Source organism: Micromonospora sp. L5, assembly GCF_000177655.2.
In the GTDB taxonomy this organism is placed as follows: domain Bacteria; phylum Actinomycetota; class Actinomycetes; order Mycobacteriales; family Micromonosporaceae; genus Micromonospora; species Micromonospora aurantiaca.
The window spans coordinates 4,779,684-4,837,354 of record NC_014815.1 but is presented as its reverse complement, the minus strand read 5'-3'; the positions used below and the strand labels follow the sequence as shown (position 1 = coordinate 4,837,354).

Annotated in this window: 36 protein-coding genes (2 of these 36 cut by a window edge); 18 read left to right on the top strand and 18 right to left on the bottom strand. The window is 73.9% G+C overall.

All coding sequences use genetic code 11. The features are described from left to right. Positions 1 to 16,064 carry the 5' portion of an SDR family NAD(P)-dependent oxidoreductase gene (locus tag ML5_RS22515; protein WP_013476297.1) on the bottom strand. 4,234 nt of this gene lie to the left of the window's left edge, so 16,064 of the gene's 20,298 nt are visible here — the first part of the coding sequence; the start codon lies at positions 16,062 to 16,064; its stop codon lies off the left edge, out of view. A gap of 25 nt (positions 16,065 to 16,089) precedes the next feature. Continuing rightward, positions 16,090 to 22,110, bottom strand: a complete 6,021-nt coding sequence (locus ML5_RS22510; protein WP_013476296.1) for an SDR family NAD(P)-dependent oxidoreductase — start codon at positions 22,108 to 22,110, stop codon at positions 16,090 to 16,092. A 198-nt stretch (positions 22,111 to 22,308) separates the two neighbouring features. On the opposite strand from ML5_RS22510, the gene ML5_RS22505 reads away from it, so the two are divergent. From ML5_RS22505 to ML5_RS22485, 5 genes are all read left to right on the top strand, one after another. Continuing rightward, a complete protein-coding gene (locus ML5_RS22505; protein ID WP_013287045.1) occupies positions 22,309 to 23,187 on the top strand; it encodes a DUF6039 family protein in 879 nt (292 codons plus the stop codon). Positions 23,188 to 23,193: 6 nt separating this feature from the next. After that, positions 23,194 to 23,952 (top strand): enoyl-CoA hydratase-related protein, encoded by a 759-nt coding sequence (locus ML5_RS22500; protein ID WP_013287046.1) that lies wholly within the window; start codon positions 23,194 to 23,196, stop codon positions 23,950 to 23,952. Beyond that, complete coding sequence (locus ML5_RS22495; protein WP_013476295.1) at positions 23,949 to 26,102, top strand: acyltransferase domain-containing protein; 2,154 nt, start codon at positions 23,949 to 23,951, stop codon at positions 26,100 to 26,102. The genes ML5_RS22500 and ML5_RS22495 overlap by 4 nt, the downstream gene beginning before the upstream one ends. Positions 26,103 to 26,657: 555 nt before the next feature. Further along, positions 26,658 to 27,419, top strand: coding sequence for a Crp/Fnr family transcriptional regulator (locus tag ML5_RS22490; protein ID WP_013287048.1), 762 nt, complete (start codon positions 26,658 to 26,660; stop codon positions 27,417 to 27,419). Next, positions 27,416 to 28,696, top strand: a complete 1,281-nt coding sequence (locus ML5_RS22485) for a cation:proton antiporter (protein WP_013476294.1) — start codon at positions 27,416 to 27,418, stop codon at positions 28,694 to 28,696. The genes ML5_RS22490 and ML5_RS22485 overlap by 4 nt, the downstream gene beginning before the upstream one ends. 20 nt (positions 28,697 to 28,716) lie before the next feature. On the opposite strand, the gene ML5_RS22480 is transcribed toward ML5_RS22485, so the two are convergent. Next, entirely contained in the window at positions 28,717 to 29,256 is a 540-nt protein-coding gene (locus ML5_RS22480) for a DUF1697 domain-containing protein (protein ID WP_013287050.1), read from the bottom strand. Positions 29,257 to 29,382: 126 nt separating this feature from the next. Here ML5_RS22480 and ML5_RS22475 point away from each other — a divergent pair, with 126 nt between their 5' ends. The 3 genes from ML5_RS22475 (at position 29,383) to ML5_RS22465 (ending at position 32,690) form a co-directional block, all read left to right on the top strand. Then, positions 29,383 to 30,624, top strand: a complete 1,242-nt coding sequence (locus ML5_RS22475; protein WP_013476293.1) for a hydroxymethylglutaryl-CoA synthase family protein — start codon at positions 29,383 to 29,385, stop codon at positions 30,622 to 30,624. A gap of 23 nt (positions 30,625 to 30,647) precedes the next feature. Next, the gene (locus ML5_RS22470) at positions 30,648 to 32,132 is read left to right on the top strand and encodes a class I adenylate-forming enzyme family protein (protein WP_013476292.1); all 1,485 of its coding nucleotides are present in this window, start codon (positions 30,648 to 30,650) and stop codon (positions 32,130 to 32,132) included. A 144-nt stretch (positions 32,133 to 32,276) separates the two neighbouring features. Further along, positions 32,277 to 32,690: a DUF4260 domain-containing protein gene (locus ML5_RS22465; RefSeq protein ID WP_013287053.1), complete on the top strand. Its 414-nt coding sequence runs from the start codon at positions 32,277 to 32,279 to the stop codon at positions 32,688 to 32,690. Between the two features lie 21 nt (positions 32,691 to 32,711). On the opposite strand, the gene ML5_RS22460 is transcribed toward ML5_RS22465, so the two are convergent. From ML5_RS22460 to ML5_RS22450, 3 genes are all read right to left on the bottom strand, one after another. Beyond that, positions 32,712 to 33,353: a M23 family metallopeptidase gene (locus ML5_RS22460; RefSeq protein ID WP_013476291.1), complete on the bottom strand. Its 642-nt coding sequence runs from the start codon at positions 33,351 to 33,353 to the stop codon at positions 32,712 to 32,714. Positions 33,354 to 33,360: 7 nt separating this feature from the next. Further along, on the bottom strand, positions 33,361 to 34,308 hold the full coding sequence (locus tag ML5_RS22455) for a hypothetical protein (RefSeq protein WP_013476290.1): 948 nt from the start codon (positions 34,306 to 34,308) through the stop codon (positions 33,361 to 33,363). Between the two features lie 130 nt (positions 34,309 to 34,438). Then, complete coding sequence (locus ML5_RS22450; RefSeq protein ID WP_013476289.1) at positions 34,439 to 35,296, bottom strand: SDR family NAD(P)-dependent oxidoreductase; 858 nt, start codon at positions 35,294 to 35,296, stop codon at positions 34,439 to 34,441. A gap of 166 nt (positions 35,297 to 35,462) precedes the next feature. On the opposite strand from ML5_RS22450, the gene ML5_RS22445 reads away from it, so the two are divergent. Further along, entirely contained in the window at positions 35,463 to 36,368 is a 906-nt protein-coding gene (locus tag ML5_RS22445; protein WP_013476288.1) for a helix-turn-helix transcriptional regulator, read from the top strand. A gap of 19 nt (positions 36,369 to 36,387) precedes the next feature. Here the strand turns inward: ML5_RS22445 and ML5_RS22440 are convergent, their stop codons facing one another. Both ML5_RS22440 and ML5_RS22435 read right to left on the bottom strand, forming a co-directional pair. After that, a complete protein-coding gene (locus ML5_RS22440; protein WP_013287058.1) occupies positions 36,388 to 37,236 on the bottom strand; it encodes an oxidoreductase in 849 nt (282 codons plus the stop codon). Beyond that, positions 37,233 to 37,646, bottom strand: coding sequence for a nuclear transport factor 2 family protein (locus tag ML5_RS22435; protein WP_013476287.1), 414 nt, complete (start codon positions 37,644 to 37,646; stop codon positions 37,233 to 37,235). Before ML5_RS22435 ends, ML5_RS22440 begins: the two co-directional genes overlap by 4 nt. A gap of 106 nt (positions 37,647 to 37,752) precedes the next feature. Here ML5_RS22435 and ML5_RS22430 point away from each other — a divergent pair, with 106 nt between their 5' ends. Next, complete coding sequence (locus ML5_RS22430; RefSeq protein ID WP_013476286.1) at positions 37,753 to 38,301, top strand: TetR/AcrR family transcriptional regulator; 549 nt, start codon at positions 37,753 to 37,755, stop codon at positions 38,299 to 38,301. A gap of 61 nt (positions 38,302 to 38,362) precedes the next feature. On the opposite strand, the gene ML5_RS22425 is transcribed toward ML5_RS22430, so the two are convergent. The 3 genes from ML5_RS22425 to ML5_RS22415 all read right to left on the bottom strand — a co-directional run bounded on the left by ML5_RS22425 (position 38,363) and on the right by ML5_RS22415 (position 41,755). Further along, positions 38,363 to 39,499 (bottom strand): hypothetical protein, encoded by a 1,137-nt coding sequence (locus tag ML5_RS22425; protein ID WP_013476285.1) that lies wholly within the window; start codon positions 39,497 to 39,499, stop codon positions 38,363 to 38,365. 147 nt (positions 39,500 to 39,646) lie between these two features. Further along, positions 39,647 to 40,687, bottom strand: a complete 1,041-nt coding sequence (locus ML5_RS22420; protein ID WP_013476284.1) for a DUF4034 domain-containing protein — start codon at positions 40,685 to 40,687, stop codon at positions 39,647 to 39,649. Between the two features lie 42 nt (positions 40,688 to 40,729). After that, positions 40,730 to 41,755: an acetylxylan esterase gene (locus ML5_RS22415; RefSeq protein ID WP_013476283.1), complete on the bottom strand. Its 1,026-nt coding sequence runs from the start codon at positions 41,753 to 41,755 to the stop codon at positions 40,730 to 40,732. Positions 41,756 to 41,822: 67 nt separating this feature from the next. Here ML5_RS22415 and ML5_RS22410 point away from each other — a divergent pair, with 67 nt between their 5' ends. From ML5_RS22410 to ML5_RS22385, 6 genes are read left to right on the top strand one after another with little or no spacing between them, the layout of a single operon-like run. Beyond that, positions 41,823 to 42,752 (top strand): sugar ABC transporter permease, encoded by a 930-nt coding sequence (locus tag ML5_RS22410; RefSeq protein WP_013287064.1) that lies wholly within the window; start codon positions 41,823 to 41,825, stop codon positions 42,750 to 42,752. Beyond that, the gene (locus ML5_RS22405; RefSeq protein ID WP_236619270.1) at positions 42,749 to 43,675 is read left to right on the top strand and encodes a carbohydrate ABC transporter permease; all 927 of its coding nucleotides are present in this window, start codon (positions 42,749 to 42,751) and stop codon (positions 43,673 to 43,675) included. Before ML5_RS22410 ends, ML5_RS22405 begins: the two co-directional genes overlap by 4 nt. A 42-nt stretch (positions 43,676 to 43,717) precedes the next feature. Further along, a complete protein-coding gene (locus ML5_RS22400; RefSeq protein WP_013476281.1) occupies positions 43,718 to 45,361 on the top strand; it encodes an extracellular solute-binding protein in 1,644 nt (547 codons plus the stop codon). A 6-nt stretch (positions 45,362 to 45,367) separates the two neighbouring features. Then, positions 45,368 to 46,891 (top strand): xylan 1,4-beta-xylosidase, encoded by a 1,524-nt coding sequence (locus ML5_RS22395; protein WP_013476280.1) that lies wholly within the window; start codon positions 45,368 to 45,370, stop codon positions 46,889 to 46,891. Beyond that, positions 46,888 to 47,577, top strand: coding sequence for a DUF624 domain-containing protein (locus ML5_RS22390; RefSeq protein ID WP_013476279.1), 690 nt, complete (start codon positions 46,888 to 46,890; stop codon positions 47,575 to 47,577). Before ML5_RS22395 ends, ML5_RS22390 begins: the two co-directional genes overlap by 4 nt. Then, positions 47,574 to 49,685: an alpha-glucuronidase gene (locus ML5_RS22385; RefSeq protein WP_013476278.1), complete on the top strand. Its 2,112-nt coding sequence runs from the start codon at positions 47,574 to 47,576 to the stop codon at positions 49,683 to 49,685. Before ML5_RS22390 ends, ML5_RS22385 begins: the two co-directional genes overlap by 4 nt. 10 nt (positions 49,686 to 49,695) lie before the next feature. Here ML5_RS22385 and manD read toward each other — a convergent pair whose 3' ends face one another. From manD to ML5_RS22365, 5 genes are all read right to left on the bottom strand, one after another. Next, complete coding sequence (gene manD, locus ML5_RS22380; protein ID WP_013476277.1) at positions 49,696 to 50,904, bottom strand: D-mannonate dehydratase ManD; 1,209 nt, start codon at positions 50,902 to 50,904, stop codon at positions 49,696 to 49,698. Positions 50,905 to 50,987: 83 nt separating this feature from the next. After that, a complete protein-coding gene (locus ML5_RS32425) occupies positions 50,988 to 51,158 on the bottom strand; it encodes a hypothetical protein (RefSeq protein ID WP_013287071.1) in 171 nt (56 codons plus the stop codon). A 131-nt stretch (positions 51,159 to 51,289) separates the two neighbouring features. After that, positions 51,290 to 51,511 (bottom strand): hypothetical protein, encoded by a 222-nt coding sequence (locus ML5_RS22375; protein ID WP_225319635.1) that lies wholly within the window; start codon positions 51,509 to 51,511, stop codon positions 51,290 to 51,292. Between the two features lie 72 nt (positions 51,512 to 51,583). Next, positions 51,584 to 52,267 (bottom strand): ABC transporter ATP-binding protein, encoded by a 684-nt coding sequence (locus tag ML5_RS22370; RefSeq protein ID WP_013476276.1) that lies wholly within the window; start codon positions 52,265 to 52,267, stop codon positions 51,584 to 51,586. After that, the gene (locus ML5_RS22365; RefSeq protein WP_222948030.1) at positions 52,264 to 53,304 is read right to left on the bottom strand and encodes an ABC transporter permease; all 1,041 of its coding nucleotides are present in this window, start codon (positions 53,302 to 53,304) and stop codon (positions 52,264 to 52,266) included. The genes ML5_RS22370 and ML5_RS22365 overlap by 4 nt, the downstream gene beginning before the upstream one ends. A gap of 222 nt (positions 53,305 to 53,526) precedes the next feature. Here ML5_RS22365 and ML5_RS22360 point away from each other — a divergent pair, with 222 nt between their 5' ends. Both ML5_RS22360 and ML5_RS22355 read left to right on the top strand, forming a co-directional pair. Continuing rightward, positions 53,527 to 54,747, top strand: a complete 1,221-nt coding sequence (locus ML5_RS22360; protein ID WP_013476275.1) for a sensor histidine kinase — start codon at positions 53,527 to 53,529, stop codon at positions 54,745 to 54,747. Beyond that, on the top strand, positions 54,744 to 55,382 hold the full coding sequence (locus ML5_RS22355) for a response regulator transcription factor (protein WP_013476274.1): 639 nt from the start codon (positions 54,744 to 54,746) through the stop codon (positions 55,380 to 55,382). The genes ML5_RS22360 and ML5_RS22355 overlap by 4 nt, the downstream gene beginning before the upstream one ends. Here ML5_RS22355 and ML5_RS22350 read toward each other — a convergent pair. Together ML5_RS22350 and ML5_RS22345 are read right to left on the bottom strand one after the other, a co-directional pair. Beyond that, positions 55,329 to 56,285: an ECF transporter S component gene (locus ML5_RS22350; RefSeq protein ID WP_013476273.1), complete on the bottom strand. Its 957-nt coding sequence runs from the start codon at positions 56,283 to 56,285 to the stop codon at positions 55,329 to 55,331. The genes ML5_RS22355 and ML5_RS22350 overlap by 54 nt on opposite strands. Continuing rightward, positions 56,282 to 57,671 carry the 3' portion of an ABC transporter ATP-binding protein gene (locus ML5_RS22345; protein ID WP_013476272.1) on the bottom strand. It continues 242 nt past the right edge of the window, so 1,390 of the gene's 1,632 nt are visible here — the last part of the coding sequence; its start codon lies beyond the right edge, outside the window; its stop codon occupies positions 56,282 to 56,284. Before ML5_RS22345 ends, ML5_RS22350 begins: the two co-directional genes overlap by 4 nt.

Sequence of the window (57,671 nt, the reverse complement as noted above, 5' to 3'; positions counted from 1 at the left end):
GAGATCCGGGCCGGCCGGTGGTCCCAGGTCGCCGCCCAGTCGACGTCGCCGCCGGCCAGCCAGGTCTCGGTCTCCGCGTCGAGGCGGGGCGGCGCCTCGCCGCGCAGCACCGCCACCGCCTCGGCGGCGTCGGCGACCACCGCGGCGAACCGGTGGGCCAGGGCCTCCCGTCCCACCTGGAGCGTGTACGTGGCACGGGCCATGTCGGTGCTCTCCGCGAGGTGGTCCGCGACCCGGCGCCGGTACTCCGCCAGCGCCGCGGGGCCGGACGCGGACAGCACCAGGCGCCAGGGGCCCGACGCCGGGGACGCCGGCAGCGGCGGCGGCGACTGCACGACCACGTGGGCGTTGGTGCCGCCGAAACCGAACGAGCTGACCCCGGCGACCCGGTCGCCGGTCCACGGCACGTCGTGGTCCAGCACTGTGAACGGGGTGCCGTCCAGCCGCAGGTACGGGTTGCGCCGATGCTGGTGCAGCGTGCGCGGCAGCCGTTCGTGCCGCAGGCTCAGCAGCACCTTGAGCAGCCCGGCGATGCCGGCCGCGGCCTCCAGGTGGCCGATGTTCGTCTTCACCGTCCCGACCGCGATCGTGGCGTCCACGCCCTCGAACGCCTTCTTCAGCCCTTCGATCTCGATCGGGTCGCCGAGCCGGGTGCCGGTGCCGTGGGCCTCGATGTAGCTGACGCTCGCCGGGTCGACGCCGCCGGCCCGGTACGCCCGGCTGACGACCTGCGCCTGCGCCTGCGGGTTCGGGGCGGTCAGCGACGGACCGCGGCCGGCGTGGTTCACCGCGCTGCCCCGGATGACGGCGATCACCTGGTCCCCGTCGGCGACCGCCGCGCGCAACGGCTTGAGGAGCACGACGCCGCAGCCCTCGCCGCGGCCGTATCCGTCGGCGGAGGCGTCGAACGTCTTGCACCGGCCGTCGGCGCTGAGCATGCCCGAGGACTGGAACGCCACGAACAGGCCGGGGCTCAGCAGCACGTTCACCCCACCGGCGAGCGCCGTGGCGCACTCCCCGGCCAGCAACGCCCGTACCGCGCGGTGCACCGCGACGAGCGAGCTGGAGCAGGCGGTGTCGACGGCCTCGCTGGGGCCGCGCAGGTCCAGCAGGTAGGAGACCCGGTTGGCCAGGATGCAGTCGGCGAGACCGCTGGCGGTGTGGGCCTCGACCGGCACGTCGTGCGCGCGGAGCAGGTCGTCGTAGTCGCAGGCGGACACGCCGACGAAGATCCCGGTGTCGGTGCCGGCGAGGTCCGCCGGCCGGTATCCCGCGTCGGCGACGGCCTGCCAGGCGGTCTGGAGGAACAACCGCTGCTGCGGGTCCATCAGCGCGGCCTCGCGCGGCGCGATGCCGAACAGGTCGGCGTCGAAGGAGCGTACGTCGTCGAGGAAACCGGCGCGGACACCGGCGGTGGCCGGGTCGCCGAGCAGGTCGGTGCGGTCGGCCGGGACCGCGCGGACGAGGTCGTCGCCGGCGGCGAGGTGCCGCCAGAAGGCGTCGAGGTCCGGCGAGCCGGGCAGTACCCCGGCCATTCCCACCACGGCGACCGCGTCGGCCGGCAGGTCCGCCGAGGGCTCGGCGGCCTCCGCCGCGGGCCGGGCCGCCGTGAGCCCGGCGTCCACGGTGGCCGGGGCCGGCCGGGCCGGGAGTACGGAGCGCAGGTACGCGCCGAAGGCGGCGAGCGTGGGGTGCTCGTAGAGGACTGTGGGCAGCAGGTCGACGCCGAAGCGCTCGTTCGTCTCGTTCACCAGCCCGGTCAGCGAGATGGAGTCGAAGCCCAGGTCGAGCAGTTGGATGTCCGGGTCGACCTCGTCCGGTTCGACGAGCAGGAACCCGGCGGCGAGCGCACGCAGCTCCGCGTCCAGGTCCAGCTCCGGGTCCGGAACACCGGCCGGGGCCTCCGGCGCGACGTCCACCGGGCGCTGCACCGCCACCACCGGCTCGGTGCCCGACACGACGCGGTCGAACGCCCGTACCGCGTCGGCCGTCGGCAGCGGGGCACTCCCCCAGCGCCGCGCGAACAACCGGCGGGTGGCGTCGTCGACGGCCATCCCACCGTCGGCCCACAGCGGCCAGCAGACGGACACCGTGCCGGGTCGGCCTGCGGCGAACTCGTCCAGGAACGCGTTGGCGTACGCGTAGTCGACCTGCCCGAGGTTGCCGGTGCGTCCGGCGATCGACGAGCACAGCGCGAGGAACTCCAGCGGTTCCGTGCCGAGCGCGTCCACCAGGTGCCGCAGGCCGAACACCTTCGGGGCCAGCACCGCGTCGACGGCGGTCGCCGGCTTCGTCAGGGCGCGGGCGTCGTCGTGCACGCCCGCGGCGTGAATCACCCCGTCGATGCGCCCGTAGCGGCGGCGGATCTCGGCCACGGCGCTGCGCACGTCGGACTCGACAGTCACGTCCGCGCGGACGAACGCGAAGGCGTCGTCGGCCGGCGCGGTCCGGCCGACCAGCACCACCGCCGAGGGCGTACGGGTCGAGGCGAGGTGCGCGGCGAGGTGCCGGCCGACGGCGCCGGTGCCGCCGACCACGACGTACACGCCGCCGGTGCGCCGGACGGCCGGGCCGGGCCGGAACGGCACCATCCGGCGTACCTCACGGACGCCGCCGGTCCAGCGGATGTCGTCCACCCGCTGCTCCGGCGGCCCGGAGACGTGCCACAGGTCCGCCTCGGCGGTCACACCACCCCGGACCACCGCCCCGGAGAAGCCGCTGTGCTCCAGCGCGAGCGTGCGCAGCGCCGCCGTCACGGCGGTGTAGGCAGGCCGCTCGTCCGGGCAGCCGACGACGATCCGCAGCGACGCGGCCGGATCCGGGGTGAGCACCTCGACGGCGGCCCGCAGGACGGTGTGCAGGCTCTCGCGCACCTCGTCGGCGAGCCCGCCGGCACGGGCCGGCAGGTGCACCACGATCACGTCCGGGTCGGCCTGGTCGTGGCGGCCGCCGAACGTCGGGCCCTCGCCGATCACCCGGATGCGGGCCGGCGGTCGCCCACCCTCCGGCGGCGGCTCGGCCCGCCACTGCGGCCGCAGGTACACGCACGGGTCGCTCTCGGGCACGCCGGTCTCCCGCGCCGCCACGTCCGGCACGACGCTCCCCGGCACGACGGTCTGCGGCACCGCCACCTCAGGCACGACGACGGTCTCCCGCACCGCCGCCTCGGGCGCGGCGGTCTCCGGCGCCGTCGCCTCCGGCACCGCCAGGCCCGGCAGCACGGCGGTCCGGCCGTCGGCGGTCAGGTCACCCTCCGGTACGGACGGCGGCGCCGGTGGCCGTGTGGTACCGGTCGGCTCGGGCAGCCACAGCCGCTGCCTGTCGAACGGGTACGGCGGCAGCGGCACCCGTCCCGGCCGTACCGGCCAGCGGCCCGCCCAGTCGACCGGGACGCCGCGTACCCACAGCTTCGCCGACTGGTCGAGCCGGCCGCGGCGCAGCAGGTCGGCGGCGATCTCGGCGCCGCCGTCGCCGTCGAACAGCGGATCGGTGCCGGCAGTCCCGGTGATGACCTCGCCGGCTCGCAGCCGGCGGACCAGCTCGTCGATGTCGGACACGACGACGGCGAGCCGGTTGTCGAACTCCGCCCGCCCGACCTGGGTGCTGTACGCGAGCTGGTCGAGGCGCGGGCGCGTCCGCTCGGCCAGGTCGGCGAGGTCGGCCGTGAGCGTCCGCAGCTGCTCCGGGGTCCGCGCCGACAGCACCACGACGTGCGGCCCCGGCTGGACGGGCGCGGGCGGCGGCGCGGGATGCTCCCGGACCACGAGGTGCGCGTTCGCGCCGCCCGCCCCGAACGAGCTGACCCCGGCGCGCCGCGGCGCGGTCCACGGCTGTGCGCTCGTCGGCAGCAGGAACGACCCGGACAGGTCGATGCGGGAGTTGACAGTGGACAGGTTCGCGCAGGGCGCGATCGTGCCGTGCGCGAGTTGCAGCAGCACCTTCGTCAGGCCGGCGATGCCGGCGGCGCCTTCGAGGTGACCGATGTTGGCCTTGACCGAGCCGACCGGGATCCGCCGGCCGTCCGGCAGCGCGTTACCGAGCGCCCGGCCGAGACCGGCGATCTCGATCGGGTCGCCGAGAGCCGTGCCGGTGCCGTGCGCCTCCAGATAGCCGACGTCGCCGGGTGTCACCCCGGCCGCGGCGAGCGCCCGGACCACCAGGTCGGCCTGCGCGGTGGGGTTGGGGACGGTGTAGCCGGCGGTCCGGCCGCCCGCGTTGACGAAGCCGCCCTCGATGACGCCCCAGATCCGGTCGCCGTCGCGCAGGGCCGCGGACAGGGGTTTGAGCAGTACCGCGCCGACGCCCTCGCCGGGCACGAACCCGTCGGCGCGCTCGTCGAACACCTTGCAGGCGCCGTCGGCCGACAACATGGTCATCGACGACAGCGCGATCAGGTGCGCCGGGTGCAGGACCAGGTTGACGCCACCGGCGACGGCCGCCGAGCACTCCCCGCGGCGCAGGCTCTCACAGGCCAGGTGGACCGCCGTCAACGAGGAGGAGCAGGCCGAGTCGACGGCGAAGCTCGGCCCGGTCAGGTCGAGCGTGTACGACACCCGGTTGGCGATCGACCAGTACGCCGAGTGCCCGTCGGTGTAGCGGCCCTCCGGCCAGCCCTGCGCGGCGGCGATGCGGCCGTACGAGCCGTACATGGTGCCGACGAAGACGCCGGTGTCGCGCGGCAGGGCTCCGCCGAGGGCGCCCGCGTCCTCCAGCATCAGCCAGACGGTCTCCAGGAACAGCCGCTCCTGCGGGTCCATCGCGGCCGCGTCCTTCGGCAGGATGCCGAAGAAGCCGGGGTCGAACCGGTCGACGTCGGTGAGGAACCCGGCCCACCGGCTGTACGTGTGCCCCGGCCGGCCGCGGCGCGGGTCGAAGTGCTCGCGCCAGTCCCACCGCTCCGGCGGCACCTCCGTGATCGAGGTGGTGCCGGTGACCAGGTTCTGCCAGAACCGCTCCAGGTCCGGCGCGCCCGGATAGCGGCCGGACAGGCCGACGACAGCTATCGCGTCCGCGTCGCCCCGGGCGGCGGAGGCCGAGGTGACCGAGGTGACCGAGGTGACCGGGGCGGCCGGGAACGCCGGGACGGCCGGTCGCTCCGGTTCCGCCGGGTGGACCGGCGCCGGCACGGCGTCCACCGCCGCGACGCCGAGCGTGGCGGCGAGCGGGCCCGGCCGTTCCCGGGCCAGGTGGTCGGCGAGCTGCTCGATCGTCAGGTGTTCGAACAGCAGGGTGGCCGGCAGGTCGCCGAGGTCGGCCGAGAACCGGCGTACGAGGTGCTGGCTGACCAGTGAGTCGACGCCGAAGTTGTCGAACGTGACGTCGTCGTCGAGCTGGTCGGGGCGGTACTTGAGGACCTCCGCGAAGACCGCGCGGACGTAGTCCCGGGCGGCGCGGGCCGGCACCCGGTCCACCGGCGCCGCACCGGCCGTCGCCACGAGCACGCACTGCTCCTGCTCGTCGTCGGGGACACCGGGCATGCCGAGGATCCGGCCGGTCAGGCCCACCTCGGCGAGCGCCGCGCGCCACCCGGCCGGCGACAGCAGCGGGGAGTGCGGCAGCCGCCGCCGGGCGTCGGTGAACCGCCACCAGCCCGGCAGGAGGCCGAACGTCGCGGTGAGGAAGTCGGAGGCGCGGGTGACCTCGTTGAGCAGCAGCACACCGCCGGGGCGCAGCAGGGATCGGGCATGGCGCAGGCTGCGGACCACGTCCGCGGTGGCGTGCAGGACGTTCGTGGCGAGCACGACGTCGTACGAGCCGGCCTCGAAGCCCTGCCCGGCCGGTTCCCGTTCGATGTCGAGGACGCCGAACCGCAGGCCCGGATGGCGTCCGCCGAAGCGGTCCTCGGCCTCGCGGAGGAACGCGGTCGACAGGTCGGTGAAGTCGTACCGGACGCCCGGGCAGGCGTCGAGGACGAACGCCGAGCCCGCGCCGGTGCCGGCGCCGATCTCCAGCACCCGGCCCGGGCGGCCGTCCGTCCGTCCGAGCGCAGCGGCGGCCTGCGCCGCCACCAGGCGGTGGTAGAAGTCCGCGGCCTGCTGCCCCTGGTAGACGGCGGCGACCAGGTCGGTGCTGCCGCCGGGGAAGAGCACCTCGGTCGGTGAGGTCCGGCCGTCCAGGACGCCGGGCAGGGCGTCGACGCACCGGGCCAGCAACGCGACGTGCGGGGCGAGGTCGGGGTGCCGGGCGAGCACGGCGGCGGTGGACAGGCCGGCCGGGGGCGCGGCCACGGCCGCGGCGACGGCGGCCGCCAGCGGCCCGGAGGCCGGCACCTGACGGTCCCGGAGCCGGTCGCGCAGCAGGTCGCGGGCCAGCCCGTCGAGGGTACGGAAGGCCGCGCTGGACCGGTCCAGCGACGGGTCGGTGTCCCCGGCGGCGGCGCCGTCCGTCGAGGGTGGTGCCGCGAGCGCGGTGACGGCGTCGTCGGCGGGCGCCGACGGGTGGACGCCGAGTGCGGCGAGCCCGTCCCTCGTGCCCTTGAGGACAGCCACCTGTGGGTGCGGGCCGGCGAGGATCCGCTCCAGCGCCGCGATGCCCTCGGCCGGCTCGATGGAGCCGATGCCCAGCGTCGCGAACCGGGCCGCGTACCCGGGGTCGGCGACCACGCCGACGCTGCCCCACCAGCCCCAGTTGACCACGCGTACCGGTTGTCCCCGGCGGTGCAGCGCCAGCCCGTACGCGTCCTCGAACGTGCTCGCGGCGGCGTAGTTGGCCTGCCCCGGGGCCGGAGCGAACGACAGCGCCGAGGAGAACAGCGCGAGGAAGTCCAGCGGCTCGCCGGCCAGCGCGTCGGCGAGCACACCGACACCGGCGACCTTCGGCCGCAGCACCTCGGTGAACGCCGCCTCGTCCATCGCGGACAGGGCACGGTCACGGAGCACGACCGCGGCGTGGAACGCGCCGTCGACGGGCCCGAACCGCTGTCGAGCCTCGGCCACCGCGCGGCGGACCGCGACGGCGTCGGTGACGTCGGCACGCAGGTAGACGGCCTGCCCGCCCAGCGCCTCGATCTGCGCCACCAGGGACCGGATGCGCTCGTCCTCCGGGGACCGGCCGAGCCACACGAGCCGGGCACGCCGGGTCCGGGCGAGGTGACGGCTGACTTCGAACCCGATGCCGCCGGTGCCGCCGACGACGAGGTAGACACCGCCGTCGCGCAGCGGCGCCACGCCTGCCGGCCCGGCCACCGGCTCCAGGCGGCGGACCAGGCGGCGGTCACCACGCAGCGCGACGAGTCGGTCGGTGCCGTCCTCGCGGCGGATCGCGTCGGCCGGGGTGACGTCGCCGGGGCCGGCGTCGACACAGGTGACCCGCCACTGCGGATACTCGGCCGCGATCGCGCTCGCCAGCCCGGCCAGGCCGGCGGCGTGCGGGTGGACCGGCTCGCCGGGCAGGCCGGCCACCCCGGACACGACGAATGTGAGCGTCAGCGGTCCCCGGTCCGCGCCCAGGTCGAGCAGGCGGCGCAGCAGGCGGAACGCCTCGGGCGTCGCGGAGTCGTCCTGCGGTGGGGCGGCCGGATCGGCCGTGCGGGCGAGCACGTACACCGTGTCGTACCGGCCGGTGGGCAGCTCGCCGAGCCGCAGCGTGTCGTCGGCGCCGAGGGCGGCGGCGAGCGCGGCGTCGGCGGGGCTGTGCACGGCGAGGGCCCGCCCGGCGGGCGGTTGGCCGGAGGGCGCACCGGCCGGCCGCCAGGCCGGGACGTACAGCAGGTCCTCCGGCGGCGCCGTCACGACCGGCCGGCTCTCGGCCGATGCGGCGCCGGACGCCATGTAGGGGCGCAGCGTCACACCGTCGAGCCGGGCCCGGACGTCGCCGGTCAGGTCGGTGAGGACCACGTCGAACCGTCCGCCGTCCCGGCGTACCACGTGGACGCGGGCGGTCGTCGGCAGCCGGTCCGCGACGAAGACCGACTCGACGGCGAACGGGACGAGCATCCGGTCGGCGGGATCGACCAGCCCGGCGACCGCCTGCAACGCCCCGTCGAGCAGCTGGACGTCGCTGTCGGGGCCGGTGGCGAGCATGCCGAGCGCCTCACCGGCGCCCAGCCGCAGCTCCGTCAGCACCCGGAACGACGGCCCGTAGCGCAGACCGGCCCGGGCGAATCCCGCGTACAGGTCGTCGACCGGACGGCGGACGGGGCAGCGGGCCTCGACTGACGGCAGGTCCACCCGCTCCGGCGGTGCCGGGTCGGGGGCGCGGCGGGTGGCGACGGCGTGCGGTGTTCCCCCGACGGTGAGGGTGATCCGGTCGTCCCGGGTGACGACAGCCGTCACCGGCTCGGTGACCACGACGGGCCGCAGCCAGGTCACGTCGGCGGCGCGGGCGGTCCCGCCGGCGGTGGCCTGGCGCAGGAACGCCGCGCCGGGCAGGACCGGGACGCCGTGCAGCGTGTGGTCGGCCACCAGCGGGTCGGCCGGGGTGAGGGCCGTCTCCCGCCGGTCGCGGCCGGTCCAGAAACGGTCGCGGGCGAAGGGGTACGTGGGCAGCGGGATGCGACGCCCGGCCGGCATCGCCGTCCAGTCCACGTCCGCGCCGGCCACCCAGCGCTCGGCGAGGGCGACCAGGTCGGCCGACGCGTCGGGCGCGGGCGGCCCGCCGGCGAGCTGCCGGACCAGGTCGGCGGTGTCGGCGGCGACGAACGCGGCCCGGACCGCCAGGTGCGCCCGGCCCCGCGCGAGGGTCGCGGCGACGTCGTGGACGTCGGCCGGTTCGGTACGCAGGCGCCGGGCCAGCCGGTCCGTCAGGTCGCGCAGCGCGGACGCGGTACGGGCCGAGACGGGTACCACCACCGGCCCGGTGCCGGTGCCCGCCGTCGCGGCCGGCGCCTCGGCCACCACGAGATGGCAGTTGGTGCCGCTGAAGCCGAACGAGCTGACGCCGGCGACCAGCCGGTCGTCGTGCCACCCGGTGAGTTCGCGCACCACCGGCAGCCCGGGGATCGGCTCGGTGGCGTGCGGGGTCGGTGGCAACTGCCGGTGCCGCAGGCTGAGCAGCACCTTGATCAGGCCGGCCACGCCGGCGGCCATCGTGGTGTGACCGATGTTCGCCTTGACCGAGCCGATCCGGCAGTGCGGGCCGACGACCTGGGCCAGCGCCTTGACCTCGATCGGGTCGCCGAGCGCGGTGCCGGTGCCGTGCGTCTCGACGTACCCGACCTCGACGCCCGCCCGGGCGTGGACCTCACGCAGCAGACGGACCTGGGAGACCGCGCTCGGCGCGGTGATGCCGTTGGTACGGCCGTCGCCGTTCACGCCGCCGGCGAGGATGACGCCGTGGACGTGGTCGCCGTCGGCGAGCGCCCGGTCCAGCCGCTTGAGGACGACCACGCCGACGCCCTCACCGAGCACGATGCCGTCGGCGGCGGCGTCGAACGGCAGGCACCGGCCGGTCGGCGACAGCATCCCCGTCTGGCTGGTCCAGACCTGCATCTGCGGCGTGCACATCACCGCGACGCCGCCGGCCAGCGCCGTGTCGCAGTCGCCCGAGCGCAGGCTCTCGCAGGCCAGGTGCACCGCCGTCAACGACGACGAGCACGCGGTGTCGATCGCCATCGTGGGCCCGGTCAGGTCGAGCAGGTACGCGATCCGGGCCGGCAGGATCGAGCTGGCCCCGCCGAGGAACGCCTCGCTGCTGTCGCTGCGTCCGTGCCGCTCCAGCAGCCGGGGATAGTCGCCCGCGCCGCAGCCGACGAAGACGCCGCACCGCATCGGCCGCCCGGCGTACCCGGCGTTCTCCAGCGCCGCCCACGCCTGCTCCAGGAAGATCCGCTGCTGCGGGTCCATCGCCTCGGCTTCGAGCGGTGAGATGCGGAACAGCCCGGCGTCGAACGCGTCCACGTCGTCCAGCAGCGCCGCCCACCGGCTGCGGGTGCGGCCGGGTGCGGCCGGGTCCGGGTCGTAGAGTCCCGTCAGGTCCCAGCGGTCGGACGGCACCTCCCGGATGGCGGACCGGCCGGCGGCGAGGTTGTCCCAGAACGTGTCGAGGTCCGGGGCGCCCGGGAATCGTCCGGCCATCCCGATCACCGCGATCGCGGTCGACGGGTCCGCGCCCGGTGACGCCGCGTCCGAGGCCGGTGTCCCGGCCGGTGCGGATGGCGACGCCGGTGCCGGTGTCGCCGCCGGTGCCGGCTCTTGGTGGGAAGGCGACGCGGGCGGTGGGCGGACGGCGAACGTCAACGGCGGGGGCTCCGGGGCCGTGGTGGGGGCGGCCCCGGACGGCGGGGCAGTCCCGGGCGCCGCACCGGGCGCGGTCAGGACCAGTGGCGGCGGGCCCGCGGCGGCCGGCGAGGCGACAGCCGGCGCGGTGACCTCGGCCGCAGCGGGCGCGGCCACCTCGGCGACGGCCGGCGTAGCGGCCTCGGTGACAGCGGGCGCGGGTGCGGCGGACCCGGGCACCTTGGCCGGGACCGGATCGTCCACGACGGACGGCTCCGGGGGCGCGGCGGCCTGGGCGCGCAGGGAGGCGGACTCGGCCAGGTTGCGCAGCACCGCCTGGGCGAGATCGGGCACTGTGGGGTGGTCGTACACGGCTGCCGAGTCCAGGTCGGTGCCGAACCGGCGGTTGAGGTCCCGCACCAGCTCGACGGCACCGATGGAGTCCAGTCCCAGGTCGGCGAAGGTGCGGGACGGCAGCACCTCGTCCGGGCGCAGGTACAGCAGGGCGCCCACGATCTCCGTCACCGCGTCGCCCACCGCGCCGTCGTCCGGTCCGGGCTCCGGCTGCGGGGCCGGCGTCGCCCGGCTGCGGAACTCGTCGACCTTGGTGAAGTGCTCCCGTACCAGGGCGGCGGACTCCGCGCCGAGGACGTTCCCGTGCATGCGGACCTCGCTGGCGATGACCTCGGGCAGCCGGTCGAGGATCCGGCCGGCGAGTTCGTTCTTGAGCGACCGGATCACCGCCGGTGGCTTGTCCGCCATGGACCGGGCCAGGTCCAGCGCGGCCGGAACGACTTCCTGCGGCGGCAGCACGGTCACGCCGGCTCCGCGCCGGCTCAGCTCGGCGCCGGTCATCGACCGTCCGGTCAGCATCATCTCGGCGGCCAGGGCGGGGCCGAGGCGTTGCTCCAGGATGTAGGTGGCGCCCATGCCCGGGGTGAAGCCGTAGCGGGTGAAGTTCGCGCTGTACACCGACGTGTCGCCGAGGACGACCACGTCGCCGTAGCAGGCGAACGCCAGTCCCCCGCCGGAGGCGTGCCCGGCGGCGGCGGTGACGACCGGCCGGGTGCAGCGCAGGATGCCCTCGTACACGAGCGCGGCGTCGGTGAACGTGCCCTCGCCCTCGGCCAGCGCCCGCAGGGCCTCGGGGGTGCCGCCCATGCTGAATACCGAGCCGTGGCCGGTGATCACCACCGCACGTACGTCGTCACGCCGCTCGATCTCCGCGAACGTGTCCCCCAAAGCCGCGAGCAGCCCGTCGGTGAACATCGGCGCGCGCATCGACACCAGCGCGACGCCCTGGTCCAGGACACGGAACTCCAGGTCCGGCCCGTCCGGCCCGTCCGGGACGACCACGTCGCCGTCGACGGCCGGTGGCGGGCTCGCGGCCACCGCGACGGCGTCGCCACCGCCGGTCCCGGCGCGGAGCGTGCCGGCCGAGCCGGCGCGAGCGGCGTCCCAGCCGCCGATCCAGCAGGGCTCCTCCGGCAGCGGGCAGGTCGGCAGCGGTACGCGGCGGGGATGCCCGTCCGGGTAGCAGGCGGACCAGTCGACCGCGCCGCCGCCGACCCAGTGCCGGGCCACCTCGTGCAGGTCACCGGCCCGGAAGGCCGCCACCGGATCGCCGGTGGCGGGCGCGCCGGTGGTCACCACGTCCCCCGTGTCCGCACCGCGGGCGAAGCGTTCCAGCGCGCTGCGCAGCGCGTCGGTGCCGGACGTCACGACGGCGATGCGGACCGCCTGCGGCGCCCGTCCCACCTGCGTCGTGTAGGCGATGTCGCGGACGCCCCGGTCCGCGGCGAGTTCGTCGAGGCGCGTCGCAACGCTCAGCCGGCCGATCGCCTCCACCCCGACCAGGTCCGCCAGCCGCGCCGGGTCGAGCCCGAGATCGCCGAGGGTCGCCGACGGTTCCAGCGCCTCCTCGGGTACGCCGAGAAGGTCGGCCACCGCCGCGGTCGGGCCGGTCGACTCCGGCAGGCCGGCCGCCATCGCGCCCGCGTACGCCCGCAGTGTCTCGGCGGTCGGCGCGGAGAGCACCACGAGCGCCGACCCGTCCGGCGCGGGTGCGGCGGCGGGGGCGAACTCCTCGACCAGCACGTGCGCGTTGGTGCCCCCGGCGCCGAACGCGCTGACGCCGGCCCGCCGCGGGACGCCGGGCGGCGGAGTCCACGGTTCCAGCGTGCGCTGGACCCGCAGCGGCACGGCGGCGAAGTCGATGTGCGGGTTGAGTTCCTCGGCGTGCAGCGACGGCACGAGCGCGCGGTGCCGCAGTTGCAGCAGCACCTTCGTCAGGCCGGCTATCCCGGCGGCGCCCTCCAGGTGCCCGATGTTCGACTTGACCGAGCCGATCGCGCACGCCCCGGCCGGCAGGTCCGCACCGTCGAACGCCTGCCGGAGGCCCTCGACCTCGATCGGGTCGCCGAGCGCGGTGCCGGTGCCGTGGGCCTCGACGTAGCCCAGCGTGGCGGGTGCCCAGCCGGCCGCGTCCAGCGCGGCGCGGACGAGCGCGGCCTGGGAGCCGGGGCTCGGTACTGTCGCCCCGGCGGTACGTCCGGTGTGGTTCACCGACGTCGCACGGATGACGCCGTACACGTGGTCGCCGTCGGCGAGCGCGCGCGACAGCGGCTTGAGCAGCACCGCGCCGACCCCCTCGCCGGGCACGTAGCCGGTGCCGTCCGCGCCGAACGCGCGGCACCGGCCGTCGGTGGACAACCACTGCCCCTGCGCGAGCTGGAGGTACTTCTGCGGGTGCACCGTCACGTTCACGCCGCCGGCCAGGGCGAGCGTGCACTCGCCCCGCCGGATGCTCTCGACCGCGAGGTGCACGGCCGTCAGCGACGACGAGCAGGCGGTGTCGACGGCCAGGCTCGGCCCGGTCAGGTCAAAGGTGTGCGAGACGCGGTTGGCGATCGCGCAGTGCATCGCGGTCGGGGCGACACCGTCGGTGGCCCCGCCGACGAGCTGGTAGTGGTTCCACATGACGCCCGCGTAGACGCCGACGACCTCGCCGCGCAGGGTCTCGGGCGGATGTCCGGCGTTCTCCAGGGCGTGCCAGCAGGTGGTGAGGAACAGCCGTTCCTGGGGGTCCATCCGCTCGGCGTCGCGCCGGGACACCCCGAAGAAGGTCGGCGCGAAGCGGTCGACGCCGTCGAGGAAGCCGCCCCACCGGCCGTACGTACGCCCGGGGGTGCCCTTCTCCGGGTCGAACAGCGCCGCATGGTCCCAGCGGCCGGCGGGCACCTCGGTGATCGCGTCGACGCCGCCGGCCAGGTTGCGCCAGAACGCGTCCAGGTCGTCCGCGCCGGGGTAACGCCCGGCCACGCCGACCACCGCGACCGCGTCGTCGCCCGGCCCGCCCACGGCCGGCTCACCGACGGCCGGTCCGCCGTCGGACCCGGCAGCCGGGCGCGAGACGGCGGCAGCTCCGAGGGCCGGGCGCGAGGCGGCGGTGGCCGCAGCCGCACCGGCGGCCGGCACGAGTTCCCGCAGCCGGTCCGCCTGCCCGTGCAGGACCAGCACCGCGTCGTACGGACCGCGCAGCACGTCGCGCAGGACGCCCAGCGCGGTGTCGGTGGGCATCGGCTCCTGGCCGGTGTGCTCGGTCGAGCGGCGCAGGGCGTCGGTGGGCGCGCGCATGCCGCCCTCGGCCCAGTACGGCCAGCCGATGACGACGGTCCGGCCGCGACCGCGCCGCTCGACGTGCCGCAGGCCCGCGTTGGCGTACGCGTAGGCGGCCTGACCGGGGTTGGCCACGTCGGCCGAAGCGGAGGAGAAGGCGACCAGGAAGTCGAGCGCGTCACCGGCGGTGGCGGCGTCGACGTGGCGCAGGCCGTCGAGTTTGGGGGCGGCGACGGCAGCGAGGTCGCCCGGATCGCCGCGGAAGAACAGCCCGTCCCGGGTGACGCCGGCGCAGTGCAGGACCCCGTCGATCCGGCCGAACCGCTCCCGTACACCGGTCACCGCCGCGCCCACAGCGGCGGCGTCGGTGACGTCGGCGATCGCCACGTGCACCTCGGCGCCCGCCGCGCGGCACCGGTCGACGAGCGCCGCCGCGGGCGCGGTACGCGACAGCAGGGCGATCCGGGCCCGGTGCCGCCGCGCGAGGTGCGTCGCGAGGACGGCGGCGAGACCGCCGGATCCCCCGGTGATCAGATAGACGCCGCCGTCGCGGAACGGCTCCCCGCCCGTGGCCCCGGCGGCCGGGTCCACCTCGCGCCACCGCCGCACGAGACGCCGGCCGCCGACGTGGCGGACCTCCGGCTCGGCGTCGCCCGCGCGCAGTTCGGCGCGTACCGCGGTGGCGAGGTCGCGGGCGTGATCGACCTGGACGAACCGGCAGCGCAGGCCGGGGATCTCGGCGGTCACGGTACGGGCCAGCGCCGCGGTCGCCGCCTGCTCGGCGGTGGTCTCACCGGCGTGCACGACGAGCAGGTCGCGCGGTCCGGTGTCGACGAGGGCGGTGGCGGCGCGCCACAGGTCGGCGGCCGGGTCGTCGGTCAGCAGGACGACGGCGGGCGGCAGGTCAGGGGCGTCGCGGAGCCGGTCGACGGAGTCCACGTGGGCGGCGGCGAGCCCGGCGGGGAGCGCGCCGCCCACGACCAGTGCCTCCGGGGTACCGGTGCTCGGCGGCGCCGGGTCCGCGGGCACCCAGGCGTCGACGAAGGACAGCACCGTCGACTCGGGGGCGGCCGGAGCCGCGGCGGCCACCGGCGCGTCGGACGACTGAGGGACGGCCGGCGCGGCCGGGGCCTGCCCGGTGGACAGGTGCGCGGCGAGCGCGTCGATGGTGGTGTGCTCGAACAACAGCGTCGGGTAGAGCTTGCGGCCGACGAGCTGCTCGACCCGCTCGGTGAGCCGGAGCAGCGCGACCGAGTCGAAGCCGAGGTCGTAGAACCCGGTGCCGGTCGCCACCTCGGCGGGCGGCCGGCCGAGCATGTCCGCGACGGCGGCGCGCAGCGTGTCGGTGAAGCCGTTCGCGGCGCCCGGCGAGGACGCCGCGGGCTGCCCGGGCACCGTCGCCGGTGGCGCGGCGGCGGGCCGGACCGGCGCGGCGTCGGCCGACACGTCGGCGAGCAGCCGGCGTACCAGCCCGGATTCGCGGATGCGCTTGCAGGTGAGGCCGGTGAAGCCGGCCAGGAACCGGCCGTCAGCGTCGCGGATCGTGTAGTCGGTGGTGATCACGTCGCCGGACGGCGCGAGCCGTTCCGGGCGCGGGACGTGGACGTGACACGTCGGCGGCAGCGGCTCGGGTGCCCGGAACTCCTGGACGAACATCGGCACGAACGGGTCGTCGGTCGGCATCCCGACCTGCCCGAACCCGGCCAGCGTCGAGGCGTCCAGCGAGGCCGGGTGCAGGTGGAACCCGGCGGCTGCGGCCCCCGGGTGCTGCTCGCGGGTCAGGTCGGCCAGGAGCGCGCCGCCGCCGATGTGCAGGGTGCCGCGGCAGCGCATCGCCGGGCCGTGGCGGATGTGCTCCCGTACCGCCCGCTGGTAGAGCACCTCCACGTCGTCGTGCCGGTCGGCGGCGGCCCGCAGCGCGGCCAGGTCGAGCGGCGGCGGGACCGGCTCGTCGGTGAGGCAGATCAGCCCGTGCGCGTTGTCGTGCCAGCCGGACACCGGGTCGTCACCGCGAAGCCAGCGGCTGCGGACGGTGAACGGACGCCCCGCGTCCTGTGGTTCGCCGATGGTGAGCACGACCTCGCGGTCGAAGCCGTCGGTGGTGACGATCGCCTCGGCGAGCACTGTGTCCCGTACGCAGAGCCGGCGGTGGTCCCAGCCGGCCGCGACGGCGGTGCGGTAGACGAGGTCGAAGAAGACGACGCCGGGAAGCACCGACACCTCGTGCAGCCGGTGGTTCCGCATGACGAAGTCGTCGTGGGTGAGCCGGAACCGGCTCTGGACGTCGGCCATCGGGAACCTGCCTCCGGTCTTCTGGTCAGTCGGTGGTGACGAGTTGCAGTCGCAGCAGGGACGCCGTGAGCGGCTCGCCCGTGTCCGGCCGGGCCGGGGGTGGCGCCTCGGCCGGGCCGTCGCCGTCGAGCCACAGCCGCCTGCGCCGGAACACCGGGCGGGGCAGCGGCGCCCGGCGTACCGGCCCCGGCGGCGCGCCACTGAGCACGAGGTGGGCGTTGGTGCCGCCGAGGCCGAACGAGCTGACGCCGGCGACGCGTTCCCGGCCGGCCGGCCAGCCGACCGGTTCCGTGGTGGGGTGCAGCGGTGAGCGGTCGAAGTCGAACCGCGGGTTCGGGGTGTCGCAGAACAGCGTCGGCGGGATCGTGCCGTGTTCCAGGGCGAGCGCCACCTTGAACAGCCCGGCCATGCCGGCGGCGCTGAGCAGGTGGCCCAGGTTCGACTTCACGCTGCCGATCTCGATCCGGCCGCCGGGCCGGTCGCCGAAGACGTCGTTGAGGGCACGCAGCTCGATCGGGTCGCCGATGAGCGTGCCGGTGCCGTGCGCCTCCAGCATCGTGATGTCGGCGGGGCGCCGGCCGGCGGCGGCCAGCGCCTGCCGGACCACGTCGGCCTGGGCGGCGGGGCTGGGGGTGGTGACGCCCATCGTGTGCCCGTCGTTGTTCACCGCCACGCCGTCGATCACGGCGTGGACGCGGTCGCCGTCGGCGAGCGCGGCCGCCAGCGGTTTGAGCAGCACCACGCCGCAGCCCTCGCCGGGCACGAAGCCGTCGGCGCGTTCGTCGAACGTCCAGCACCGGCCGGTCGGGGACAGCGCCCGCGCGGCGCTCAGGTCGAGGTACGTCTCCGGGTCCAGCAGCACCTCGACGCCGCCGACGACCGCCAGCTCCGACTCCCCCGCGAGCAGGCTGCGGCAGGCGACCTGCACCGCGACGAGCGACGACGAGCAGGCGCTGTCGACGACCAGGTTCGGGCCGCGCAGGTCGAAGTGGTGTGCGACGCGGGCGGCGATGAAGTTCTGGTCGGAGCGCAGGACGTCGGTGCGGATCGGGACGCGTCGGCCGTAGTCGGACAGCCGCGCCCCGGCCACGACGGCGACGCGCCGGCCGCGCAGTTCGTCCGGGGCGTATCCGGCCTCGGCCAGGCACTCCGCGGTGCCCTCCAGGAACATCCGGATCGCCGGGTCCAGGCAGCGCGCCTCGTCGTCGCTCATGTCGAAGTAGCCGGGGTCGAACCACTCGATGCCCTCGACGAAGCCGCCCCACTTGCTGATCGACCGTCCGAGGCCGGGCTCGGGCGAGTACCAGCGGCGGTGGTCCCACCGCTCGGCCGGCACCTCGGTGACCGCGCAGCGCCCGTGGAGCAGGTTGTCCCACAGCGTCGCGGCGTCGGTCGCTCCCGGGAACCGGCAGGCCATGCCGATCACCGCCACCCGCCGGTCCAGGTCCGGCCGCGCGCCGCCGCCCGCGACCACCGCCGCCTGCGCCGCCGTCGGCACAGGCTCATCAACGGGTACGGGCGCAGCCACGGGTACGGGCGCCGTCACCGCGTCGGGTGGAGTCACGGGTCCGGGCGCAGCCACCGGCCCGGGCGAGTTCACCGCCTCGGGCGCAGTCGGCGGCTCGGGCTCGGGAGTCGCGGCCTGCACGCCGAGGTGGGCGGTGAGGCGCTCCAACGTGGGGTGCAGCAGCAGCGTCGCCGGGTCGAGATGGGTGCCGAGCCGCTCCTCGATGCGGATCAGCAGCTCGCCGAGGAGCACCGAGTCCACGCCCAGGTCGCCGAACTCGACGGTCGGGTCGAGGTCGCGCTCGGGAATGCCCAGCGCCGCCGAGAAGATGCCCACGAGCCAGCCCGGCGGGGCCGCCGGCCCGCCCGGCGCCGCCGGGGCCGTGGCCGTGCCCGTCGTCAGGGCCGGTGCCGGGGCCGGAATCGAGGCTGGGGCCGGCGCCGGGACCGAGGCTGGCGCCGGGATCGAGGCCGGGGCCGGGATCGAGGCCGGGGCTGGGACCGAGGCTGTCGCCGAGCCCGGGGCGGGCGTACCGGCAGCCGGAGCGCCTGCCACGACGGGGGATGACGTCGGCGCCGGGCGGCGCGGGCGCAGCCGCAGCAGGGCGTCGGGGTCGGGGGCGTCGCCGAGCGGCGGGCACGGCAGCACCACCGCGCCGGCCGGCAGGGCGAGCACGCGGTCGACGACGCGTAGTCCGGCGGCGTCGTCCAGCGGGGCGAGTCCGGCCGGCGCGCACGGGTTGGGGCGTCCGCTCGTGGACCCGGTCTGTGCCCACTGCGGCCAGTCCACCGAGCGGAACTCCGTACGGCCGGCGGCGATCCGCGCGCGGACCAGCTCGTCGACGGCGATGTTCGCGGCGGCGTAGTCGGAGACCCCGGCGGCCAGCCCGGTCACCGTGGCGCACACCGAGGAGAACACCAGGAAGAAGTCGAGCGGGTCGGCGGCGCACAGCGGCACCAGGGTCTCGAAACCGTCCAGCTTGGGCGCCATCACCGCGCGGACGTCCGCCAGGTCCTTGTGCAGGAACGCCGGGTTGCCCCGGCTCTCCACACCGGCGCAGTGCACCACGCCCCGCAGCGGGCCGAGTTCCGAGCGGACCTGCCGCAGGAACTCCTCGACGCCGGGGAACCCGCCGGCGTGCTGGAGCACGCGCACGCCGCGGGCGCGCAGGTCGTCCGCGACGCCGGTGTCCGCGTGGACGCCGACCAGGGCGATCGACCGGGCGCCGTGACCGGCCAGGTGCCGGGCGACGAGCGCACCGACGCCCCGGGTGCCGCCGGTCACCAGGTAGGCCCCGTCCGGGTCGCAACGCAGCGGCGCGTGGGGCGCCGGTACGAGGTCCAGGCGCGGCCGGTACCGCCGGCCGTCGGCGTACCGGACCTCGCCGTAGGCGTCGGCCCGTACCCATTCGGCGAGGATCCGGGCGGCGAGATCGGTGTCGTCGCCGGGCCGGTCGGTGTGCAGCACGGTGGCGGTGACGCGGGCGTACTCGGCGCCGAGGACCTTGACGAAGCCGGCCGTGCGGACGTCGTCGACGGCCGTCTCCAGGATCCGCAACGGCGTGGTGGGACGCTCGGCCAGCAGCCGCTGCACCATCCGTACCCGGGTCTCCCAGCCGGGCCCGCCGGGCAGGCCGACCAGCCCGCCGACGTCGGGCACGCGGGACAGCACGGCGGCGAGGTCCGCCACGTCGCGCACGGCCAGGCCGCCGAGACGGGCGACGAGATCGGGACTGCCACCGACGCACAGCATCACCCCGGCCACCGGCGACGCGGCCGGCCCGGGATCGGGATCCGGCTCCCACCCCTTGGCGTAGAGCGGCACCTCGGCGCCCGGCGCCGCCGCGACGGTCGGCGCCTGCGTGCCGGACGGCCCGGCACCGGCCGGTGTGTCCTCCGGCACCCAGCACCGCATGCGGGCGAACGGGTACGCCGGCAGGTCCACGACCGTCCGGCCCGGCTCGTGGAGCGCGGCCCAGTCGACGGCGCCGCCGGCCACCCAGTGCCGGGCGAGGTCGGTCAGGCTCGCGCCGGCCGGCGGCACGGCGTCCGGGTCCGGCGCGGCGGGCGCGCGGCCGCGCAGCACCGCGGGATCGGTGCGGTAGGCGGTGAGACGCTCGCGCAACGTCGCGACGTCCTCGACCACGACCGCCAGCCGCTGCCGCAGCGGCTCCCGGCCGACCTGGAGCGTGTAGGCGATGTCGGCGAGGGCCGGCCCGTCGTGCGCCAGCAGCGCGGCGGCGTGGTCGGCGGCCGAACCGGGGTGCTCCCCGGCGGCGATCCGCCGGACCGCGGCGACGAGGTCCGCCGTGCTCGGTCCGCGGTCCCGGCGCAGGTAAGCGACGAGCCGCCGCACCACCTCGTCGAGGCGGTCCTCGTCGTAGGCGGACAGGACGACGAGCTGCGGGCCGGGCGGCGCGGCCGGGCGGGTACGGGCGGGTGGCGCGGCGACGACCGCGTGGGCGATGGTCCCTCCGGCGCCGAACGAGCTGACGCCCGCGACCCGGGGGCCGGTCCACTCGGCCCGCTGCCGCTGCACCCGGAACGGCACGGCGTCCCAGGGGATGTTCGGGTTGAGTTCGTCGGCGTGCAGCGACGGCGCGAGCACGCCGTGCCGCAGTTGCAGGATGACCTTGGTGAGACCGGCGAGTCCGGCGGCGGCCTCGGTGTGCCCGATCGTCGACTTCACCGAGCCGATCGGGATGCTGCCGGGCGGCAGGTCGGTCCCGGCCGCGTCCCGGTACGCCCGGGTCAGGCCGTCGATCTCGACCGGGTCGCCGAGCGCCGTGCCGGCGCCGTGTGCCTCCACGTAGCCGATCTCGGCGGGTCCGGTACGGGCGTCGCGCAGCGCCCGCCGTACCACGTCGGCCTGCGCGACCGGGCTGGGCACGATGTAGCCGTTCGTCCGTCCGGCGTGGACGACGGCGGTGCCGCGGATCACGGCGTGCACCGGGTCACCGTCGTCCAGCGCCCGCCGCAGCGGCTTGAGGATCAGCGCGCCGACCCCCTCGGCCGGCACGAACCCGTCGCCGCCGGCGCCGAAGGTCCGGCTGCGCCTGTCGGTCGCGGTGAGCTTCATCCGGTGCTGCTGGATGAACTTGTTCGGGTGCAGCGACAGGCTGACGGCCCCGGCCACCGCCAGTTCGGCCTCGCCGCGCCGCAGGCTCTGCACCGCCAGGTCGAGCGCCACCAGCGCGGAGGAGCACATCGTGTCCACGGTGAGGCTCGGGCCGTGCAGGTCGAAGCAGTACGACACCCGGTTGGCGATGCCGCCGAGCGTCGCGCCGGAGTCCTGCGGGACGCCGCGCAGCGTCCGCTCCGCCCCGAACAGCGGGTACTCGTTCCACATCGCGCCCGCGTACACGGCGACCGAGGAGTGGTGCCGCTCCCGTAGCCGGGCGCGGGTGTATCCGGCGCTCTCCAGCGCGGCCCAGGTCACTTCGAGGAACAGCCGTTCCTGCGGGTCCATCAGGGCGGCGTCGCGGGGGGTGATGCCGAACAGCAGCGGGTCGAACCGGTCGACGTCGTCGAGGTACCCGCCGTCCATGAGGTGGGTCGGCCATCCCGGTCGCGCGCGCTCGGGTGGGTGCGGGGTGACGCAGTCGCGGCCGCCGGCGAGGTTGTCCCAGAACGCGTCGAGGTCGGGCGAGCGCGGGTAGCGTCCCGCGACGCCGATCACCGCGATCTCCGTCTCGCGCTCCTCCTCCGGCTCCCGCTCCACGGCGACGGCCGGCGCCGGCACGACGTCCGCAGCGGGCGGTGCGGCGGACTCGGCAGGTGCGACGGACTCGGTGGGTTCGGCGGGTACGGCAGGTGCGGCGGACCCGGCAGGCTCGGCGGGAACCGCGCCGGCGGGAGCCGTGCGGCCGGCCGCCGCCAGCGCCGCGGCGACCTCTCCAAGGGTGGCGTGCTCGAAGAACAGCGTCCGCGACCGCTCGCCCAGGTCGTTCTCCAGCCGGGCGGTCAGTCGCGTCACGAGGAACGACGACAGGCCCAGCTCGGTCAGCGGCAGGAGCGGGTCGACGGACTCGGCGGGCAGGCCGGACACCTCGGCGTACACCTCGACCAGATAGGCCCGCAGCGACCCGGCCGGGTCGCGCGGCCGTGCGGCGGGCGGGGCCGGTGGCGCCGCACCGAAGGGGTAGCCGGGCAGCGGCACCCGCGGGCGTGGTCCCGGCCAGTACCGCCGCCAGTCGACCAGGCCGCCGCCGACCCAGTCCGCGGCGGCGTCGGCGTCGGTCGGCGCGGCGGCCGGCGCGAACGGCGCCCCGGCGACGCCGTGCAGCACCCCGTCGCGGGCCTCGCCGCGCAGGTAGGCGTCGAGTCCGCCGACCAGGTCCGCGACGCTCGCGCACCGCACGGCGAGCCGGTGCGGCAACGGCATCCGGCCGACCTGCGTGGTGTACGCCACGTCGGCGAGGTCGAGCGCCGGGTCCGCGGTGGAGACGTGCTCGCGCAGCCGGTGCGCGGACCGGCGTAGCCGCTCCGGATCGGCGGCGGAGAGGACAACGGCGTGGGCTGGATCGGTCTGTTGCGTCACGGCACCTGCCCGCCTGGGAAGGGTCGACGGCCGAGGATCCCGGCCGAGTCATCACGCTAGGCAGTCGTACCGGCTTCGCCTGCTCAACCTTGAGCAGGCCGGTTGCTTCCGGCGCCCGCTCAACCGTGAGCAGACACGCCGTCGGCCGTCCCCGTAGAAACGGGCCGGAACCGGCGATCTCACCTGAGGAGCGAACCGATGACCACGACGGTCGAGCCGTACCGCGCGCTGAACCAATCGTCGCTGCCGCTGGAGCGGGTGCTGCACACGCTCAACTCCGGCTTCATCCTGCACCGGGTCGGCCAGATGGCCTACGGGTTCGCCGCCGAGGGGCGCCAGTTCAGCGTGGACCTGCTGCAGTACATCAACACCTCGCAGGAGGGCGTGGCGACGTCGTTCGCCTTCGAGGAGGTGTTCGGCGGCCGGGACCGGATGCACTGGTTCATCCACCTGAAGTCCCCGCAGGACTACCGGATCCTGCTCAACATGGTCGACCACGACCTGGAGTTCCGCCGGATCTCCGACGAGGACCGGCTGCCGCACAAGGGCGGCGGCAACTGGGACCGCATCTTCGTCCACCGCAGCCTGCACGAGGACGTGCTCGTACCGCAGCACGGGATGGACCACGACGGCGACGACGCCGAGCCGGCGACCTTCGTGCCGCCCGCCTCGTCCCAGCTCAACCAGCCGCCGGAGCAGCAGATCAACTCGGCGACGGCCGGCGCGATCGTCATGCGGACCTCGGACGTCAAGTACGAGTTCCGCGAGGAGGGCCGGATGTACGCGGCCCACTGGCAGCACTTCGTCAACGAGCGGCTCGCCGGCCGGGTCACCGCGACGCTGTACGAGCAGACCTGGGGCCAGCAGGACCACCTGTTCCAGCTGATCCACCTGCGCAGCGTCGACGACTACCACGAGCTGCGCGAGCTGGAGCGCGGCAAGGAGATGGCCACCGAGGTGTTCGGCCGGCGCCGGCTGCACGAGTCCAAGGGCGGCGGCACCTGGGACCGGCTGTTCATCGAGGGCAGCATCCGCGACACGCTGCTGCTGCCGCAGGTGCCGAGCGGCGCGGCCTGAGCTCCGATGGCGTACCGCACGATCGAGCTCCGGCGCGAGCCCGGGCTGTTGCGCGTCACGCTGGCCCGGCCGGAGCGGCGCAACGGCATCGACGACGAGACGCTGCGCGAGCTGCACGCCGCACTCGACGAGGCCGAGGGCGACGCCGCCTGCCGGGCGGTGGTCCTGGCCGGGCGTGACGGCGTGTTCAGCACGGGCATGGACTTCCAGAGCGCCGCCGGTGACGGTGGCGCGTCCGACGGGGGCGCGGCGTTCTTCGCCCTGCTGGAACGCTTCACCACAGTGCCGCGGGTGGTGATCGCCCAGGTGGACGGGCAGGTCGCCGGTGGTGGTGTCGGGCTGGTCGCCGCCAGCGACTTCGTGCACGCCACCGCCCGCAGCACGTTCGCGCTGCCGGAGGCGCTGTGGGGGTTGCTGCCCTGCTGCGTGCTGCCGTTCCTGGTGCGGCGGGTCGGGTTCCAGAAGGCGTACGCCGCGACGTTGAGCACGCAGACGATCGCCGCGGCCGAGGCGTACCGGATCCATCTCGTCGACGAGGTCGCCGAGCGTCCCGAGACGGTGCTGCGGCAGCTGCTGTTCCGGCTCAACCGCCTCGACCCGGTTGTCGTCGGCGACGCCAAGCGGTACTTCCGGGCGTTCTCCGGCGTCGACGACCGGCTGCGCGACCACGCGGTCACCGAGTTCGGCCGGCTGATGTCGGCGCCCGCGGTGCGGCAGCGGATCACGGAGTTCGTCGCGCACGGCCGCTACCCCTGGGAACGGTGATCGCCGTGCGCGCGTGGGTCTTCCCGGGGCAGGGATCGCAGCATCCCGGCATGGGCGAGGGTCTCCTGGACCGTTTCCCCGCCGAGTGCGCCACCGCCGAGCGGCTCATCGGCGTGCCGCCGGCGCAGCTGTGCCGGGACGCCCGGGGCGAGTACCTCGGCCGCACCCGGTACGTGCAGCCGGCCGTGTTCCTGGTCAGCGTGCTGGCCGCCCGGGCCGCGCTGGCGGACGGCCGTCCGCCACCCGAGGTGGTGGCCGGGCACAGCCTCGGCGAGTACGCCGCGCTGCACCTCGCCGGCTGCCTGGACTTCGACAGCGCGCTGAGCCTGGTCGTCCGCCGTGGGCGGCTGATGGAGAGCGTGACCGGCGGCGGCATGGTGGCGGTGCTCGGCCTGCCGCTGTCGCGGGTGACGGAGCTGCTGGCCGGGATCCCGGACGTCGACCTCGCCAACCACAACCTGCCCGACCAGTTCGTGCTGGCCGGCAGCACGGCGGGCATCCGCGCGGTCGTCGACGCCGTGCCGCGGCTCGGTACGGGCCGGTGCGTGCCGCTGGCGGTCAGCGTGCCGGCGCACTCCCGGTTCATGGCCGGCGCCGCGGAGGCGTTCGCGGTGGCCCTGCGCGACGTCACGCCGGGCCCGCCGTCGATCCCGGTGGTGAGCAACGTGACCGGGTCGCCCCACGTCCCGGGCGAGATCCCGGGCACGCTGCTGCGGCACTTCGTCGAGCCGGTCCGGTGGTGGGACACGATGTGCCTGCTGGCCCGGTCGGGGGTGACCGAGCCGGTCGAGGTCGGTCCCGGTGAGGTGCTGACCAAGATGTGGCGCCGGGCCGCCGGGAGCCTGCCGGCACCCGTTCCCGGCGGGCCGCTCGCGCCCGCCGCGCCCGCCGCGCCGGCCGCGCTTCCGGTGACTGCGCCGGCCGCGCCGGTGACGCGAGGGCCCGCCCTCGGCCCACCGCCGGCCACCGCCTCGCGTCCGCGCCCGGCGGGCTCGCCCGGGCTGCGGTCCGACTACGGCATCCGGTACGCCTGCCTGGCCGGGTCCTCCCCGTTCGGCGTCACGTCGCCGGCGTTCCTGCGACGGCTGTCGGAGGCCGGACTGCTCGGCTTCTTCGGCGCCCAGGGTCTGGCGCCGCCGGAGATCAGGGCCGCGCTGGCCGAGCTTCGCGACGTCCGCCGGTACGGCATGGCCTGGCCGTCCGGTGGTGACGAGCGGGCGCTGTGCGACCTGTACCTCGCCCACGACGTCCGCCATGTGGAGGTCACCGGTCCGCTCGCCGTGGTGTCGCCGCAGCTCGTGCGGTTCCGCTACGGCGACGGTCCCCGGCAGGTCCTGGTCCGTGCCCCGGATCTGGCCACGGCGGTCCGGTTCCTGCGCCCCGCCGACCCGGCGACGGTACGGGCGCTGGCCGCCGCCGGGCACCTGGACGGCGAAGCAGCGGGTGCGGCGGCACGGGAGGCGGTCGCCACCGACGTGGCAGTCGAACGGGACGCCCATGCGCTGGTGCCGGCTCTGGTGGCCCTGCGCGACCGGGAGGCGCCGGGGGCGCGGATCGGGGTGGCCGGGGTGGGCACCCCGGCGTCCGTCGCCGCCGCCTTCGCGCTCGGGGCCGACTTCGTCGTCACGACGACGGTGAACCAGTGCACCGCCGAGGCCGCCACGTCGGACGCGGCGAAGGATCTGCTCGCCGCGCTCGACGTCACCGACATCCGTGAGGCGCCCGATCCGGACCTGTTCGAGCTCGGCGCGCGGTCTCCGGTGGCGCACCGGGGCACCCTGTTCGCCGCTCGCGCCGAGGAGCTGTACCGGATGTTCCTGCGCTACGACCGGCTGGCCGACGTCGGCCCGCGGCGGCTCGCCGAGTTGGAGCGGACGCACTTCGGCCGCCCGCTGGACGAGGTGCGCGCCGATCTCGGCGTCGCAGGGCGGGACGACCGGCGCGTGCTCGCGTCGGTCTGCGCCGCCTACTGCCGGGAGGCCACCGCCGCGGCCCTGCGCGGAACGCCGGGTCAGCGGCTGAACTACCGGGTGCCGGCCTCCACCGACGTCGGGGCGTTCAACCGGCTCGTCGCGGCGGAGCCGCTGGTCGACTGGCGGGTCCGGCACGCCGAGTCGGTCACCGAGCGGCTGCTCAGCGAGGCAAATTGACCTAAATCATTAAAAAGGCCAGCCGACTCCCATTCCGCTGACAATCACCCCCTACGAACCCAACCGAGGTCGCAAAATGCCTGGTCATTGCGCTGCGTAGACACCCGCCACCCAATTAGTTACGATGGCGGCGGGCATTAATACGGCTCAATCAAGCAGTATGCGCAACCCTCGCCCACACCCTCCGAAAGGCCCCTTGCATGCATTTGCTTCACTGGATGAACGCGTCCCGAACATGGAAGAAACCAGACACCACAGATAGATGGACATCGTAGGTCGCGCCATGCCGCCGCCCAGATTAAGCGCTCCTGCCTGCGGAAATGCAGGTGGGTCGCCTCAGCGCCGGGCGCGCGGCATGCCGAGCACGACCGACGGGACGAACGGCCGGCACGGGCCGTATTGCAATTCCGACAGTTTGCCGACACCGGCTGAAGAAATACTTGCCGGCGTTGCGGCTGTACTGTCAACGATTGATAGCGTCACGCATTTCACCAGCGAATGATCAGGAACCTGACAACACGCCCGAGCCACGACATCGGGCGCCAGGAGGCCTCCTTGCGAATCGCCGGCGCCACCACCAGTTTGCGTAACGAGCTGCATCGGCTGATCCGGGACGACCCGACTTTCGCCGTCCGCACACACGTCCCGCGAGGCGGGGCCGCGTACAACTCCGGCGACCACGATCTGCGGATGTACCTCGTGGAGGTCGGCCAGTTCAAGACCATCGCGTCCTCCGCGGACGGCAAGCAGTGCCTGCTGTCGATCCACACACGGGGCGACATGTTCGGCGAGCTCGGCCTGCTCGGCGGGCCACGCCACGACACCGCCCGGGCCATGCGCGACAGTGTGATCAGGAGAGTCAACTCGGCGAAGCTGTTCGACCTGCTGAGCAGCGACGAACAGCTCAACTGGCACTTCACCCGGTTCCTCATGGCCAAGCTGCTCGACCAGCAGCAGGCCATCACCCAACTGGTCACCATGGACAGCGAACACCGGCTGGCCGCGACCCTGCTGCGACTCGCCCGCAAGGTGGGCCGGCGGCTCAACCTCGGCATGCAGATCGACGCGAAGATCACCCAGGAGGAGCTGGCCAGCATGGTCGGCACCACCCGGTCCCGCGTCGGGCTGTTCCTCAAGCACTTCCGCGCGGCGAAGCTGGTGGATCAGCTGCCCGGCGGATATCTCCTGATCAACGAGCCGGCGCTGACCCGGTACGTGGAGTGCGGACAGTACGAGCCCGCCCGGTGGGGCGCCGAGCCGATCCGGCCGGTGAACGGCGCACGCCTGCTGCGCGGCGACCGGGAACTGTCCGCATGAGCGCCGTCCTGGTCCTCCTGCACGGAGCCGCGCTGCTCGTGGCGCTGCTGCTCGTCGGCGGGACCGGACGAGCCGTGGCGCGGCTGTTGCGGCAGCCGCCGGTGATCGGGGAGATCGTCGCCGGTCTCCTCGTCGGCCCGGCCCTCGTCCTGTTCGCCGGTCACGACGGGCTGGCGGCGGTGCTGCCGGAGGACGTACGCGCACTCCTGCGCCTGGTCGCCGAGGGTGCCCTGGTGCTCTTCCTGGTCGGCCTCGCGCGTGAGCTGCGGGTCGGGCCGGCGCGCGACGACCGCAGGCTGGCCTGGGTGACCGCCGGTGCGCTCGTCCCGGCGCTGGCCTGCGGGGTGCTCGTCGCACTGTGGGTCCAGTTCGTCGCCGGACCGGCCGTACGCGGCGACGCGCCGATGCCGGCCTTCGTGCTGGGCGTCGCGGTGACGCTGTCCATCACCGCCGTTCCGGTGCTGGCGCGGCTGCTGACCGAGCGGGGCCTGACGGAGACGACGGCCGGGGCCCTCGCGCTGGCCGCCGCCGTGGTCGTCGACGTCGTCGGCTGGCTGCTGCTGTCCCTGGCCGTCGGGCTGGGCGCCGGAGACCCCGCGACCTTCGGCCGCGCGATGGCGGTCCTCGCCGGCGCGTTGCTGCTGGCCGGCGGGATCCGATGGGTGCTGCGCCGCGCCCGGGCGGCACTGTGGTGCGGCCGGTGGCCGGCCGCCAGTGCCGTGGTGCTCGGCGTGGTGGCTCTCGTGGTCGGCTTCGGCGTCCACCTCCTCGGGCTGACCGCGGTGTTCGGCGCGATCCTGGTCGGCCTGGCGGTGCCGCCCGGCGAGCCCTGGGACGCGCCGACCGCCGCCGTGTCGCGGCTCGGGCGGTCGCTGCTGCCGATCTTCTTCGTGAGCGCCGGGCTCACCGCGCTGACCGGCGCGGTCGCCAGCACGCCGTGGTCGCTGGTGGTCGTCGTGCTCGTCCTCGGACTCGCCGGGAAGATCGGCGGCGGCTATCTCGGCAGCCGGCTCGGCGGCTGCTCTCCCGCAGAGGCGACACGGATCGGGATCCTGCTCAACACGCGCGGGCTCACCGAGCTCATCGTGCTCCAGGTCGCGTTCCAGGCCGGCATCCTCAGCCCGCCGCTGTTCCTCGCCCTGCTCATCATGGCGCTGGTCACGACGCTTCTCACCGGCCCGCTGCTGTCGTTGGCGGACCGGTTCGTGCGGGCCGCCGACGCCGGTGACAGCGCCTCGGACGCCGTGTCCGGCCCGTCAATGGTGAGCCCGCGATGACGGGTATGACGGGTACGCGGTCAGGACGCCGCCATGTCGCGCAGCTTCAGCACCGAGCGCCAGTTGCGGGTCGTCCCGACCACACCGGTCTTCTTCTCCACGAAGGCGTTGCTGAGCTTGCTGCGCCCGTACCCGTCGGGAACGTGCACGAACACGTCGCGGCCGAGCAGCGTCAGCGTGCCGCTCTCGCCGGGCGGGGCGGCGAGCGCCGCCTGTTTGTCCGCGCCGGGGTCGCCGCTGAGCATGGTGACGAGCAGCTTCGTGTGGTCCGTCTGGACGTCGAGATACGGATTGGCGGCGATCATCGCGTCGAGCTCGTCCAGGCTGCGCAGCAGCACCGGCACGTCGCGACCCCACCGCTGCTTGATGCCCCTGTCGATCTCGGCCAGGATCGCGACCTCGTCGGTCTCGGGGCAGCCGAACACGACGTTGCCGCTCTGGATGTACGTGGCCACGCCGTCGAAGCCGCAGGAGACGAAGACCTCTTTCAGCTCCGTCATCACCATCGAGCTACCGCCACCGATGTTCACCGCACGCAACAGAGCGACGTATCTCGTCATGACCCGGGATGGTAACCGGCCGGGCCGATCGCGGGCGCTCAACTCTGAGCAGACACGCCCGGCCCGCGGTCGTACAACGTCAGGGACCGCGGCGGTGAGGGATCCACGAAGAGGAGAGGCCCGAGGATGATCACCACGGCGGTCGGCATCGAGGATCTCCACGTCTACCCCGGCCGGGCGTACGTCGACGTGCCCAGCCTGTTCGAGGCGCGCGGCCTGGACCCGTCGCGGCTGCCGAACCTGATGATGCGCCGCCGGTCGGTGAGCCTGCCCTGCGAGGACCAGGTGACCCACGCGGTCAACGCCGCCCGGCCGCTGGTCGACGCCCTGTCGCCGGAGCAGCGGGAGGCGATCGAGCTGGTGGTGGTGGCCACCGAGTCGGGGCTCGACTTCGGCAAGCCGATCAGCACCTATGTCCACGACCTCCTCGGCCTGCCGCCGCGCTGCCGGTCGTTCGAGGTCAAGCACGCCTGCTACGGCGGCACCGCCGCCCTGCAGAGCGCGGCGGCGATCATCGCCGCGAGCCCGGCGCCGGACGCGCGGGCGCTCGTGATCGCCACCGACATCGCCGGCGTCGCGGCGGCCGGCAGCTACTTCGAGCCGTCGGAGGGCGCCGGCGCGGTCGCGATGCTGGTCAGCCGTACGCCCGACGTGCTGCGGCTCGACCTGGGCGCCAGCGGCTACCACACCCAGGAGGTGATGGACACGCTGCGGCCCCGGCCGGACGTCGACGTGGTGAACTCCGACCTGTCCCTGCTCGCCTATCTCACCTGTCTGGAACGGTGCTTCGCCGCCTACCGGGACCGCGTCGAGGGCGCCGACATCGTCACCACGTTCGACCACCTCGTCTTCCACATCCCCTTCGCCGGGATGGTCAAGGGCGCCCACCGCACGCTGCTGCGCAAGACCAAGCGCATGGCGCCGGCCGACATCGACAGGGACTTCGCGGCGCGGGTGGCCCCGTCGTTGTCGTACACCAGCGAGATCGGCAATCTCTACTCCGGTTCGCTCTACCTCGCGCTGTGCTCGCTGATCGACCACGCCGACTTCACGGTGGCCCGCCGGATCGGCCTGTTCTCCTACGGCTCCGGCTGCGGGTCCGAGTTCTTCAGCGGGGTCGTCACCGAGCGCGCCGCCGGCCGGCTCGCGGCCCGCCCGCTCGCCCGCGCCGTGGAGGAACGCCGCCGGCTCACAGTCGCCGAGTTCGACGAGTGGAGCCGGCACACCGCCGACCGCGCCTTCGGCGTCCGCGACGCCGTCCTGGACACCGGCCCCTACCGGTCCGTCCTGGACAGCCACGTGGCCGGCCGGGGCCTGCTGCTGCTCGACCGGATCGAAGACTTCCACCGCGTGTACCGGTGGAGTTGAGCGCGCCATCCGAGGGAGGACCCATGAGTGTGCCCACGTCCGCGGTCGTCGTACCCGACCTGCTCCGGCACCGCACCGGCCTGATGCCCGAGCAGGAGGCGATAAACGTCCGCGGCAAGACGGCGATCACCTACCGGGACTGGGACCGGCGCTCGAACGCCGTCGCCCGCGCGGTGCTCGACCGGCTCGGCGGCACCGGGCGGGGCGCCCGGGTGGCGCTGCTGTTCGGCGGCGACGACTGGATCGACTACGCCGTCGCCTACCTCGGCGTGCTCAAGGCCGGCGCCACCGCCGTACACGTGAACGACACGATGCCGGCGGTGGAGCTGCGCCGCCGGTTCGACCAGTGTGCGGTGGCCGGTGTGATCCGCGGCGCGGCGCTCCCGCCGTGGCGGGACGACGCCGGACGCTGGTCGGTGGTCGTCGCGGACCTCGACCAGGGCGACTCCGCCGCCGTCGACACCGGCGTCACCCCCGAGGACATCTCCGACATCCTCTACACCTCCGGCACCACCGGCCCGGCGAAGCCGTTCACCAACCCGCACGGCAACCTGACGTACGGGCGCGGGTCCGCCGCCCTCGGGCAGCTGGTCGACCCCGCGCCGCTGCTCGCGCCGATGCCGCTGGGCACCACGTCGAGCGCGACGACTGTCGCGGTGCTGGCCACCACGACGCCGTCACCGCTGATCGTGTGCTCACCGGACGACCCGGAGGAGATCGCCCGCCTGCTCGCCACGCACGGCTGCGCGACGCTCATCCTCACCCCGTGGACCGCGATCCGGCTCGCCGCCATCCGCCCGCAGGACCGCTACGACCTCGGCTCGGTCAAGACCATCGGCAACGCGTCGGCGATCATGCCGCCGCGAATCGCCCGCGACCTCCTCGCGGCCATGCCGAACGCCACCATCGCCAACGCCTACGCGCAGTCCGAGGCGGTGCCGGCGATCATCCTGGGCAACGTCGACCCGGACCGGCCGATGTGGCTGGGACGCCCCGGACGCGGCACCGAGATGCGCGTCGTCGACCCGCAGGGCGAGCCGCTGCCGCCGGGCGAACTCGGCGAGGTGTGGCTGCGCTGCGAGGCGCCCAAGCGGCTGTACCTCGACCAGGCGCTCAACGCCCGCGTGCACGCCGGCGGGTGGACCCGCACCCGCGACCTCGGACGCGCCACCGCCGACGGCGAGCTGTTCCTGTTCGACCGGATGACCGACGTCATCACCACCGACGGGAAACTCGTGTCGTCGCTGGAGGTCGAGGCCGCGCTCTACGACCACCCCTCGGTACGCGAGGCCACAGTCGTCGCGCTGCCCGACCCGGAGCACGGCGAGATCGTCGCCGCCGTCGTGGCGGCCGACCCGGCCCTGGACGACGCGACGCTCGCCGCGTTCCTCGCCGAGCGGCTGGAGCCGCACCAGGTCCCCGCCCGCATCCACCGCCTCGACGCGCTGCCCCGCGGCGGCACCGGCAAGGTGCTGAAGTACCAGTTGCGGCAACGCTTCGGCGGCTGACCGTCGCGGTTGCCGCCGGCGCACGGCCTCCGCCGCGTACCCTGTCAGAGCTGGTGGCGGCACGAGCCGGCTGCCTCCGACCACCCCGGCCACGGGGGTGCACGGGCCTTGCGCAAGGGCCACTGACAGACATCGAGGTGGGAGATGCCGCAGCTGAACCCGGTCGCGGCGCAGCGCGTGGAGGCCGTCGCCGTCGCGGCCCTCGCCGTCGTCGTGACCGTCGCGGCCGGGTACCCGTGGTGGTCGCTGCTCGCCCTCTTCCTCGTCTTCGACCTGTCCATGCTCGGCTACCTGCGCGGGCCGCGCGTCGGCGCCGTCTGCTACAACGTGGCGCACTCGTACACGCTGCCGGCGGCGCTCGGCGCGGTGGCAGTGGCAGCGGCCGCGTCCGGCGACCGGATCGACTGGCTGGGAGTCCTGGCCGTCGCGTGGGCGTTCCACATCGCCGTCGACCGCGCCCTGGGCTACGGCCTCAAGACGACCGAGGGGTTCGAGCACACCCACCTCGGCCTGATCGGAAAGGCCCGGCGTGCCGGATCGTCCACCGACGAACGCTGACGGTCCCGGTCCCGGTCCCGGTCACGGGCGCGTCGGCCGGCAGTTCGCGCTCGTCAGCCGCACCGAGTACTCGCGGTCGTCGGACGTGATCCCGGACGGCACGCCGTCGAAGTATGCCTCCACCTTCTCCCAGCCCCGGCGCTGCTCGTAGTGCAGGTGCGGGGCGCCGGAGTTCCCGGTGCTGCCGACCCGTCCGAGCTGATCGCCCCGGGCCACCCGCTGACCGGCCTGCACCGACGGCGGTTCGAGCAGGTGCAGGTACTGCGTCTCCCATTTGCCACCGTGGTCGATCTTGACCCAGTAACCGCCGCCGCGCCCCCGCGGCCCGTCCGGATCCTGCGGGGTACGGCCGCCCAGCGAGCCGTTGATCCCCGCCACCGTGACGGTGCCGTCGGCGGAGGCGAGCACCGGCCGTCCCCACGCGTCCCCAGAAGTCGGGAAGAAGTCGACGTCGTAGTCGTCGTGCCCCGGATAGGTGGACAGCCGCCACGTCTCGCCGCAGGCCACCGGGAGCTGGAAGTCCGGTCGCGGGCCTGGTGGCCGCACCAGCGGCACCACGACCGCCGCACCGGCGGCGAGCGCCGCGAGGACGCCGACGATCAGCAGGACGCGCGGGGCGCGGCGGCGCGGGCGGCGGGAACCGTGGGGACGCTCGGCGGTCATCCGGGCCTCAGCCCAGCTCGATGACGGGCCGGGTCAGGATCTCGTCGGCGTATCCGTCGTCGGAGGCGACCCACCGGCCGAAATCCTCGTCGCGGTACGCGGTCGCGAGGGTGAGCCAGCCCAGGAAGAAGCCACTCCCGCCACAGGTGGCACCGCCGCCGTCGCCACCGCACACGACGGTGCGCTCGGTCGTCGCCTCGTGCCGGTAGGGGTCCTGCCCGATCGCCAGACCCCAGAGGTTCTCCTGCCGGTGCGGGCCGGTCCTGTGGTCGTACGGATAGCCGTCTCCGGGGCAGTCGTCGCCCCAGCGGAACAGGGTCGTCGCACCGGCGCCGCACGCCCACTCCCACTCGTCCGGAGTGGTCGTCCGCACGCCGAGGCTCCCGAGCCCGGCCATCGCCTCGTCGTACGAGACCTCGCGGATCGCCCGGGCGCGCACCACCCGCCCGGTCGTCCGGTCGAACTCCACAGTCAGCCCGTCACCCGACCGGAAGGTGCGCACCCCGCCGAACCGGTTCCCGACCGACGCGACCAACTCCCGCACCCGAGGGTCGTCCGGCGCCAGCGGCACCTCGCACGGGTCGAACGCGTCCACCGCGACCAGCATCGCCGGCATGTCGACGTCGCGTACGGGCGACGTCATCGCGTCGACGTACTCGATCAGCGACGGAAGGCCGAACTCGGCGGCGCTGTCGGCGTAGTCGGCGGTCTGGTGCGCCGCGGGCCGGAAGCGGGCCGCGTCGTAGCCGAGCGTCGGCCGGCCGCCGGGTACGAGAGCGAACCGCATCCCGCCCCGGTCGAACAGCGCAGTCCGGTGCGACCGCCCCGCGTACGCCGTGGCGCCCAGGCCGGCCACTGTCAGCTCGTGCCGGGCGGCGACGTCCTGGGCGAGCCGGCCGGCAGCGCCGTCGGAGAGATCGTTCCACTGGGCAAGACTGAGATCGGCGTACGACACGGCGAAAGGATAGCCACGGGCTCCGACAGAGCCGGATCGGCGCCGGTGCGACCGTCGGCCCGCCTCCGGAGGCGGCCGACGCGAGCTGTCCGGGTGCGCGACGGCACGCCGCGGCCCGTCGACGAAGCGGTCAGGCTTCGTCGGCGTCCGTGCTGAGCGCGAGTTCGCGGCCGGCCTCGATGTCGGCGAGCAGCGCCGCCACGCGCGCCTTGGCCAGGCCGTAGGAGTCGGAGCCGAGCACCTGGTGCAGCGGCGCCCTGCCGCCGACGGCCACCTCGACGATGGCGGCCGCGGCCTTGACCGGGTCGCCGAGCTGGGTGCCGGGCATGGCCAGGTGCGCCTCGGTCATCTCGCGGATCGCCTCGTAGCCGTCGGTGGTGCGCGCCGGCAGGCCGAGGGAGGACGTCCGAAGGAAGTCGGTACGCGTGTAGCCGGGTTCCACGACGGTGACCTTGATGCCGAGGTGTGCGACCTCGGCCGCGAGCGAGTCCGACAGACCCTCCAGGGCGTACTTCGCGGAGCAGTAGAGGCCCCAGCCGGGGAACGCGGTCAGCCCCAGGATCGAGGACACGTTGACGATGTGGCCGCTGCCGGCGGCGCGCATGCCGGGCAGGGCCGCGCGGAGCACGTTCCAGACGCCGAAGACCTGCACCTCGAACATCGTCCGGACCTCGGCGTCGCCTGCCTCCTCGACCGCGCCGAGGAAGCCGTACCCCGCGTTGTTGACCACGACGTCGATCCCGCCGAAACGGTCGGTGGTGGCCCGGACGGCCGCCGTCACCGCGGCCTCGTCGGTCAGGTCGAGTTCGAGGGGAAGCAGTCGCTCACTGCCGACCGGCCCGAGGGCCGCGACGAGCCGCTCGGCCGACCGGGTCGTCGCCGCGACGTCGTCACCCCGCTCCAGCAACTGCTTGACCAGTTCGAGGCCGATGCCGCGGGACGTGCCGGTGACGAACCACGTGGCCGGACCTGCGGTGGGGTAGGGCATGGGAACTCCCGGATCTCGGTGTCGTCGTGTCCTCGGCCGGGGACGCCACTCCATCGTGGGTACGAGGGAGGGCCGAGAACACAGCCGGACGAGCCCAGCGCTGCCTGGGAACGGCGTACCCACCCAGGCGGTGTCGCGGACGACGTTCGCGGCGGATCATCGGGTCATGGCAGGACACTCCGACCTCGGCCGATTCCTTCGTCAGTGCCGGGCCGACCTGACTCCGGAAGCGGCCGGCATCGCCGCCGTGGCGCAGGGACGCCGCGTCCGCGGACTGCGCCGCGAGGAGGTGGCCCTGCTCGCCGGCGTGAGCGTCGACTACTACACCCGGCTCGAACAGGGCCGGCACACCAGCCCTTCGGCCGCTGTCGTCGACGCCTTGGCCCGGGTCTTCCGGCTCGACGCCGCCGCCCGCGCCCACCTCGCCGACCTCGCGCGGCCGGCGAGGCGCAGCAGCCGGCAGATGCCCGCCCAACGGGTACGCCCGGCGATGCACCAGCTGCTCGCCTCGATGACCGAACACCCCGCGCTCATCCTCGGACGGCGCACGGACGTGCTCGCCTCGAACGCCCTGGGCCGTGCCCTCCTCACCGACTGGACACTGCTCCCGCCGCGGCACCGCAACTACATCCGGTGGGTCTTCCTCGACCCGGGCGCCCGCGACGCCTTCCTGGACTGGCCGGCGGTGGCCGCCGACGTGGTCGGCACCCTGCGCCTCTACGCCGGGCGCAATCCCGACGATCCGCAGCTCAGCGAGCTCGTCGGCGAGCTGAGCATCAAGAGCCCGGAGTTCCGGGCCTGGTGGAACGGCCGCCACGTGCACGAACGCACGCACGGCACCAAGCGGATGCACCACCCCGCGGTCGGGCCGATCACCCTCCGCTACGAGGCCCTCGTCCTGCCCGGCGACCCGGACCAGACGCTGTTCCTCTACACCACCGATCCCGGCAGCCCGTCGTACGACAACCTGCGCCTGCTGGGATCGCTAGCCGCCCGGACCGCGCCGGCCCCCGGCAGAGCCTCGTCCACGCCGCTGTCCGACGCGAGCAGGACCGAACCGAACCCGTCCTGACGTCGGCCGCGCGTCGATCTCAGGCCCGCGAGGCGTCCGCGGTCCGAGGGACTCCGGCCAGCCGGTCGCGGCAGAAGTCCCGAAACGTCCGGGGTGGCCGGCCGGTCACGTCCGCGACCGTCGTCGTGACCCGGTCCTCCGAGCCCGCGGCGACGGCCGTGTCCAGGCCCGCGAGGAAGCGGGCGTAGTCGGGCGCGAGGCCGTGAGCCTCGTGGTACGCGGTGAGCGCGTCCTCGTCGACCGCACGGTGCCGGACCGGGCGGCCGAGGAAGTCGGTGAGCGTGGCGGCGACGTCGGCGTAGCTCAGCCGCTCGGGACCGGTGATGACGTGCTCGGTGTCGTGGGGCGCGGGGTCCGTGAGGGCACGCACCGCCACCTCGGCGATGTCGGCCGGATCCACGAAGCCCACGCGGGCGTCGCCGGTGGCGCTGACGATCTCGCCACGCTCCCGGGCGCTCGCGGCGTGCGGATGGTCGCCGACGAAGTTCTCCATGAACCAGGACGGTCGCAGCACCGCCCACTCGGGGATCATCTCGCCGAGCTGGGCCTGCACCTCGCCCAGTCCCGGCGTGCCGGCCTCGATCGCCGACGAGCTGAGCAGGACGGCCCGCCGTACCCGGGCACGCCGGGCCAGGTCCAGGAACGGCAGCATGGTCGGCGCCGGGTCGGCGTCGCCGAGGGGCGCGATCAGGTAGAGCGCTGTCACACCGTCCAGCGCCGTGTCGTGCGTGCTGCGGTCGTACCAATCGAAGCGGACGCCCTCGGCGGACGCCCGGCGGCTGGCGACGCGGGCCCGGCGGCCGGCGGCGGCGAGTCTCGCGGCGACGAGCCGGCCCGTCGTTCCCGTGCCTCCGACGACGAGGATCATGCCCGCACCCCCTCGCCGAACAGTTCCCGCACGGCCAGCGGGTTCCAGTAGTCGCGATAGCGCAGGATCCGCCCGGCCCTGATGGTGAGGACGGCGATGTAGCGCAGCCGGTACGGCTCGCCCGTGGCGACGACGACGCCGGTGGCGGTGAACTCGGCGACGATCACCTCCCGGTCGGCGGTCTGGTGGACAGTGACGTCGGCGATCTCGCGGATGTCCAGGGTCCGCGGGTAGTCGATGAGGTAGTTGTGCAGCTCGGCGCGGCCGGCCACCCGGCTGGGCCGCCCGGCCGGCGCGAACGGGAACTCCATGACGGCGTCGTCGGCGAACAGGGCGATGAAGCCCGGCATGTCCTTGGCGAGCAGACGGTCCAGGGCCTGGTGGAACACATCGGTGGCGGTACTCGGCACTGCTGTTCCTTCCTGTCGGCGGCCGCCCGCGGTGATCTACGATAAGCGGACGGCCGGTCCGCTTCACCATAGCGGACTAGCGGTCCGTTTGCGAGAGGGGGCAGGAGTGCGGGCTGACGCGGCGCGGAATCGGGAGGCGGTGCTCGCCGCGGCCGATCGGCTGTTCGAGGCGGCGAACGACCCCGACCGGATCTCCATGGACGACGTCGCCGCTGCCGCCGGCGTGGGCAAGGGCACGCTGTTCCGCCACTTCGGCGACCGGCTGGGCCTCGTCCGCGCCCTCTACGGCACGCGCGGCGAACAGCTTCAGGCGTCACTCGCGGCGAGCCCGCCCGGCGACTCGCCGGCGGACCGCGCCCTGCACCTGCTGCGGGAACTGGTCCGGTTCAAGCGGGCCAACCGCGTCCTCACGCTGGCCCTGGAGAACGCGGGAAGCGGAAGCCCCTATCGCAACGAGTCGTACGAGGAGTGGCACGCGACGCTGACCGCCATCGTGTCCGAGGCCCGGGGCCCCGAGTCGGCGGAGTTCCTCGCCCACGCCCTGCTGGCCGCGGTGCGCAGCGATCTCGTCGAGCATCTTCGCGACTGGCCCGACGAGCGCTGGGATGCCGGGCTCACCGCACTGACCCGGTCGGTGCTGACCTCCGGGCGGTAGTCCTACCCGACGGGTGCCAGGGTGGTGGGGCGTGAGCCGTGCCGCGCTCACGCCCCTGCCCTCACCTGGTCCGCTCGATCACGGCGGTGAGGCGGAGCCCGGCTGTCGACACCGTGCCACTCCCCCAGAACGACGCGGTCCCCGGGATGTTGGCCAGGGCGTCCAGGCTCGGATCGTTACCCTCGACCTTCGGCCCGTACGCGACGCTCCATCGCCCGCCGGTGTAGCGCAGCAGCAGCGTGCCCGGGTACTCGACGTACGGCGGGATCGGGTTCGTGCCGCTGATCCAGACGTTGCCGTTCGCGTCGCCCGCGACCGCGTACACCCAGCCGGCCGACGCCGGTCCGGCCACCCGCTGCCACGTCCGGCCGTCCCAGTGCAGGATGACCGGCTTGGGGGCGGAGTCGTAGTCCTGGGTGCCGACCGCCCAGGCGTCGGTCGACGAGCGGGCCCACACGCCGGTGAGCCGGGCGCTCGGGATCGACGGCAGCGGCGCCACCCGCCACGATCCGCCGACGCGCTGCGCGATCATCGGCTCCGGGTAGGGCGCGTCGGCGACGTACCGTTCCCCGGCGGCGAACACGCCACCGTCCGGAGTGCGCGAGACAGCCCGCAGGATGCCGTTGAGTCCATCGGTTCCCGGCACCGCGACCCGGCCGAACTGACCGGTGTCGCCTTCGACGACCAGCGGCCGGCCACCGTCGTGGCCGACGAACACGGCCCGTCCGCCGCCGGTGGCGGCCACGTCCAGCAGCTCCGCGGTCCCGGCCGGGGCGGGCCACGGCGCGTGCGCCGTCCAGGTCGTGCCGTCGAAATGCCCGGCGTACGACTCGCCGAGGCGCCGGGAGCCCACCGTCCAGACGTCCCGGGCGCTCGCCGCGTCCACCTTGTACAGCAGATACGCCTGGTGCGGCAGCCGCCGTTCCGTCCACGTCCGCCCGTTCCACCGCAGCAGCGCGTACGGCTGGTCGATCGAGTACCCCGTGTAGGTCGACGCCTGGTAGCCGACGGACCAGGCGTTGTTCGGGCCGGTGGCGGCCACGTCGGTCAGCCGGCTCTCGTGGATCAGCGCGGGGATCGTCGCCGTCCACGTCGAAGGGGCCGCGGCTGCGACCGGCGTGACGGGTGGGAGCAGTACACCTGCCGTCAGAGTGGAGACCGTCGCTACCGACAGCCCGTACCGTGCCAGTGATCCCATGGTGGCCCTCTTCCCCGATCGGTGGTCGGACCTCAGCATCGCGTTCCGCGAAGCTGCGCGCGTGCCCGGCTGCTGTCCCGTAAGGGAGTGGTAAGAACGGTCCCTCCGAGGGGGAATCGACTGTGGCCGGAACGGTGCCGCCCGCCGTCAGGCAGCGCGGCGGGCGCGGCGACGGGCTCGGAGGAAGACGGCGTCACCCCGCTCGTCGCCCCACCAGCCCCACGGAACGCCGGTCATGTACCGGCCGATCGACGCGAACACCGGCGCGGCCTCGGCGGCGCGGCCGGTGCGCACCAGCCCGTACGCCAGGAAGTTCGCGTCGTCGAGCCAGGCGGCGTGCCGGGTCGCCGGCTGGTGGAACCACCGGGACAGGGCGTTGTCGAGATCCGCCTGCATGACCGGATCCTGTCGCCACCGCTCGCCGATCTCGTCGGGGGTACCGCCGTGGGGTTCGCGATCCTGCTCCCACAGCGCCCACTCCGCGGCGGCCCGAACCGGCAGCACGAGCAGTGGTGAGCCGGTAGGAGCCGTGGCGGCGACCGAGCGGGCGAAGCCGAACATCGCCTCGTGCGAGCCGCTCCACTTCCGGCAGTGGTAGGTCAGCCGGAGCACGTGGCCCAGATGGTGCCCGGGATCCCGCTTGGTCAGCTCACGCCACGCCTCCTCGACGTCCTCCAGTGGCGCACTCGTGTCGATCATGAGGTCCAGGCGGTGCGCCCACGGCGTGGGGTCGTCCGGCGCGAGCCGCATCGCGACATCGTTCACCTGCCGGGCCAGGTCCAGCAGGCGGCTGAACTCGACCCACTGCTCCCGGCGTACGCCGGTGGCCCAGTCGCCGCCGCGCACCTCCCACGCCCGTGTCATCAGGGAACGGGCACGGACGAGCTGGGCATCCGGGTCCGCGGGCGCGCGCGACGCCCAGCGATCGGTCCAGGCGTCCGTGGTGTCGACCCGGCCGGTCGTACGGTCGATCCGCGATCCCAGCCCGCGAGCTGTCGATTCGGCGAGCACGCGGACGTACCGGGCCCGGCGGTCGTAGTCGTTCCGGGTGGCGACCAGCGCCGTCCGGGCCGGTCCGATGTCGGAGCCGTACCGCGCCTGCGTGCACGCCTCGCGCAGCACGGCGTCGTCCTGCGCCGGGTTGGGGTCGATCTGGCGGGTGAGTACCCGCCACACGGTCGAGATCATGATCAGGGATGGTAGATGTCGCGGGCCCCGCCGGTGAGCCCGTCAGCCGGCTGCCGTCCCGGCGGGGCGGAGCACCGCGTCGAGCCAGCGCAGCTGCCGCCGGACGTGGACGGCCTCCCCGCCCTCGTGGCCGTTGAACGGGTACGTGTGGATCTCCCGTAGCGGCGCTGTCGAGCCGGCGGCGGCGTACTGGTTGTAGGCGGCGAACCCGGTGCTCGGCGGGCAGACGTCGTCCCGCAGACCGATCCCGAAGTGCGCCGGGGCGGTGGCCCGCCGGGCGAAGGTCACGCCGTCGACGTAGGACAGCGTGCGCCGGACCGGCTCCTCGGCCTCGCGGTGCACCGCCAGGTAGCGGGCGATCTCGCCGTACGGGGAGGCCTCGGTCAGTTCGATGGCGCGCTGGATGTCGCACAGGAACGGGGCGGTGACCAGGAGCGCGGCAAGGCCGTCGACGAGGCCCGCCGCCGCGAGCGCGAGTCCACCGCCCTGGCTGTTGCCCACCGCGGCGACGCGGGCCGGATCCACCCCGGGCAGGACGCGGACGGCGTCGATCGCGCGGACCGCGTCGGTGATGAGGCGGCGGTAGTGGTAGTCGTCCGGGGACAGGATCCCCCGCGTGGCGGGGCTGGGCCCGCCGGGCGCGTCGTGCGGGTCCGGGGTGTCGCCGCGGCCGTACAGGCCGGCCTGTCCCCGGTTGTCCACCAGCAGGTGGGCGTAACCGGCCACGGGCCAGGTGAGCCGCTCGCCCGGCAGGCCCCGGCCGCGTCCGTAGCCGGGGTACTCCACCACTGCCGGCAGCGGCGCCGGTACGTCGGCGGGTCGGGTGTACCAGGCCCGGACCGGTTCGCCGGCGTACCCGGCGAACGTCACGTCCCACATGTCGACCAACCGCAGGTCGGTGGGTTCGGGACGGACGTCGACGAGCACCGGGGTGGCCGCGGCGGCGGTGAGGGTGGCGCGCCAGAACCGGTCGAAGTCGGCGGGCTCGACAACGGCCGGTGTGTAGCGGCGGAGCCGGTCGAGGGAGATATCAATCGACGCTCTTGACACGCTGACAACGATACCCATAAATTTCCGAAAGGCTTACGACGTATTACCGGAAAGTTCCGGCCGACGGTCAGGCGGGAGGACGAGTTTGGCAGCCCCGACCCCGCGCAGTCGCCGTACGCCCTGGCGGCGGGCCCTGCGCCGGGACTGGCAGCTCTACTCGCTCGCCGTCCTGCCGCTGCTGTTCTTCCTGACGTTCCGCTACCTGCCGATGCTCGGCAACGTGATCGCGTTCCGGCGCTTCCAGCCGGGCGGCAGCATCTTCGGCGAGTACTGGACCGGGCTGCGGTACTTCCGGTTGTTCTTCACCGACCCGACCTTCTGGAGCGTGTTCACCAACACGCTCGTCCTGGGCGCGCTGACCCTGCTGTTCTGCTTCCCGCTGCCGATCGTGCTCGCGCTGCTGCTCAACGAGGTGCGCAACCGCGCCCTCAAGCGGTTCGTCCAGTCGGTGTCCTACCTGCCGCACTTCCTGTCGATCGTGATCGTGGCCGCCATGGTCCTCCAGTTGCTGTCGGTGGACGGCACCGTGAACCAGATGGTGCGTGCCGTGGGCGGTGAGCCGGTCCCGTTCATGCAGCAGGCCGGGTGGTTCCGGACGATCTACGTCTCCTCCGAGGTCTGGCAGACCGTCGGGTGGGGCACCATCCTCTACCTCGCCGCGCTCACCACCGTCGACGGCGACCTGTACGAGGCGGCCCGCATCGACGGCGCCAACCGGTGGCGGCAGACCTGGCACGTCACGCTGCCGGGGATCCGGCCGACGATGGTCACCCTGCTGATCCTCAACATCGGCACCTTCATGGCCGTCGGCTTCGAGAAGATCCTGCTGCTGTACAACCCGCTCACCTACCCGACGGCGGACGTGATCTCGACCTACCTGTACCGGGTGGGCATCGTCTCCGGGAACCTCAGCTACGCCGCCGCGATCGGCCTGTTCGAGTCCGTGATCGGGCTGACGCTGGTGCTGTCGGCGAACGCGATCTCCCGCCGCACGGTGGGGACGAGCCTGTGGTGAGCACGCGCGCCCGCACGCGGGCACCGGCGGTCCGCCCGCGTGGCCCCCGGCCGACAGCGGGCTACCGGGTCTTCCAGGTCGTCAACGCCGTCGTGCTGACCGGCGTCGTGGTGGTGACCCTGTATCCGTTCCTCACCATCGTGGCCCGCTCGCTCAGCGACAACGCGTACATCGTCGCGGGTGAGGTGAACCTGGTGCCGCGCGGGTTCAACCTCACCGCGTACCGCGTGGTGACGTCGGACCCGACGTTCTGGATCAGCTACCGCAACACCGTCTTCTACACGGTGGTCGCCACGCTCATCTCCGTCGTGCTGACCACCTGCTACGCGTACGTGCTGTCGAAGCGGCACCTGCGGGGCCGGAGCGCGCTGGTCGGGATCGCCGTGTTCACCATGTTCTTCACCGGCGGCCTGATCCCCAACTACGTCCTGGTCACCAGCCTGGGACTGAAGAACACCGTGTGGGCGATCGCCCTGCCCAACGCCATAAACGTGTTCAACCTCCTCGTCATGAAGGCGTTCTTCGAGAGCCTGCCGGTCGAGCTGGAGGAGGCCGCCGCCGTCGACGGGCTGAACACGTACGGCACGCTGCTGCGGATCGTCCTGCCGCTGTCGAAGGCGATGGTCGCCACGATGGTGCTGTTCTACGCCGTCTCGTTCTGGAACTCGTGGTTCGCCGCGTTCCTCTACATGGACCGCCAGGACCTGCTCCCGGTGACCGTCTATCTGCGCAACCTCATCGCGGGCGCGACCGACGCCACGCAGACCGGCGGCGGCCTCGGCAGCGCCGGCGACGTCGTCCAGTCCGCCGCCACCATCCAGTCCGTGACGATCGTGCTGACGATCCTGCCGATCCTCGCGGTCTATCCCTTCATCCAGCGCTATTTCGTCTCCGGGATCATGCTCGGCGCCGTGAAGGGATAGCCGCCCCCCGCACCACCACCCCACCACCGGAAGGAAGAATCCATGGCCCAGCTGTCCCGGCGCCAGGTACTGCTCGCCAGCGGCGCGGCCGCCGTCGTCGCCCTGGCGGGTTGCGGCGACGACACCCCGGACAAGAAGGACCTCGACCGCAACCGTACGGGCGCGATGGAGAAGTACGGCATCGGTGACCAGTTCAAGGCCACCGAGCCGGTCACGTTCTCGATCCTCTACAACAACCACCCGAACTACCCGCTCAAGCCCGAGTGGCTGTTCTGGGCCGAGCTGGCCCGGCGGACGAACGTCAAGCTGGACCCGGTCGCCGTGCCGCTGAGCGACTACGAGCAGAAGCGCAGCGTGCTGGTCGGCTCCGGCGACGCCCCGCTGATCATCCCGAAGACCTACCACCCGCAGGAGAGCTCGTACGTCTCGTCCGGCGCCATCCTGCCGGTCAGCGACTACCTCGACCTGATGCCGCACTTCAAGGACAAGATCGAGCGGTGGGGACTCCAGCCGGAGATGGACACGCTGCGGCAGGAGGACGGGAAGTTCTACCTGCTGCCCGGCCTGCACGAGAAGCCCTGGCAGGACTACACGCTCGCGGTCCGCACCGACGTGCTGGAGCAGTTGAAGATCCCGTCCCCCACCACCTGGGACGAGGTGTACGCCATGCTCAAGGCGATGAAGGCGGCCCACCCGGACGTCATTCCGTTCTCCGACCGGTTCGGCAAGCCCAACCCGGCCGGCAACCTGCTGAACATGCTCGCCCTGGCACACGGCCTGCCCGGCGCCGGCTGGAACTACCAGCCGACGAGCTGGGACGCCGGTGCCGGGAAGTACGTCTTCACCGGCGCCTCGGACGGCTACCGGCAGGTGGTGGCGTATCTCCACAAGCTGGTCGCCGAGGGGTTGCTCGACCCGGAGACGTTCACCCAGACCGACGACCAGGCCCGGCAGAAGCTCGCCAGCGGCAAGTCGTTCGTGATCAGCACGAACGCGCAGACCCTGGTGAACGACTACCGCCCGGACATCGCGAAGATCAACCCGAACGCCCGGCTCGGCAAGATCCTCTTCCCGGTCGGGCCGGCCGGCCCGGTCAACGCGGCGAGCCGGCTGGAGAACGGCGTGATGATCTCCAGCAAGGCCCGGGAGGGCAAGAACTTCGTGGCCATGATGCAGTTCGTCGACTGGCTCTGGTACTCCGACGCCGGCCAGGAGTTCGCCAAGTGGGGCGTCGAGGGAACCACGTACGCCAAGGACGCCTCGGGCAAGCGCGCCCTCGCCCCGGACGTCAACGTCATCGGGCTCAACCCCAAGGGCAGCAAGCACCTGCAGAAGGACTTCGGCTTCTACAACGGCGTCTTCGCCTACGGCGGCAAGCTCGACCTGGTGCAGTCGTTCTTCTCGCCCGAGGAGCTGGAGTTCCAGAAGGAGATGAACGCCCGCAAGCCCGCGCCCTGGGTGACTCCGCCGCCCGCGCCGCTCAGTGATGAGGAGCGGGAGCAGACGACGCTGTGGGCGACCGCGCTGAAGGACCACGTCACCCAGAACACGCTGAAGTTCGCCCTCGGCCAGCGGCCGCTGAGCGAGTGGGACGCCTACGTCTCGGAACTGAAGGGCAAGAACGCGCAGGCCTACACCGACCTGGTCAACAAGGCGTACGAGCGGTACCGCAAGAGCCACGGCTGACCGGCGATGCGCGGCACCGTTCCCGAGCGGCCCATCGGCCGGCTGACCGACGCCTGGCGTACCTGCGTGGGCACCGGCCGGTTCGACCTGGCCCTGCGACGCGACTATCAGGACTCGCTGGCTCTGGTGCAGCGGGACATCGGCTTCCGGCACATCCGCGGGCACGGGCTGCTCAGCGACGGCGCCGGCGTGCACCGCCCCTACTCGTACCAGGGCAAGCGCCGGGTGCGGCACGCCTTCACCTACGTCGACCAGGTCGTCGACGCCTACCTCGCGATGGGCGTCCGGCCCTTCGTGGAGCTGGGGTTCATGCCCTCGGCGCTCGCCTCCGGCGACCAGACGGTGTTCTGGTGGCGGGGCAACGTGACGCCGCCCCGGTCGTACACCGAATGGGGTGACCTGGTCCGCGCCACGGTGGCGCACCTGGTCGACAGGTACGGCCTCGACGAGGTGCGCGGCTGGCCCGTCGAGGTGTGGAACGAGCCCAACCTGACGGCGTTCTGGCAGGGCGCCGACCAGGACGCCTACCACCGCCTGTACGAGGTGTCGGCGCACGCCGTCAAGGACGTCGACGCGTCGCTCCAGGTCGGCGGCCCGGCCCTCTCCCCCGGCGCCGACGAGTGGCTCAAGCCGTTCGCCGAGTTCGTCACCGACCGCGACGTGCCTGTCGACTTCGTCAGCCGGCACGCCTACACCTCCGGCCCGGCCCGGCACCTGCCGTTCGGCACCCGGCAGACGCTGGCCCCGGCCGCGGACCTGCTGGAACAGTTCGCCGCGCCCCGCCGGCACCTGGCCGGCACCGCGCTGGCCGACCTCCCGGTGCACATCACCGAGTTCAACTCCTCCTACCGGCCGGACAACCCGATCCACGACACGGCCTTCCACGCCGCCTACCTCGCCCCGGTGCTGGCCGGCGGCGGGGACCTGGTCGACTCCTTCTCCTACTGGACCTTCAGCGACGTGTTCGAGGAGGAGGGGGTGCCGACCGCGCCGCTGCACGGCGGCTTCGGCCTGCTCACCCACCGGCAGATCAAGAAACCCACCTACCACCTGTACGCCTTCATGGCCCGGCTCGGCGACGAGGTGCTCGCGCGCGGACCGGACCACCTCGTCACCCGGCACCCCGACGGCCGGGTCGCGGTGCTGGCCTGGGCCCCGGTCGACGTCACCGGCCGGGAACCGGCACCCGAGCGGCACACCCTGTCGCTGTCGGTCCCGATCGGCCCGCCGGGCACCGTGTCGGCGTTCCTGCTCCGCTCGTCGGTGAGCGAGGACGCCGGCAACGCCTGGGCGGCCTGGCGGGAGATGGGCAGCCCGCACTCGCCACGGCCCCGGCAGCTCGACGCGTTGCGGGAAGCAGCCGAGCCGGCCCGTACCCATCGCGCAGTGCCGGTCGCGGCCGGGCGGGCCGACCTCGACCTCGTCCTCACCCGGCACGAGGTGACCCTCGCCGAACTGACGCCGGTCGTGGACGAGACCCCGCCGTGGTGGGACGACAGGTTGCTCGACCCGCCCGGGGACCGGCAGTGACCGGCGCGACCGGCGGGCTGCGGGAGTTCGGCGACGGGCCGTTGTTGCGGGCCGCCGCGAGGGTCCACATCCTGCTCGTGGTGGAACTGCTGCTCCTGGTGAGCACGCTGCCCGGCCTGGCCGTACTCGTGCTGCTCGACCGTGACAGCAGCAACCTCCCGCTGGTCGCCGCCGCCGCGCTGCCGCTCGGTCCGGCCGTCTCGGCCGCGCTGCACACGCTGCGGCACCAACGCCCCGACCTGACCGATCTCCGTCCCGCCGCCACGTTCCTCCGGGCCTACCGGGCCAACCTGGCGGGCGTGCTGCGCGTCTGGGCGCCGACGCTGCTGTGGCTCGCAGTCATCGCTGTCAACCTGGCGAACCTGCCCGCCGCCGCCGTCCCCGGCTGGTGGGCAGTGCCGCTCGTCGTGGTCGGGGCGGGGGTGATCCTGGTCGGGGTCAACGCGCTGGTGATCGTCTCCCTGTTCACCTTCCGCACCCGCGACGTGCTCCGGCTCGCCGTCTACTACGTGGCGCGCAAGCCCGGCGTCACAGTCGGCAACGTCGTGCTGCTGGCCGCCGTCGGCGGCGTCACAGCGGTGTTCTCCGAGGCGGTACTCGCCCTGCTCGCCGCGCTCCTGGTGCTGGCACTGCTGCGGATCGGCGACCCGATGATCGACGAGATCCGGGCGGAGTTCACCGCATGAGCGTTCCGGTCACCGGCCGGGCGTCTGCCGACGCCGGCGAGTCGGCCTGGCACGCCGCCTGGCTCCCGCCCGCGGCGTTCCGCGAACTCGGCTCCCGCGGGGTGCTGGTGCACGGCGACGGGCCGCTGGTCGACACGGTCCTCGACGAGGTGAGCCGGGCCTGCGGCCGGTACGGCGGACGGCTCTGGCACGGTCCGCCGTGGCAGGTCGACGCCGACCTGGTGCTGGCCCTGCGCGGGGTCGGCCCGGTGCCGAACGCGGCAGCCGAGACGGCCCGGCTCGGCGCGACACCGGCGGTGAACGGCACCGGTGACGGCTCCCTCGGCGACGAGGGGTACCTGCTGGCGCGGGTGGACGACGTGACAGTGGTCCTGGCCGACGCGCCGGCCGGCCTGCTGTACGGGATGTTCCACGTGGTCCGGCTCGGCGCGGCGGCCTTCGACGACGACCTCCCGGCGCGGCGGCACCGACCGGCACTGGACCGGCGGATGCTCGACCACTGGGACAACGTGGCCGTACACCCGGTGTCGGGCCAGGTCGAGCGGGGCTACGCCGGCGGCTCCCTGTTCTGGCGCGACGGCGCCGCCCGGCACGAGACCGCCCGGCTCCGCGACTACGCACGCCTGCTCGCCTCCTGCGGCGTCAACGCCGTCACGGTGAACAACGTCAACGTGCACGACACCGAGGCGCGGCTGCTGACCGACCGGCTCGGCGACGTCGCGGAGATCGCCGACGTGCTCCGCCCGTACGGCATCCGGGTGCATCTGTCGGTGACCTTCGCCGCCCCGGTGGTCCTCGGCGGCCTGCCCACGGCCGATCCGCTGGACGAGCGGGTACGGGCCTGGTGGGCCGCCGCCACCCGGCGGGTCTACCGGCGGATCCCCGACTTCGGCGGCTATCTGGTGAAGGCCGACTCCGAGGGCCGGCCCGGCCCGTTCGCGTACGGGCGCGACCACGCCGACGGCGCGAACCTGCTCGCCGACGCGCTCGCCCCGCACGGAGGCGTGGTGCGCTGGCGGGCGTTCGTCTACGACCACCACCAGGACTGGCGGGACCGGTCGACCGACCGGTCCCGGGCCGCGCACGACCACTTCGCGCCGCTGGACGGACGATTCGCCGACAACGTGACCCTCCAGGTGAAGTTCGGCCCGATCGACTTCCAGACACGCGAACCGGTGTCCCCGGTGCTCGCCGCGATGCCGGCCACCCGGCTGGCGGTGGAGGTGCAGGCGACGCAGGAGTACACCGGCCAGCAGCGGCACGTCTGCTACCTCGCGCCCTGGTGGAGTGAGGTGCTGCGGTTCCGGCCCCGGGGCGCGGCCGGCGGCACGATCGCCGACGTGGCGGCCGGGCGGGCGGGCACCGGCGGCGGTCTGGTGGCAGTGGCCAACGTGGGCGACGACCCGTTCTGGACCGGGCACCCGCTGGCGCAGGCGAACCTGTACGCCTTCGGCCGGCTCGCCTGGGATCCGCTGCTGGATCCTGCCGCGATCCTCGACGAGTGGATCGACCTGACCTGGCTGCCGGTCACCACCGGCGATCCGGAAGCGCTGCGGCGGACGATGCACGCGGTCATGGACGATTCCTGGCGCACCTACGAGCGCTACACCGCCCCGCTCGGCGTCGGTTTCATGGTGCGGCCCGGCCACCACTACGGCCCGGACGTGGACGGCTACGAGTACACCCCGTGGGGCACGTACCACTTCGCCGACCGCGACGGCGTCGGGGTGGACCGGACCCGGGCGACCGGGACCGGGTTCACCGGCCAGTACCCGCCGCCGTGGTCGGAGGTGTACGAGTCACGCGAGCGCTGCCCCGACGAGCTGCTGCTGTTCTTCCATCACGTCCCGTACCGGCACGTGCTGCACAGTGGCCGGACCGTGATCCAGCACATCTACGACACGCACTTCGCCGGGGTCGAGGAGGTGGCGGCGATGCGGGAGCGGTGGCGGCTCGTCGCCGGGGCGGTCGACCCGGCCGTCCACGACCGGGTGGCCGAGCGCCTGGAGGAGCAGTTCCGCAGCGCCGTCGAGTGGCGGGACCAGATCAACACCTACTTCTTCCGCAAGTCCGGGGTGCCGGACGCGCACGGTCGCCGCATCCACTGAACCGGCGCGCTCACCAGGGGTGCACGGTGCCGTCCGTCAGCCGGTTCACAGGCAGGTAGGCCGGCGCGTACGGGTAGCGTGCCGCCGCCTGCTCGTCGATGTCCACACCGAGTCCCGGAGTCTCGGCCGGATGCAGGTAGCCGCCGTCGTAGTGGTAGCCGTGCGGGAACACCTCGTCGGTCGCCTCGGTGTGCCGCATGTACTCCTGCAGGCCGAAGTTGGGGATGGCGAGGTCCAGGTGCAGCGCGGCGGCCATGCAGACCGGGGACAGGTCGGTGGCCCCGTGCGAGCCGCTGCGGACGTGGTGCAGCGCGGCGAGGTCGAAGATGCGTCGCAGGTGGGTGATCCCGCCGGCGTGGACCACTGTGGTGCGGACGTAGTCGATGAGCTGTTCCCGGATGAGCTGGGCCGCGTCCCAGATGCTGCTGAAGACCTCGCCGACCGCGATCGGCGTGGTGGTGTGCTGCCGGATGAGCCGGAAACCCTCCTGCAGGTCCGCCGGGACGGGATCCTCCATCCAGGTCAGCGCGTACGGCTCCAGGCTCCTGCCGAGCCGCGCCGCCTCGATCGGGGTGAGCCGGTGGTGCACGTCGTGCAGCAGCCGGAGGGTGGGCCCGAACTCCTCGCGGACCCGGGCGAACACGCCCGGCACGTGGGCCAGGTAGGCCTCGGTCGACCAGGTCGCCTCGGTCGGCAGCGCAGCGTCGGCGGGCTCGTAGAACATCTTGTCGGCGCTGACGCCGTACGTCCGGGGCAGGCCGGGCACACCGCACTGCACCCGGACCGCGCGGTAGCCGAGGTCGACGAAGCGGGCGACCTCGGTCAGCACCTCGTCGACGGTCTCGCCGTTGGCGTGCCCGTACACGGTCACGCCCTCGCGGGACCGGCCGCCGAGCAGCTGGTAGACCGGCAGCCCGGCGACCTTGCCCTTGATGTCCCACAGCGCGGTGTCCACGGCGGCGACGGCGCTCATCGTGACCGGCCCGCGCCGCCAGTACGACCCCTGGTAGAGGTACTGCCAGGTGTCCTCGATCCGGGCCGGGTCGCGCCCGATCAGCAGCGGCACGACGTGGTCACGCAGGTAGGACGCGACTGCGAGTTCCCGGCCGTTGAGGGTGGCGTCACCGACGCCGGTGACGCCGGCGTCGGTGACGACCTTCAGGGTCACGAAGTTCCGGCCGGGGCAGGTCACGATCACCCGGGCGTCGACGATCCTCATCCGGTCTCCCCTGCGGTCGGCGCGCCGGTCACCACAGGATTATCCATCATCGTCGATCTGTCGGGTGCCCCGGTGCCGGCCGGTCAGGCCGGTTCGGGTACGCCCCCGGGCTCCCCGTCGTCGGGCATCGGCTCGACCGGTGCCTCGGGCAGCTCACCGGGCGTGTCCGGGAGGAGTTCGCCGGGGTCGTCCGGCACGTCCTCACGAGGGTCGATCGGCGGGTACACCTCGGGATCGAGGTCGGGGTTGGTCATCGGCTCAGTATCCGACGCCTCAGCCGGGACCGCCCGTCGAGCACGACGACGGGCGGCGCCCGCCGGAGTGAGCGGCGGGCGGACGTGTCACCGCGAGCGCCGGCCCTTTCCCGGCTCCGATCCGCGCGCCGTCACGGGCTCTCACCGTCGCCGGCCGAGGGCGCGGACGACCGGTCCGCCGGCTTGCGCAACCACAGCCACACCCCCGCCAGCAGGCACGCCGCGCCCCCGATCGCGACCGCCGACTCTGCCGGTTCGGAGAGATCGTCGAGGAACGGGAAGGTGTGGGAGGCCGCCATCGCCAGAAACCCGATCAGCAACAGCAGGCCGGCGGTGATCCGCTGGACGACCATGCGCTTCATTGGATCACGACGTCGACAGCAGCCCGCAGGCCGCTGCGCCGACCCGCCCCCGGAACACCCGCTTCAGCGGGCTGGTGCCGGAACGTGGAGGCGGCCGTCGTGGACCTCGGCGATCTGGTCGACGGCGGTGAGGTGGGTGCGGTCGTGGGTGACCAGGACGGTGGCGGTGGCCTGCTGGTGGGTGAGGCGGGTGATCAGGTCGATGACGGCGGCGCCGCGTTCGTGGTCGAGGGCGCTGGTGGGTTCGTCGACGAGCAGGACGGTGGGGTTGTTCATCAGGGCGCGGGCGATGTTGACGCGCTGGCGCTGGCCGCCGGAGAGCTGGTGCGGCCGGCGGTCGGCCTGGCCGGCGAGGCCGACCGCGTCGAGCAGTTCCACGGCGCGGGTACGGGCTCTGGCCGGTGGGCGGCCGTCGATCTGGGCCATGACCTGGAGCTGCTCGGCGGCGGTGAGGGAGGGCAGCAGGTTGGGCTGCTGGAAGACGATGCCGATCTTGCGGCGGCGCAGGTCGGCGAGTTCGGCCCGAATGAGACCGGTAGTCGGGGTGCCGTCGACGGTGACGGTGCCGGTGTCGGGGGTGATGAGGGTCGCGGCGACCGCGAGGAGGCTGGACTTGCCGGAGCCGGAGGGGCCGATCACGGCGGTGAGGCTGCCCTTGGGCACGTCCAGGGTGACGCGGTCGAGGGCGGTCAGGCGGCCCTCGCCGTCGGGGTAGGTGAGGGTGATGTCGGTCAGGTTCAGGCTCATCGGGCGCTCCCCAGGGCGGTCAGCGGGTCGACGGAGGTGATGCGGCGGATGGCCAGGGCGGCTCCGAGGGCGCCGAGGACGACCATCACGGCCGCGGGAAGGAGGACGGTCACCGGAGTGAGGACGAACGGCACAGCCGATCCGGCGACGAGGGCGCCGAGCGCGGCGGCGATGCCGGTGCCGAGCAGGGTGCCGCCGGCGAGCAGGACGACGGCCTGCCCGATGGCGTCCTTGAGAAGGGTGGCGGTCGAGGCGCCGAGTGCCTTGAGCACTGCGACGTCGCCGCTGCGCTGGATCGTCCAGACGGTGAAGAACGCTCCGATGACGAGGGCGGAGATGGCGAACAGGAAGCCGCGCATCAGCTGCAGGGAGCCGTTCTCGGAGGTGTAGGAGCCGATCGCGGACAGCGAGTCGTCGACGGAGACCGTCTTGGTGCCCGCCTGCCGGTCGGTGGCCACCAGATCGGCCCCCGAGGTGGTGGTCAGGGCGACGACGGTGGCCGCCGGGCTGCCGCCGCCGGTGCCGGTGGGAGGCGCGATCTTCTGCCACACGTCCAAGCTGATCCACACCACAGGGGTGTGACTGAAGGAGGCGTCGCCGCGTACGGCCGCCACTGTCAGTCGCTGCCCGGCGAGGGTGACGGAGTCACCGGCCTTCACACCGAGGTCGTCGGCGGCCCTGGTGGACAGCACTGCCGAGCGGCCGTCGATCCGGCCGCTGCCGGGGGCCAGGTGGGAGCCGGGCCGGACGCCGAAGGCGGAGACCCCGGCGCTCCTGTTTCCGGCGGTGGCCCTGGTCGTGGCGATGCCCAGCGGTTCGGCACCTGTCACTCCGGGCGCCTCGGCCCACTGCTGCCACTGCTTCTCGGTGACTGTGGAGTTGGAGTACGACACGCCCTGGCCCTCGCCGGGGGCCTGGAAGGCGATCCTGTCGGCGGGCAGGCCGGTGATGGCGGAGACGTTCTGCCGGCCCAGTCCGGCCGTCAACCCCGACAGCAGCCCGACCAGCAGGGTGATCAGCACGATGACGGTCCCCATCAGGGCGAAGCGTCCCTTGGCGAACTTCAGATCTCTCCAGGCGACAAACACGGCAGTGGCCTGTCCTTTCGGCGGTGGAAGCGGTACGACTCCACCATCGCGGCCGGCGCCCGTGTCCGCGTCTGGCGTAGGCGGGCACTTCGCGGGCCGAAGGACGGCGCACGGGTTCTAACTTTCGATAGAGGCCCCCGGGGCGCCGGCCTCGGTAACGTGGGACGCACTGTGAGCACCGCTGCCCCTGCCCTGACCCCGACCACCCGAGCCCTGGCCTGGTGCCTGCACCTGCTGATCATCGGCCTGCTCGTCCTGGCCGCCGGCCGGGCGGTGGCCGACGACCGGCCCCGCGCCGGATCGATCGTCGCTGCGTCGGTGGCGTGCGGCCTGGCGTACGCCATCGGGCCGCTCCTCCCCCGCATCCGCCGCTCGCGGTGGGCCGCCGCCTGGTGGCTGGCCGCCGTGGGCGCCGCGTGGCTGGTGTTGCTGGGCCTGTCCCCCGATGCGATCTGGGTGGCCTTCCCGCTGTACTTCCTCCAGCTCCACCTGCTGCCGCGCCGCGCCGGCCTGGCTGCCGTGATCGCCACCGCCGCGGCGGCCGTCGCCGGGTTCGGTGCCCACACCGGCTCCTTCACCGCGGCCACGGTGATCGGTCCCGCGCTCGGCGCCGCCGTCGCCGTCGGGGTGGTGTGGGGATACCAGGCCCTGTATCGGGAGAGCGAACAGCGCAGGCAGCTGATCGAGGAACTCACCGCCACCCGGGCCGACCTGGCCCGGGCCGAGCACACGGCCGGCGTACTCGCCGAACGCGAGCGTCTGGCCCGCGAGATCCACGACACCCTCGCCCAGGGCCTGTCCAGCATCCAGCTGCTGCTGCGCGCCGCCGAGCGCGCCCTGCCCGGCCGGCCCGGTGCCGCCTCCGGCCACGTCGACGCGGCCCGCCAGGTCGCCGTGGACAACCTCGCCGAGGCCCGCCGCTTCGTCGCCGCACTCACCCCGCCCACCCTGGAAGGCACCACCCTGGCCGGCGCCCTGGAACGCCTGTGCACCACCACCAGCGCCCGCCACCGCCTCGCCGCCCGCTTCCACCTCGTCGGCGCCCCCGTATCGCTGTCGACCGCCCACGAGGTGGCGCTCCTGCGTATCGCCCAGTCCGCCCTCGCGAACACGGTCCGCCACGCCCGGGCCACCACGGCCGAGGTCACCCTCAGCTGTCTCGGCGACCGCATCGCCCTTCACGTCGTCGACAACGGGCAAGGCTTCGACCCCGACCGTCTGCCCGCCCCCGACGTCGACAGCGGCGGCTTCGGCCTGACGGCCATGCGCGCCCGTATGAACGCCCTCGGCGGCACCCTGGCCGTCGAATCCGCGCCCGGCCACGGCACCGCCCTGACCGCCGAGCTTCCCCTCACCCCGCCCAGCAGGACCGAGCCCGAGGGCCGCCCGTGACCGACAACGTCCCCGTCCGCCTCCTCCTGGCCGACGACCACCCGGTCGTACGGGCCGGACTGCGCGCCGTGCTGGAAACCGAACCCGGCCTCGTCGTCGTGGCCGAAGCCGCCACCGCCGAGGAGGCCGTCACCCGTGCAGGCGAAGGCGACATCGACGTCGTGCTGATGGACCTGCAGTTCGGGAAGGGCATGGGCGGCGCCGAAGCCACCGCCCGGATCACCGCCCGCCCGGGAGCGCCGCGCGTGCTGATCGTCACCACCTACGACTCCGACGCCGACACACTGCCCGCCATCGAGGCCGGTGCCACCGGCTACCTCCTCAAGGACGCCCCACCCGAAGACCTGGCTGCCGCCGTCCGCACCGCCGCCGCCGGACGCACCACGCTGGCGCCCACCGTCGCGAACCGGCTGATGAACCGGCTGCGCACGCCGGGCACCGCCCTGACCCGACGTGAGACCGAGGTTCTCGCCCTGGTCGCCGACGGTTTGTCCAACCACAGCATCGGCACCCGCCTGCACCTGACCGAAGGCACCGTCAAGTCCCACCTGGCCCGCATCTACGCCAAACTCGGCGTCGACTCACGCACCGCGGCCGTCGCCTCCGCCACCGAACTCGGCCTGATCCGCCGCTGATCCGAGCGCGTGCCCGGTCACGACGTCTCCGTCCTGACGCGAGGACGACAGCGGGACGCCGGGCGTGGTCACGTCGTCGCCGTCCGCCCGGCGCGTGGGCGGGTCGCACGCCGTGGCGAAGGTGACCGGCGCGCCGAACGCGGCCCGCCGGACGGCGCGGCGCAGCGCGGCGAGGACGGCCGGACCGACGAGGACGATCGCCACGGCGGTGGTGATCGCGCGGCCGGTGTCCCAGCCGAAGGTGGAGGTGACGGCGGTGAACAGGGCGAGACGGTGCAGGTTCTCCAGTACGGGGGCGCCGGCGACGTAGGACAGCTGGGTGTCCGCGCCGACGCTGAACGGCCAGAACCACAGGTTCATCAGCAGGCCGTAGCCGTAGGCGGCGAGAGCCCCGTACCCGGCCAGGACGGCGACCTCGGCGCGGCCGCGCAGCCGGGCCGGGAGCAGGCCGGCGCCGAGGCCGATCCAGGAGGCGCAGAGCATCTGGAACGGCAGCCACGGCCCGACGCCGGCGGTGAGCAGGGCGGAGGCGAACAGCGACGTGGCGCCGAGCAGGAACCCGAACCCGGGTCCGAAGACCCGGCCGGCGAGGACGAGCAGGAAGAACACCGTCTCGATGCCCGCGGTCCCCGCGCCCAGGGGACGCAGGGCGGCGTTGACGGCGGCGAGTACGCCGAGCATCGCCAGGGCTTTGCTGTCGATACCGCCGGAGGTGAGTTCGGCGAGGACGAGCGCCACGAGTACCGGCAGCATGACGATGAAGACCAGCGGCGCCTCGCCGGTGCGGGCGGTGGTCTCCGGGTGTGCGGGGACGAAGAAGGGCCAGGTGAAGGTGGCCAGCGCGGCGGCCGAGGCGAGGGTCAGCACCACAGCGGTACGCGGGGCGACCCGCAGGACACTCATACCGGTGCCCCGGTCGCGTTGATCGCGGCGGTGACCTGTTCCACTGTCAGCCAGGGTGCGGGGGCGAGAACCTTGGCCACCTGCGGCGCGAACGCCGGCGAGGCCAGCATGACCTCTGCGGTGGTGCCGTCGGAGACGATCTCCCCCTCGGCCATCACGATCACCCGATCGGCGAGGGTCGCGACGAGTTCGACGTCGTGGGTGGCGACCACCACCGCCCGGCCGTCGCCGGCCAGCATCCGGACGACGGCGGTGAACTGCCGCTTGGCGTGGTAGTCCAGGCCGCGGGTCGGCTCGTCGAGCAGGACCACCGGCGGAGCGGCGGTGAGCTGCACGGCGAGCGCGAGGGCGAGCCGCTGTCCCTCGGACAGGTCCCGGGGGTGCCGGTCACCGGGCAGTCCGGGGACGAGCTGGTCCACCAGCGCCCGGCAGGTGCCGGCCGGCACGTCCGTCTCCCGGTCGGCCTGGGCGCACTCCGCGTCGACGGTCTCCAGGTAGAGCAGGTCGCCGGAGTTCTGCGGGACGAAACCGACGTGCCGGCGGGCCTGACCGGCCGGCAGGGCCTTCGGATCGACGGTGCCCTGCGGCCCGGTCACGGCCACGGTGCCGCCGTGGCGAGGGCCGCTGCCCTGCACCGCCCAGAGCAGGCTGGACTTGCCGGATCCGTTGCGGCCCATCAACGCGACGACCCGTCCGGCGCGCAGATCGAGGTCGACACCGGCCACCGCGACGGTCCCCGGATACCGTACGACGATCTTCCGCGCGGTCAGCGTGGGGCCGGTGTCCGCGCCCGCCGGGACCGGCGGCGGTGCCACGCCGGCGAGCCGGTGCCGCAGGTCGGACGCCCGTCGGCGGGCGTCACGGACCGACAGCGGCAGCGGTGTCCAGCCGGCGAGGCGACCCAGCTCGATCAGGGGTGGCGCGATGTCGATGCGGGCCAGCCCGGTCGCCGGTGTCCCGTCGTGGACGCGGCCGTCGCCGGGCAGGTACAGCAGCCGGTCGGCGTACTGCAGGACACGCTCCAACCGGTGCTCGGCCAGGACCACTGTCACTCCGAGGTCGTGCACCAGTCGGGTGACGGTGGCGAGCACGTCCTCCGCGGCGGTCGGGTCCAGCGCGGACGTGGGTTCGTCGAGCACCAGCACCCGGGGGTGCGCGGTGAGCACCGCGCCGATGGCGACCCGCTGTTGCTGCCCGCCGGACAGCGTCCGCAGCGGCCGGTCGCGCAGGTCGGCGATGCCGAGCAGGTCCAGGGTCTCCTCCACCCGCTTGCGCATCACCGCGGGTGACAGGGCGAGCTGCTCCATCCCGTACGCCAGTTCCTCCTCGACGGTGTCGGTGACGAACCCGGCCAGCGGGTCCTGGCCGACCACGCCGACGACGTCG

Bases quoted from the DNA above. Each gene is read 5' to 3' on its own strand.
- ML5_RS22500 (WP_013287046.1), top strand. From the start codon at position 23,194: ATGGCGTACCGCACGATCGAGCTCCGGCGCGAGCCCGGGCTGTTGCGC.
- ML5_RS22425 (WP_013476285.1), bottom strand. From the start codon at position 39,499: ATGGGATCACTGGCACGGTACGGGCTGTCGGTAGCGACGGTCTCCACT.
- ML5_RS22450 (WP_013476289.1), bottom strand. From the start codon at position 35,296: ATGCCCTACCCCACCGCAGGTCCGGCCACGTGGTTCGTCACCGGCACG.
- ML5_RS22365 (WP_222948030.1), bottom strand. From the start codon at position 53,304: ATGGGGACCGTCATCGTGCTGATCACCCTGCTGGTCGGGCTGCTGTCG.
- ML5_RS22350 (WP_013476273.1), bottom strand. From the start codon at position 56,285: ATGAGTGTCCTGCGGGTCGCCCCGCGTACCGCTGTGGTGCTGACCCTC.
- ML5_RS22370 (WP_013476276.1), bottom strand. From the start codon at position 52,267: ATGAGCCTGAACCTGACCGACATCACCCTCACCTACCCCGACGGCGAG.
- ML5_RS22400 (WP_013476281.1), top strand. From the start codon at position 43,718: ATGGCCCAGCTGTCCCGGCGCCAGGTACTGCTCGCCAGCGGCGCGGCC.
- ML5_RS32425 (WP_013287071.1), bottom strand. From the start codon at position 51,158: ATGACCAACCCCGACCTCGATCCCGAGGTGTACCCGCCGATCGACCCT.
- ML5_RS22395 (WP_013476280.1), top strand. From the start codon at position 45,368: ATGCGCGGCACCGTTCCCGAGCGGCCCATCGGCCGGCTGACCGACGCC.
- manD (WP_013476277.1), bottom strand. From the start codon at position 50,904: ATGAGGATCGTCGACGCCCGGGTGATCGTGACCTGCCCCGGCCGGAAC.
- ML5_RS22385 (WP_013476278.1), top strand. From the start codon at position 47,574: ATGAGCGTTCCGGTCACCGGCCGGGCGTCTGCCGACGCCGGCGAGTCG.
- ML5_RS22445 (WP_013476288.1), top strand. From the start codon at position 35,463: ATGGCAGGACACTCCGACCTCGGCCGATTCCTTCGTCAGTGCCGGGCC.
- ML5_RS22415 (WP_013476283.1), bottom strand. From the start codon at position 41,755: ATGGGTATCGTTGTCAGCGTGTCAAGAGCGTCGATTGATATCTCCCTC.
- ML5_RS22485 (WP_013476294.1), top strand. From the start codon at position 27,416: ATGAGCGCCGTCCTGGTCCTCCTGCACGGAGCCGCGCTGCTCGTGGCG.
- ML5_RS22480 (WP_013287050.1), bottom strand. From the start codon at position 29,256: ATGACGAGATACGTCGCTCTGTTGCGTGCGGTGAACATCGGTGGCGGT.
- ML5_RS22420 (WP_013476284.1), bottom strand. From the start codon at position 40,687: ATGATCTCGACCGTGTGGCGGGTACTCACCCGCCAGATCGACCCCAAC.
- ML5_RS22440 (WP_013287058.1), bottom strand. From the start codon at position 37,236: ATGATCCTCGTCGTCGGAGGCACGGGAACGACGGGCCGGCTCGTCGCC.
- ML5_RS22375 (WP_225319635.1), bottom strand. From the start codon at position 51,511: ATGGTCGTCCAGCGGATCACCGCCGGCCTGCTGTTGCTGATCGGGTTT.
- ML5_RS22460 (WP_013476291.1), bottom strand. From the start codon at position 33,353: ATGACCGCCGAGCGTCCCCACGGTTCCCGCCGCCCGCGCCGCCGCGCC.
- ML5_RS22505 (WP_013287045.1), top strand. From the start codon at position 22,309: ATGACCACGACGGTCGAGCCGTACCGCGCGCTGAACCAATCGTCGCTG.
- ML5_RS22475 (WP_013476293.1), top strand. From the start codon at position 29,383: ATGATCACCACGGCGGTCGGCATCGAGGATCTCCACGTCTACCCCGGC.
- ML5_RS22470 (WP_013476292.1), top strand. From the start codon at position 30,648: ATGAGTGTGCCCACGTCCGCGGTCGTCGTACCCGACCTGCTCCGGCAC.
- ML5_RS22465 (WP_013287053.1), top strand. From the start codon at position 32,277: ATGCCGCAGCTGAACCCGGTCGCGGCGCAGCGCGTGGAGGCCGTCGCC.